At 59.8% G+C, this 48,662-nt stretch carries 55 protein-coding genes, 4 tRNA genes and 1 pseudogene; 43 read left to right on the top strand and 17 right to left on the bottom strand.

The annotated features are described in order from the left end of the window. Positions 1-187, bottom strand: a 187-nt coding sequence (locus IE113_RS16335) for a hypothetical protein (protein ID WP_229822621.1), incomplete at its 3' end; no start/stop codon positions are given. A gap of 187 nt (positions 188-374) precedes the next feature. Here IE113_RS16335 and IE113_RS15455 point away from each other — a divergent pair. From IE113_RS15455 to IE113_RS15445, 3 genes are all read left to right on the top strand, one after another. Then, entirely contained in the window at positions 375-1,211 is an 837-nt protein-coding gene (locus tag IE113_RS15455; protein ID WP_189543100.1) for a hypothetical protein, read from the top strand. Positions 1,212-1,298: 87 nt separating this feature from the next. Continuing rightward, entirely contained in the window at positions 1,299-1,733 is a 435-nt protein-coding gene (locus IE113_RS15450; RefSeq protein ID WP_189543098.1) for a DUF6641 family protein, read from the top strand. Positions 1,734-1,895: 162 nt separating this feature from the next. Next, entirely contained in the window at positions 1,896-2,633 is a 738-nt protein-coding gene (locus IE113_RS15445; protein ID WP_189543096.1) for a sulfite exporter TauE/SafE family protein, read from the top strand. Positions 2,634-2,691: 58 nt separating this feature from the next. Here the strand turns inward: IE113_RS15445 and IE113_RS15440 are convergent. Then, a tRNA-Asn gene (locus IE113_RS15440) sits at positions 2,692-2,766 on the bottom strand. Between the two features lie 78 nt (positions 2,767-2,844). Beyond that, positions 2,845-3,624 carry an NAD kinase gene (locus IE113_RS15435; protein ID WP_189543094.1) on the bottom strand — a complete coding sequence of 260 codons (780 nt, stop codon included), beginning with the start codon at positions 3,622-3,624 and terminating at the stop codon, positions 2,845-2,847. A gap of 101 nt (positions 3,625-3,725) precedes the next feature. On the opposite strand from IE113_RS15435, the gene IE113_RS15430 reads away from it, so the two are divergent. Next, positions 3,726-5,018, top strand: coding sequence for a GGDEF domain-containing phosphodiesterase (locus IE113_RS15430; RefSeq protein WP_189543092.1), 1,293 nt, complete (start codon positions 3,726-3,728; stop codon positions 5,016-5,018). A 30-nt stretch (positions 5,019-5,048) separates the two neighbouring features. Here IE113_RS15430 and mfd read toward each other — a convergent pair whose 3' ends face one another. The 3 genes from mfd to IE113_RS15415 all read right to left on the bottom strand — a co-directional run bounded on the left by mfd (position 5,049) and on the right by IE113_RS15415 (position 9,417). Next, on the bottom strand, positions 5,049-8,537 hold the full coding sequence (mfd, locus tag IE113_RS15425; RefSeq protein WP_189543090.1) for a transcription-repair coupling factor: 3,489 nt from the start codon (positions 8,535-8,537) through the stop codon (positions 5,049-5,051). Between the two features lie 91 nt (positions 8,538-8,628). Continuing rightward, positions 8,629-8,925: an FAD assembly factor SdhE gene (locus IE113_RS15420; protein WP_189543088.1), complete on the bottom strand. Its 297-nt coding sequence runs from the start codon at positions 8,923-8,925 to the stop codon at positions 8,629-8,631. A gap of 87 nt (positions 8,926-9,012) precedes the next feature. Beyond that, positions 9,013-9,417: a baeRF12 domain-containing protein gene (locus IE113_RS15415; protein WP_189543086.1), complete on the bottom strand. Its 405-nt coding sequence runs from the start codon at positions 9,415-9,417 to the stop codon at positions 9,013-9,015. 141 nt (positions 9,418-9,558) lie between these two features. Here IE113_RS15415 and recG point away from each other — a divergent pair, with 141 nt between their 5' ends. Further along, a complete protein-coding gene (gene recG / locus IE113_RS15410; RefSeq protein WP_189543077.1) occupies positions 9,559-11,631 on the top strand; it encodes an ATP-dependent DNA helicase RecG in 2,073 nt (690 codons plus the stop codon). 93 nt (positions 11,632-11,724) lie between these two features. Then, a complete protein-coding gene (locus IE113_RS15405) occupies positions 11,725-12,159 on the top strand; it encodes a DUF3429 domain-containing protein (protein WP_189543075.1) in 435 nt (144 codons plus the stop codon). A 37-nt stretch (positions 12,160-12,196) separates the two neighbouring features. Here IE113_RS15405 and IE113_RS15400 read toward each other — a convergent pair. Next, positions 12,197-12,273: transfer RNA gene (locus IE113_RS15400), tRNA-Pro, on the bottom strand. A 111-nt stretch (positions 12,274-12,384) separates the two neighbouring features. Here IE113_RS15400 and thyA point away from each other — a divergent pair. From thyA to IE113_RS15380, 4 genes and pseudogenes are all read left to right on the top strand, one after another. Next, positions 12,385-13,347: a thymidylate synthase gene (gene thyA / locus IE113_RS15395; RefSeq protein WP_189543073.1), complete on the top strand. Its 963-nt coding sequence runs from the start codon at positions 12,385-12,387 to the stop codon at positions 13,345-13,347. A 124-nt stretch (positions 13,348-13,471) separates the two neighbouring features. Further along, positions 13,472-14,773 carry a 3-methyl-2-oxobutanoate dehydrogenase (2-methylpropanoyl-transferring) subunit alpha gene (locus tag IE113_RS15390; protein WP_189543071.1) on the top strand — a complete coding sequence of 434 codons (1,302 nt, stop codon included), beginning with the start codon at positions 13,472-13,474 and terminating at the stop codon, positions 14,771-14,773. Beyond that, a pseudogene (locus IE113_RS15385) lies at positions 14,770-15,803 on the top strand (alpha-ketoacid dehydrogenase subunit beta). Before IE113_RS15390 ends, IE113_RS15385 begins: the two are co-directional and overlap by 4 nt. Before the next feature lie 5 nt (positions 15,804-15,808). Then, on the top strand, positions 15,809-17,098 hold the full coding sequence (locus IE113_RS15380; protein WP_189543069.1) for a dihydrolipoamide acetyltransferase family protein: 1,290 nt from the start codon (positions 15,809-15,811) through the stop codon (positions 17,096-17,098). A gap of 28 nt (positions 17,099-17,126) precedes the next feature. Here IE113_RS15380 and IE113_RS15375 read toward each other — a convergent pair whose 3' ends face one another. Further along, the gene (locus IE113_RS15375; RefSeq protein ID WP_229822619.1) at positions 17,127-17,573 is read right to left on the bottom strand and encodes a hypothetical protein; all 447 of its coding nucleotides are present in this window, start codon (positions 17,571-17,573) and stop codon (positions 17,127-17,129) included. A 245-nt stretch (positions 17,574-17,818) separates the two neighbouring features. Here IE113_RS15375 and IE113_RS15370 point away from each other — a divergent pair. Further along, positions 17,819-17,895: transfer RNA gene (locus IE113_RS15370), tRNA-Asp, on the top strand. 14 nt (positions 17,896-17,909) lie between these two features. Here the strand turns inward: IE113_RS15370 and IE113_RS15365 are convergent. The 5 genes from IE113_RS15365 to IE113_RS15345 all read right to left on the bottom strand — a co-directional run bounded on the left by IE113_RS15365 (position 17,910) and on the right by IE113_RS15345 (position 20,572). Next, positions 17,910-18,986, bottom strand: a complete 1,077-nt coding sequence (locus IE113_RS15365; RefSeq protein ID WP_189543067.1) for an MBL fold metallo-hydrolase — start codon at positions 18,984-18,986, stop codon at positions 17,910-17,912. A 49-nt stretch (positions 18,987-19,035) separates the two neighbouring features. Next, positions 19,036-19,251 (bottom strand): DUF2842 domain-containing protein, encoded by a 216-nt coding sequence (locus tag IE113_RS15360; RefSeq protein ID WP_189543064.1) that lies wholly within the window; start codon positions 19,249-19,251, stop codon positions 19,036-19,038. Then, positions 19,251-19,823: a 5-formyltetrahydrofolate cyclo-ligase gene (locus tag IE113_RS15355; RefSeq protein WP_229822616.1), complete on the bottom strand. Its 573-nt coding sequence runs from the start codon at positions 19,821-19,823 to the stop codon at positions 19,251-19,253. The genes IE113_RS15360 and IE113_RS15355 overlap by 1 nt, the downstream gene beginning before the upstream one ends. A 258-nt stretch (positions 19,824-20,081) precedes the next feature. After that, a complete protein-coding gene (locus tag IE113_RS15350) occupies positions 20,082-20,372 on the bottom strand; it encodes a cell division protein ZapA (RefSeq protein ID WP_189543060.1) in 291 nt (96 codons plus the stop codon). Further along, positions 20,369-20,572, bottom strand: a complete 204-nt coding sequence (locus IE113_RS15345) for a hypothetical protein (protein WP_189543058.1) — start codon at positions 20,570-20,572, stop codon at positions 20,369-20,371. Before IE113_RS15345 ends, IE113_RS15350 begins: the two co-directional genes overlap by 4 nt. 229 nt (positions 20,573-20,801) lie before the next feature. On the opposite strand from IE113_RS15345, the gene tkt reads away from it, so the two are divergent. From tkt to thiE, 5 genes are all read left to right on the top strand, one after another. Then, positions 20,802-22,799, top strand: a complete 1,998-nt coding sequence (gene tkt / locus IE113_RS15340; protein WP_189543056.1) for a transketolase — start codon at positions 20,802-20,804, stop codon at positions 22,797-22,799. Between the two features lie 19 nt (positions 22,800-22,818). After that, the gene (gap, locus tag IE113_RS15335; RefSeq protein ID WP_189543054.1) at positions 22,819-23,826 is read left to right on the top strand and encodes a type I glyceraldehyde-3-phosphate dehydrogenase; all 1,008 of its coding nucleotides are present in this window, start codon (positions 22,819-22,821) and stop codon (positions 23,824-23,826) included. Between the two features lie 85 nt (positions 23,827-23,911). After that, on the top strand, positions 23,912-25,114 hold the full coding sequence (locus tag IE113_RS15330) for a phosphoglycerate kinase (protein ID WP_189543052.1): 1,203 nt from the start codon (positions 23,912-23,914) through the stop codon (positions 25,112-25,114). A 100-nt stretch (positions 25,115-25,214) separates the two neighbouring features. After that, positions 25,215-26,111, top strand: a complete 897-nt coding sequence (locus tag IE113_RS15325; protein WP_189543050.1) for a fructose bisphosphate aldolase — start codon at positions 25,215-25,217, stop codon at positions 26,109-26,111. Between the two features lie 108 nt (positions 26,112-26,219). Continuing rightward, positions 26,220-26,858, top strand: a complete 639-nt coding sequence (gene thiE, locus IE113_RS15320; RefSeq protein ID WP_189543048.1) for a thiamine phosphate synthase — start codon at positions 26,220-26,222, stop codon at positions 26,856-26,858. A 6-nt stretch (positions 26,859-26,864) separates the two neighbouring features. Here thiE and IE113_RS15315 read toward each other — a convergent pair whose 3' ends face one another. Then, positions 26,865-27,239, bottom strand: coding sequence for a hypothetical protein (locus IE113_RS15315; protein ID WP_189543046.1), 375 nt, complete (start codon positions 27,237-27,239; stop codon positions 26,865-26,867). Between the two features lie 137 nt (positions 27,240-27,376). Here IE113_RS15315 and efp point away from each other — a divergent pair, with 137 nt between their 5' ends. The 21 genes from efp to IE113_RS15210 all read left to right on the top strand — a co-directional run bounded on the left by efp (position 27,377) and on the right by IE113_RS15210 (position 41,046). Next, on the top strand, positions 27,377-27,943 hold the full coding sequence (efp, locus tag IE113_RS15310) for an elongation factor P (protein WP_189543044.1): 567 nt from the start codon (positions 27,377-27,379) through the stop codon (positions 27,941-27,943). A 7-nt stretch (positions 27,944-27,950) separates the two neighbouring features. Next, positions 27,951-28,769 (top strand): inositol monophosphatase family protein, encoded by an 819-nt coding sequence (locus IE113_RS15305; protein ID WP_189543043.1) that lies wholly within the window; start codon positions 27,951-27,953, stop codon positions 28,767-28,769. Positions 28,770-28,842: 73 nt separating this feature from the next. After that, the gene (locus IE113_RS15300) at positions 28,843-29,190 is read left to right on the top strand and encodes a hypothetical protein (protein WP_189543041.1); all 348 of its coding nucleotides are present in this window, start codon (positions 28,843-28,845) and stop codon (positions 29,188-29,190) included. Positions 29,191-29,393: 203 nt separating this feature from the next. Beyond that, on the top strand, positions 29,394-30,635 hold the full coding sequence (locus tag IE113_RS15295) for a site-specific integrase (RefSeq protein WP_189543039.1): 1,242 nt from the start codon (positions 29,394-29,396) through the stop codon (positions 30,633-30,635). A gap of 115 nt (positions 30,636-30,750) precedes the next feature. After that, positions 30,751-30,834 (top strand) — tRNA-Leu (locus tag IE113_RS15290). Between the two features lie 335 nt (positions 30,835-31,169). Beyond that, entirely contained in the window at positions 31,170-31,913 is a 744-nt protein-coding gene (locus tag IE113_RS15285) for a helix-turn-helix domain-containing protein (protein WP_189543037.1), read from the top strand. After that, positions 31,906-32,211: a hypothetical protein gene (locus tag IE113_RS15280; protein WP_189543035.1), complete on the top strand. Its 306-nt coding sequence runs from the start codon at positions 31,906-31,908 to the stop codon at positions 32,209-32,211. Before IE113_RS15285 ends, IE113_RS15280 begins: the two co-directional genes overlap by 8 nt. Positions 32,212-32,245: 34 nt before the next feature. Then, positions 32,246-32,446, top strand: coding sequence for a hypothetical protein (locus tag IE113_RS15275; protein ID WP_189543033.1), 201 nt, complete (start codon positions 32,246-32,248; stop codon positions 32,444-32,446). Positions 32,447-32,631: 185 nt separating this feature from the next. Continuing rightward, on the top strand, positions 32,632-33,219 hold the full coding sequence (locus IE113_RS15270) for a tetratricopeptide repeat protein (RefSeq protein WP_189543031.1): 588 nt from the start codon (positions 32,632-32,634) through the stop codon (positions 33,217-33,219). A gap of 8 nt (positions 33,220-33,227) precedes the next feature. Beyond that, on the top strand, positions 33,228-33,413 hold the full coding sequence (locus IE113_RS15265; protein ID WP_189543029.1) for a hypothetical protein: 186 nt from the start codon (positions 33,228-33,230) through the stop codon (positions 33,411-33,413). Between the two features lie 214 nt (positions 33,414-33,627). Then, on the top strand, positions 33,628-34,035 hold the full coding sequence (locus IE113_RS15260; protein WP_229822613.1) for a hypothetical protein: 408 nt from the start codon (positions 33,628-33,630) through the stop codon (positions 34,033-34,035). A 56-nt stretch (positions 34,036-34,091) separates the two neighbouring features. Continuing rightward, entirely contained in the window at positions 34,092-34,235 is a 144-nt protein-coding gene (locus IE113_RS15255) for a hypothetical protein (protein WP_189539483.1), read from the top strand. Further along, complete coding sequence (locus IE113_RS15250; RefSeq protein ID WP_189543027.1) at positions 34,232-34,378, top strand: hypothetical protein; 147 nt, start codon at positions 34,232-34,234, stop codon at positions 34,376-34,378. The genes IE113_RS15255 and IE113_RS15250 overlap by 4 nt, the downstream gene beginning before the upstream one ends. A 65-nt stretch (positions 34,379-34,443) precedes the next feature. Then, complete coding sequence (locus IE113_RS15245) at positions 34,444-34,695, top strand: DUF3768 domain-containing protein (protein WP_229822608.1); 252 nt, start codon at positions 34,444-34,446, stop codon at positions 34,693-34,695. Positions 34,696-34,996: 301 nt separating this feature from the next. After that, entirely contained in the window at positions 34,997-35,686 is a 690-nt protein-coding gene (locus IE113_RS15240) for a hypothetical protein (RefSeq protein ID WP_189543023.1), read from the top strand. A gap of 459 nt (positions 35,687-36,145) precedes the next feature. Then, entirely contained in the window at positions 36,146-36,445 is a 300-nt protein-coding gene (locus tag IE113_RS15235; RefSeq protein ID WP_189543022.1) for a DUF6626 family protein, read from the top strand. 118 nt (positions 36,446-36,563) lie between these two features. Continuing rightward, the gene (locus IE113_RS15230; protein WP_189543020.1) at positions 36,564-37,691 is read left to right on the top strand and encodes a helix-turn-helix domain-containing protein; all 1,128 of its coding nucleotides are present in this window, start codon (positions 36,564-36,566) and stop codon (positions 37,689-37,691) included. Positions 37,692-38,013: 322 nt separating this feature from the next. Beyond that, positions 38,014-38,334: a type II secretion system F family protein gene (locus IE113_RS15225; RefSeq protein ID WP_189543018.1), complete on the top strand. Its 321-nt coding sequence runs from the start codon at positions 38,014-38,016 to the stop codon at positions 38,332-38,334. Between the two features lie 176 nt (positions 38,335-38,510). Beyond that, positions 38,511-39,077 carry a tyrosine-type recombinase/integrase gene (locus tag IE113_RS15220; RefSeq protein WP_189543016.1) on the top strand — a complete coding sequence of 189 codons (567 nt, stop codon included), beginning with the start codon at positions 38,511-38,513 and terminating at the stop codon, positions 39,075-39,077. A gap of 240 nt (positions 39,078-39,317) precedes the next feature. Beyond that, positions 39,318-40,367 carry an SEL1-like repeat protein gene (locus IE113_RS15215; protein ID WP_189543014.1) on the top strand — a complete coding sequence of 350 codons (1,050 nt, stop codon included), beginning with the start codon at positions 39,318-39,320 and terminating at the stop codon, positions 40,365-40,367. Between the two features lie 115 nt (positions 40,368-40,482). Further along, positions 40,483-41,046, top strand: a complete 564-nt coding sequence (locus IE113_RS15210) for a hypothetical protein (RefSeq protein ID WP_189543012.1) — start codon at positions 40,483-40,485, stop codon at positions 41,044-41,046. A gap of 221 nt (positions 41,047-41,267) precedes the next feature. Here the strand turns inward: IE113_RS15210 and IE113_RS15205 are convergent, their stop codons facing one another. After that, a complete protein-coding gene (locus IE113_RS15205; RefSeq protein ID WP_189543010.1) occupies positions 41,268-41,591 on the bottom strand; it encodes a hypothetical protein in 324 nt (107 codons plus the stop codon). Positions 41,592-41,825: 234 nt separating this feature from the next. Here IE113_RS15205 and IE113_RS15200 point away from each other — a divergent pair, with 234 nt between their 5' ends. From IE113_RS15200 to IE113_RS15190, 3 genes are all read left to right on the top strand, one after another. After that, the gene (locus tag IE113_RS15200; protein ID WP_189543008.1) at positions 41,826-42,194 is read left to right on the top strand and encodes a hypothetical protein; all 369 of its coding nucleotides are present in this window, start codon (positions 41,826-41,828) and stop codon (positions 42,192-42,194) included. Positions 42,195-42,205: 11 nt separating this feature from the next. Next, positions 42,206-42,757 (top strand): hypothetical protein, encoded by a 552-nt coding sequence (locus IE113_RS15195; protein WP_189543007.1) that lies wholly within the window; start codon positions 42,206-42,208, stop codon positions 42,755-42,757. A gap of 69 nt (positions 42,758-42,826) precedes the next feature. Next, positions 42,827-43,381: a tyrosine-type recombinase/integrase gene (locus IE113_RS15190; RefSeq protein ID WP_189543006.1), complete on the top strand. Its 555-nt coding sequence runs from the start codon at positions 42,827-42,829 to the stop codon at positions 43,379-43,381. A 59-nt stretch (positions 43,382-43,440) separates the two neighbouring features. Here the strand turns inward: IE113_RS15190 and IE113_RS15185 are convergent, their stop codons facing one another. Further along, the gene (locus IE113_RS15185) at positions 43,441-43,881 is read right to left on the bottom strand and encodes a hypothetical protein (protein WP_189543004.1); all 441 of its coding nucleotides are present in this window, start codon (positions 43,879-43,881) and stop codon (positions 43,441-43,443) included. Positions 43,882-44,921: 1,040 nt separating this feature from the next. Here IE113_RS15185 and IE113_RS15180 point away from each other — a divergent pair. The 3 genes from IE113_RS15180 to IE113_RS15170 all read left to right on the top strand — a co-directional run bounded on the left by IE113_RS15180 (position 44,922) and on the right by IE113_RS15170 (position 47,481). After that, entirely contained in the window at positions 44,922-45,413 is a 492-nt protein-coding gene (locus IE113_RS15180) for a hypothetical protein (protein WP_189543002.1), read from the top strand. Positions 45,414-45,552: 139 nt separating this feature from the next. Next, positions 45,553-46,845: a DUF4398 domain-containing protein gene (locus IE113_RS15175; protein ID WP_189543000.1), complete on the top strand. Its 1,293-nt coding sequence runs from the start codon at positions 45,553-45,555 to the stop codon at positions 46,843-46,845. A gap of 39 nt (positions 46,846-46,884) precedes the next feature. Beyond that, the gene (locus IE113_RS15170) at positions 46,885-47,481 is read left to right on the top strand and encodes a hypothetical protein (protein WP_189542999.1); all 597 of its coding nucleotides are present in this window, start codon (positions 46,885-46,887) and stop codon (positions 47,479-47,481) included. Positions 47,482-47,697: 216 nt separating this feature from the next. On the opposite strand, the gene IE113_RS15165 is transcribed toward IE113_RS15170, so the two are convergent. Then, positions 47,698-48,662 (bottom strand): hypothetical protein (locus tag IE113_RS15165; protein WP_189542997.1); only part of this gene is annotated, 965 nt, incomplete at its 5' end.

Here is a 48,662-nt window from a genome sequence, read left to right as displayed (position 1 = left end):
GTTTGACTGCTCGATATCCACTCGCAAAGCCTCCTGTCGCCTCGCGAACTCCATCACCGCCCAGAAACTGACAAGGCCGGGTTCCGTCGGCGCTTACAAACAGCGTGCCTGCGTCAATGCGCTTCACCAGCCCATCAATGTCCAAATATGTAATTGCTACTGCGTTATCACGTACAACGTATTGCATTATAAAACCTCATAAAAATGTGCTTGCAGGCTCACTGCAAGGCATGTGTGTTTGATGCAGGCACATGGCTGTGACTGCGGTTGCGTGCTGGTGCTGACTGCAACAGCGAACGCATTGTCACATGGAAATTGATGCCTTAAGATGTGCCCGAAAAACTTACTTAAATGGCGTCATTTGAGGGCAGGGTATGGTTGAGGCAGCTGAATGGGATGAGGGGATACGCAAGGCTTACGAGCACAAGCGTTTTCCAGAAGCGCCGCCAAGATATCGCGGCCTAGCCTATCCGTGGCGCGAACGGGTGGAGGTTGATAGCGAGCACGCTTGGCGCAATTCGGTGTACTACTTCTGGTGGGAGTACATGCGGCGCAACGAACGCTATCGGCTCATACACGACGTGATGAACAGCGCATGGGATAGCGAACTGCGCAAGGAGCACAGCGACAGCATCACAGCCCAAGAAATTGAGCTATATGGCCTGTTCGGCAATGTGTTCGATCCAGACTTTCATGCGTGGTGGCGCACGCATTATCAGCTGTTTTCGGACGAAGTTTCTGCATTCGTGAAGGTCATTGAAGGGCGTGCGGCAGACGGCAAGGAATTGTGCAGTTTCCCTTTTGCTGACGTACATAAGCTTACGATTGCCGACGTGGTACGTAAGGCTCAGGGCTATTTTGGCGATCAAAACTGTGTCGTTGTCGAGCACAGGCGTTCGAGAGCAAAATTTCGCACAGTTCAACGCTATGTGCTGCCCAATCTGAAAACCTATCTGGACGTTTGGGACTTGCGTAAATCAGAGCCGGAAATGGAGGATCACGAGATTGCTGATGCGTTGAAGCTGTCGGTCAATGAGACCGTGGATGGTGAAACAGCGGAAGAACTGCGCAAAATGGATTTGCCTCACGCAGACATTGCCAAGGCTGTGCGTCGCCGCAAACGCCTAGTCGTACAGCGCAACCTACGAATTGCACAGCAGTACATCGACAACGTGATGCTGGGTCAGTTTCCATGGCGGACTAAGAGATAGTCAGAGAAAAACACACATATTTGGATTTTTTGGTAGGAATATGAGTTGCTTGAAAGCAGCGTTGCGACAACGAAAAGGAGCAACGCGATGTCGTTTATCAACACTCTCAAGCTTACCGAGTACAAGCCGCAGCAGGTCAATGGGGGCGTGCACGCACGTCGGCGTAAGCTGCTTGAAAAGATCGAGCAGCAAATTCAGCTGGCTACCAACCCGGACTACACGCCGAGCAAGACTGCATGGGTGCAGGGGGAAGATGGCATCGAGCGCAAGGTCGAGGTGGCGAAGCGAGTGAAGCGTTGGTGGGTGGAGAATTTGGACGGCACGGTGACGCTAACTGTGCGCTACGGCAGCAGGCCCATTGAACTTGCCAAGGGCAAGAACGCTATTGCGCTTGCTGGACGGGATGACGTGGGTAAGGTACTTGCAGGGATTAAGCAGGCTGTGTTTGACGGCGAGCTTGATGCGGTGTTGCAAGCGCAGGCTAATTTTGGTAAGAAAAAGGTCGATAAATCAGCAAGTTAGGCAAAAGTTGTGCTGTGCATTTTTTGTTAGGCAGTGCCGCGCAAACTGGCAGAATTACTGAGGTTTTTTAAGGGGTTGCACATGCTTTTGCTATACAAGCACTGTCACGGGGCGATGAGCTGAGCATGACGCCTTTCCCGCAACCGGGAAGGGGGGATTGAGATGATCTGGCTGCCGCTGGGCTTTTTCCTGACCGCGCTGCTCTATGCCTCGGTCGGGTTTGGCGGCGGTTCGACTTATAGCGCGCTGCTGGCGCTGGTCGGGTTCGATTACCGGCTGCTGCCGATTGTCAGCCTGTGCTGCAACGTGGTCGTCGTTACCGGCAGCACGCTGCGTTTCGCCCGCGCGGGGGAAATGCCGTGGCGCGGAGCCTTGATCCTGTCATTGCTCGCCGCGCCGCTGGCATTCCTCGGCGGGTTGACCCCGATCCGCGAAGAGGCGTTCCTGGCCCTGCTGGGGATGAGCCTGATCGCGGCGGGTCTTGCGCTGTTCCTGCCGCGCGCGCCGCAGGCCGCAGCCACGCCCACCCGCGCCGCGCGCCACATGGGCTGGGCCGCCGCGCCGCTGGGCTATCTGGCCGGACTGGTGGGGATCGGCGGGGGTGTCTTCCTGGCCCCGCTGCTGCACCTGACCCGCTGGAACGGCGCGCGCCGAATCGCGGCCACGGCCAGCCTGTTCATCCTGATCAATTCGCTGGCGGGATTGGTCGGCCAGCTGACCAAGAACGGCGCGGGCCGCTTTGCCGAGGCGCTGACCGGGGCGCTGCCGCTACTGGTGGCGGTGGTGATCGGCGGGCAACTGGGCAGTCTGCTGGCGCTGCGCATCCTGCCCGAACGGGTGATCCGCTGGCTGACGGCGGCGCTGACGATCTGGGCGGGCAGCAGGTTGTTGCTGGGCTGAACGCGGCGTGGCAGCCCAAAAGCAAAAGCCCAGCCGGTGGGCTGGGCTTTGGAAAAACTGGCTCCCTGAGTAGGATTCGAACCTACGGCCGCTCGATTAACAGTCGAGAGCTCTACCGCTGAGCTATCAGGGAGCAGCCCCGTTTCCGGGGCAGGGGTGCGCCTATAACAGCGCCGCCGCGTTTGGCAAGCGGGTCTGCGCGCAAAATTTTTCAGAACTGGAATTGCTCGGCAAAGATCCGGTCTTCCAGCGTCTTGCCGGGATCGAACAGCAGCGTCAGCTGGCGTTCGCGGGCGACCTTGACCTTCACGGCCAGGATATCGCGCAGTTCCTTCTGGTCGGCGACCGTGGCAACCGGGCGCTTCAGCGGCTCGATCACGCGGAAGTCGATCTCGTAGTGATCGGGAATGATTGCCCCGCGCCAGCGCCGGGGGCGGAACGGGCTGATCGGGGTCAAGGCCAGCATGTTCGATCCCAGCGGCAGGATCGGGCCGTTGGCCGAGAGGTTGTAGGCGGTAGAACCGGCGGGCGTGGACACCAGGATGCCGTCGCAGAACAGCTCCGGCAGGCGGACTTTCCCGTTGACCGATACTTCCAGCTTCGCCGTCTGGCGCGTCTCGCGCAGCAGCGACACTTCGTTGATGGCGCAGAAGCTTTCCTGCGCGCCGCTGCCGGTGGTGGCGATCATTTCCAGCGGGTTGACGGCCAGCGGCCGCGCGCGCGCGATCCGTTCCAGCAGCGGGCGGCTGGACTTGGGCTTGTTCATCATGAAGCCCACGGTGCCATAGTTCAGGCCATATGCCGGGATGACGTGGCCGCTGTCCAGCATCTGGTGCAGCGCGTGCAGCATGTGCCCGTCACCACCCAGCACCACGGCCACTTCGGCCTGTTCCAGCGGCACGAAATCGGCCAGTTCGCGCAAGTGGCGGGCAGCTTCCTGCGCGCGATCGGTATCGGATGGCATCAGGGCCAGGCGCGGCGGCGTGTTCATGGCCGGGTGCATATGGGGGCAGGGGGGCTTTGGCAATCGCCCTTGAGCGCACGGGCGCACGCGAACCGTTTGGTAGGAACCCGCGTGCTATCTGACTGGCAATGCCCGCCGCCCAACCTGATGAACCCGATTTTGCCCGCGACGCGGTGACCGGCCTGCCCGGGCGCGAAGCGGCGCGCGCACGGCTGGAGGCCTGGCTGGCGGACGGTGCGCAGGTTCACGCCCTGCTGATCGCCCTGCGTCGATTCGATGCGGTGAACCTGGCTTATGGCGCGTCGGCCGGCGATGCCGCGCTGGCCGAAGTGGCGGCACGGCTCAAACATTTTGCCGCTGATGAGCTGGATGGACGCTGGCTGGCAGCGCGCAGCGCGGGCGGGCAGTTCCTGCTGCTCAGCGCCGATCCGTGCAGTCGCGAGCGCTGGCAGGTCTTCGCGGCGCAATTGCTGGAAATGCTGGCCCGGCCGATTTCGACGGCGGCGGGCACGCTGCGCCTCTCGCCGCGCGCCGCCTTGCTGCGCGGGCTGGGCGGGGAAAGCGCGGATTCGATGCTCGACCGGCTGGGGCAGGCGCTGGCCACGGTCACTGCCCAGGCGGGGCGCCGCCTGCTGTGGGCCGATGGCGAACCGACCCGTGCCGGACGCAGCGCCGCGCAGCTGGAAGCCGACCTGCTCCACGCGCTCGACCGCGGCGAGATCGAGGTGGTCTATCAGCCGCAGTTCGCCTGCGCCGACAATCGTCTGACCGGGGCAGAGGCGCTGGCACGGTGGAACCATCCCCTGCTCGGCCGGATCGGCGCGGGCGCGTTGTTCGCCATTGCCGAGCGCGCGGATCACGTGCCGCAACTGTCTCAGGCCATAGCCCGGCAGGCGCTGGCCGGCGCGCGCGGCTGGCCGATGGACATGCGGCTGTCGCTCAACATCACGCCCAATGATCTGGCGGTGAGTGATTTTGCCGATCAATTTTCTGCGCTGCTGGCTGAAACCGGGTTTCCCGCCTGGCGGCTGACGCTGGAAGTGACCGAACAGGTGTTGCTGGCCGACGTCAGCCATGCGGCGCAGGCGCTGGGCCTGCTAGCAGCGCAGGGGATGCGGATCGCGCTGGACGATTTCGGGGCAGGCTTCTGCAACTTCCGCTATCTCAAGCTGTTGCCGCTGCACTACCTGAAACTGGACCGCAGCATGATCGACGGCGTGGTGGGCGATGCGCGCGACCTGGCGGTGCTGCGCGCGATTGTCGCGATGGCTGGGGCGCTTGACCTGAAAGTGATTGCCGAAGGGGTGGAAAGCGAAGCCCAGCGCGCGCTGGCGGCGGCGGAGGGCTGCGCTTTCTATCAGGGCTTCCTGCGCGCCCAGCCGATGAGCGCGGCGGAGTTTGGCGAACTGGCGCGGGGGTAATTACCCGGCCAGCAATTTTGCCAGCCCAGCCTACCGTTTCGCCTTCCGCGCAATCGCGCTCAGCCCCTTGGTCAGCTGGAATAGGCCGTTGAGCCGCGCGTCGGGATTGCCCCATGCGCGGTTGACCACCAGTTTGTTGTCGGGACGCAGCTTGATCGCGCCTTGCAGCCGTTCGGCGTAGGCGATCAGCCCCATCGGGTCCGGGAACTCGTCGCGGTGGAAGCTGACGAGCGTGCCCTTCGCGCCGACGTCGATCTTGGAGATGTTGGCGGCGATGGCCTGGCGCTTGATCCCGATCAGCTTGATCAGGTTTGCGGTCGGCGCGGGCAGCGGGCCGAAGCGGTCGATCATTTCGGCGGAGAGCGCCTCCACCTCCTGCGTATCCTCGGCATCGTTGAGGCGGCGGTAGAGCGCCATGCGCACGGCCAAATCCGGCACGTAGTCTTCCGGGATCATGATCGGCGCATCGACCGTAATCTGCGGCGAGAGCGCGCTGCGTTCGCGTTCCAGCCCCATTTCGCCGGCCTTGGCAGCGAGAATGGCGTCCTCCAGCATCGATTGGTAGAGTTCGAAGCCGACCTCGCGGATGTGGCCGGATTGCTCGTCACCCAAAAGGTTGCCCGCGCCGCGAATGTCGAGATCGTGGCTGGCCAGCTGGAAACCGGCCCCCAGCGAATCGAGATCGCCCAGCACCTTGAGCCGCTTTTCCGCGACTTCCGACAGCTGGCTGTCCGCCGGAGTGGTGAGGTAGGCATAGGCCCGCAGCTTTGACCGGCCGACCCGCCCGCGCAGCTGGTAGAGCTGGGCGAGGCCGAACCGGTCGGCGCGGTGGATGATGATCGTGTTGGCGGACGGAATATCCAGCCCGCTCTCGACGATCGTGGTGGACAGCAGCACTTCGTACTTCTTTTCGTAGAACGCGCTCATCCGTTCCTCGACCTCGCCCGGTGCCATCTGGCCGTGGGCGGTGACGAAGCGGATTTCGGGCACGGTATCGCGCAGCCACTTTTCCACTTCCTCCATGTCGGCGATGCGCGGCACGACGATGAAGCTTTGCCCGCCGCGATGGTGTTCGCGCAGCAGCGCCTCGCGCATCACCATGTCGTCCCATTCCATCACGTAAGTGCGCACGGCCAGGCGGTCGACTGGCGGGGTCTGGATGGTGGAGAGTTCGCGCAGGCCCGACATCGCCATCTGCAAGGTGCGCGGGATCGGCGTGGCGGTCAGGGTGAGCATGTGGACGTTGGTGCGCAGCTGCTTCAGCGCTTCCTTGTGGTTGACGCCAAAGCGCTGCTCCTCGTCCACCACGACCAGCCCCAGCCGCTTGAACTGGACCGACTTGGATAGCAGCGCATGGGTGCCGATCACCACGTCGAGCGTGCCGTCGGCCAGCCGGGCGCGGGTTTCGCGCGCTTCCTTTTCACCCACCAGCCGCGAGAGGCGGCCGACTTCGAGCGGGAACCCCGCAAAGCGTTCGCGGAAGTTGGTGTAGTGCTGGCGCGCCAGCAGCGTGGTCGGCGCGATCACCGCCACCTGATGCCCGCCCATCGCCGCCACGAACGCGGCGCGCAGGGCCACTTCGGTCTTGCCGAAGCCGACGTCGCCGCAGACCAGCCGGTCCATTGGGCGGCCCGCGCCCATGTCTTCCAGCACGTCGCCGATGGCGGCTTCCTGATCTTCGGTTTCCTGCCAGGGGAAGCGGTCGATGAACTGGTCGAAGCTGGCGTCGGGCTGGATCACGCTGGCCTGCTGCAACGCGCGCTTGGCCGCGGTTTTCAGCAATTCGTGCGCGATTTCGCGGATGCGCTCCTTCAGCCGCGCGCGGCGCTTTTGCCAGGCTTCGCCGCCCAGCTTGTCGAGCGCGACGAATTCCGCGTCGCTGCCATAGCGCGAGAGGACGTCGATGTTCTCCACCGGCACGTAGAGCTTGTCGCCGCCGGCGTATTCCAGCATCACGCAATCGTGCGGACTGTCGCCCACGGGGATGGATTGCAGCCCGCCATAGCGGCCGATCCCGTGGTCCATGTGCACCACCAGGTCGCCGGGCGTCAGCGCGGCAAGTTCGGCCAGGAACGCGTCGGCGCCCTTGCGGCGCTTCTTGCGGCGAACCAGCCGGTCCCCCAGGATGTCCTGCTCGGTAATCAGCTCCAGCTCGTCGCTGGCAAAGCCCGTCTCCAGCGGCAGGACGAGCGCGACCGGCGCGCCTTTGGCGGCAAGGCCCAGCGCCTCCTGCCAGCCATCGGCCAAGACCGGCGCGGGGCGCGCTGCCTCGCCCAGGATCGCGGTGATGCGGGCGCGGCTGCCCTCGCTATAGGCCGCGATCAGCGCTTTCTTGCCGCGTTTGGGCAGGCCGGTCAGGTAATTGGCAGCGGCTTCATAGACGTTGTCGCCGCGCGCGCGCTCGGGCGCGAAATCGCGGCTGCCGGAAAAGCCGAAGTCCACGATGCTGGCGCTTTCCGGCTGGGCAAAGATGTCGGTCTTGTGGACTGGCTGGTCCCGCATGGCCGCGTCGAGCTCGGCGCGGGTGAGGTAAAGCGCGGCGGGGTCGAGCGGGCGATAGCTGCCAGCGGCCTTGCCCGATGTGTCGCTGCGTGCAGTGTAGTAATCAGCGATATCGCCCAGCCGCTCGTCCCCGGCGGCAATCGCGGCGCTGTCGATCAGCACGGTGTCGGTCGCGGCGAGATGATCGAACAGCGTGACCAGCCGGTCCTCCAGCAGCGGCAGCCAATGCTCCATCCCCGCCAGTCGCCGCCCGTCGCTGACTGCCTGATAAAGCGGATCGCCGGTGGCGTTGGCCCCGAACAATTCGCGGTAGCGGGTGCGGAAGCGCTTGACGCTGTCCTCGTCGAGCAGCGCCTCGCTGGCGGGCAGCAGCAGGTGCGCGGGCACTTCGCCGATGGAGCGCTGGGTGTTGGGATCGAACAGCCGCAGCGTCTCCAGCTCATCCCCGAAGAAGTCGAGCCGCAGGCCATGTTCAAGGCCGGAAGGGTAGATGTCGAACAACGATCCGCGCACCGCGTATTCGCCAGCGTCGGCGACGGTATCGGTGCGGCTGTAACCCTGCCGCTGGAGCAGGCCGATCAGGCTTTCCCGCCCGATCTCCATCCCCGGCTCCAGCAGGCGGACCGATTCGCGGATACGGAACGGGGTGAGCACCCGTTGCAGCGCGGCGTTGATCGTGGTGACCAGTAGCTGCGGTTTGGTGCTGACGCGCTGCAGGCGGTGCAACGCCGACAGCCGCCGTGCGCTGACCGACAGGGCCGGGCTGGCGCGGTCATAGGGCAGGCAGTCCCACGCCGGGAATTCGATCACGTCGAGTTCGGGGGCGAAAAACGCCGCCGCATCGCTGATCGCGCGCATGGCCGCATCGTCGGCCGCGATGAACACCGCGCGTCCGCCGCCGCTGCGCGCATGGGCTGCGCGGGCCAGGTCCGCCAGCACCAGCGGCTGGCTGCCGCGCGCGACGGAGGCCAGCGTCAGCGGGGTCTTGGCGGCAAGGATCTTGGTAAAGTCAGGCATGGTCCACGCAACAGCAATTGCCCCGCGGGCCGAAAACGGAGCCAGCGGGGGGGAAGGTCGGCAGCACCCTTAGCGGGCGGAGCCGTGCCTGTCAGTGCGGGATTTCGACGTAGTCCAGCTTGCGGAACGCATCCATCAGCGGCCCGGCGTATTCGTCCGGCACGGACAGCGTGCCCAGCGCCCAGGCGAGGATGTCCACGTCTTCCTCGTCCAGCAGCTTTTCATACCAGGCGATCTCCGCCTCGCCCCAGTTGGCGTGGTGGACATCGAAAAAGCAGCCGATCATGTAATCCGCCTCGCGCGTGCCGCGATGCCAGGCGCGGAACTTCAGGCGGCGGAGGCGGTCTTCCAGCGAAGGGGCTTCGGGCGAGGGTTCGGGCGTGGTCATGCCACGCCGGTTAGGGCAGAGCGGCGGCGACCGCAAGCTGGCCGGATGGCACCCGCATGATACAGGAATACCATCCGGCGCAGGCGATCAGCCTTTTTCGCGCAGCGCGGCGACGATGTCGCCCGCCTGCTTGCCGATCAGGCTCTTGCCCAGTTCCTTCAGTACGGCCCGCTCGGTCTGCTTGTGGTAATGCTTGCGCACCTCACCCAGCGTGCGCGGCGGGGCGATCACCACCAGCTTGTCGAGCTTGTGGCCCAGCACCTGGCTGTTCAGCCACTCGACCGCGGCGATGGCGTGGGCGTCTTCTTCCACCTGATGGCCGGCATGGTTGCCCGCGCTGGAATGGTGGCCGACGCCGGAATGGTTGTGGCTGTCCAGCTTGGGCGCGTCCATCGCGGTCAGCTGCGGTTCTGCTTCGTCCCCGGCGTTGCGATAGAGTTCGAAGTGTTTCCCGTCGATCAGCGCGACAACGGTTCCATGGGGCAGCAGCATTCAAGTTCTCCTGATTCTCGTATTCGCCCGCTTGCGGGGCTGAGGGCATAAAGCGCGCGGCGGGCGGCGCATTCCATGCGCTGGGTCAAAGATCGGGACATTTCTCGCCAAGCGGGGCAGAGTTTGGCATAGGCGCTGGCGATGCGTCCTGACCGGCTCAATCCCCTGTTCGCAGCTGCCGACAGCCTGAAGGGCGTGGGGCCGGGCCTTGCGCGCCCGCTGGAGCGGCTGGGGCTGACGCGGGTAAAGGACTTTGCCTATCACCTGCCCGATCGCTTCGTGCAGCGCCGCGCGGTCAGCGATCTGGACGAGGCCAGCGTCGGCGAGAACATCGTCGTCGCGCTGACCCCGCTGGAATATCGCAGCAGTGCCGGGCGCGGCCCCTTCCGGGTGCTGGCGGCGGACAGTGCGGGAAATGTCTGCGCGCTGACCTATTTCGGGCGCAACGGCGGCTGGGCGAAAAAGCAGCTGCCGCTGGGCGAAACCCGCTGGATCGCCGGGCGGCTGGACCAGTTCGGCCAGACGCTGCAGATCGTTCATCCCGATCACGTCGCCGAAGGCAGCGACCTGGCGCTGGGGCAACTGGTGGAGCCGGTCTATCCCCTGTCCGAAGGGCTGACGCAGGGGCGGCTGACGGCGCTGGTCCAGCTGGCGCTGGCGCAAGTGCAGCCGCTGCCCGAATGGATCGAGCCGGGCCTGCTCGACAAGTTCCAGTGGCCCGCCTGGCACGAGGCGCTTGCGCAGGCGCACCGGGGCGAACACGCCGCCGCGCGTGACCGGCTGGCCTATGACGAATTGCTGGCGAACAGCCTGGCGCTGCTGCTGGTCAAGGAATCGAACCGCACCCGCGTCGGCACGCCGCTGGTGGGCGACGGGCGGCTGCGCGGCAAGCTGCAACTGCCTTTCGGCCTGACCGGCGCGCAGGCGCGTTCGATTCGGGAGATCGAGGGCGATCTGGCCCAGACCGCGCCGATGTTGCGCCTGCTGCAGGGCGACGTCGGTTCCGGCAAGACAGTGGTCGCGCTCGAAGCGATGCTGATCGCGGTGGAGGCGGGGGCGCAGGCCGCGCTGCTTGCGCCGACCGAAATTCTCGCCCGCCAGCATCACGCCACGCTGACCCGGATGGCGGCGGGCACGGGCGTGACGATCGCGCTGCTGACCGGCCGCGACAAGGGGCGCGCACGCGAATCGATCCTGATGGGGCTGCTCGATGGCAGCATCGACATCGTCGTCGGCACCCACGCGATCTTTCAGGACACGGTCAGTTACAAGCACCTTGCGCTGGTGGTGATCGATGAGCAGCACCGGTTCGGCGTCGGCCAGCGCCTGATGCTGACCCAAAAGGGCAAGCGGACCCCGCACTGCCTGGCAATGACCGCCACGCCGATCCCGCGCACGCTCACCCTGGCGCAGTATGGCGAGATGGACGTTTCCCGGCTGGACGAGATGCCCCCCGGCCGTCAGCCGATCGATACCCGCGTGGTCGCGGTGGAGCGGCTGGACGATGTGGTGGCGGCGATCGGTCGGCATATTGCCACCGGGCAGCAGGCCTATTGGGTCTGCCCGATGGTCCGTGAAAGCGAGACGGACGACATCGCTGCCGCCGAAGCGCGCCACGCCGAATTGCAGGCGCGGTTCGGCGATACGGTCGTGCTGGTCCACGGCCAGTTGCGGCCAGAGGTCAAGGACGCGGCAATGGAACGCTTCGCCAGCGGCCAAGCCAGCCTGCTGGTGGCGACGACCGTGATCGAGGTCGGCGTGGATGTGCCCAACGCCACGCTGATGGTGATCGAACAGGCCGAACGCTTTGGCCTCGCCCAGTTGCACCAGCTGCGCGGACGGGTCGGGCGGGGTAGTGGCAAGAGCACCTGCTTGCTGCTGCGCGGCGCGGCGCTGTCCGAAACCGGGCGCGAGCGGCTGGCCCTGATGCGCGAGACGCAGGATGGGTTCCGGTTGGCCGAGGAAGACTTGCGGCTGCGCGGCGGGGGGGAACTCTTGGGCACGCGGCAATCGGGCGACACGCCATTCCGCATCGCCAGCCTGGAACAGATCCAGCGCCTGCTGCCCGTTGCCCACGACGACGCGCGCCTGCTGGTGGACCGGGCCTATCAACTAGAAGGGGGCGGCCTGACCGGCGAACGCGGCGAGGCGGCACGGCTGCTGCTCTACCTGTTTGAACGTGACTGGGGCGTGCAACTGCTGCGCGGCGGGTAGGGGCGTCGCCGCGACCCAATAGGGCTTTCGTCCCGATTGTGACGCCGCACGCGCCGCGCCAATTTCGGGGCTTACCAACCCGGAGCGCGCATCATGGCCTTGCCCAAATCCCTTCGCCAGCTTGGCTATGCCGGACTGCTGCCCCAGGCCGCCGCGCTGCTGGTCGCGCTCGATGGCCGGGACTGGCGCTGGACGGCGCTGGCCGTGGGCTTCGGTTATGCCGCGCTGATCTTCAGCTTTCTGGGCGGGGTGTGGTGGGGCATCGGCGTGGCGCGCGATGATGCGCCGGGCTGGATCTTTGCCGTGGCCGTCGCGCCCAGCCTGATCGCGCTGGCAGCCTATCTGCCGTGGATCGGCGGCTATGCTTGGCCGGGGCCGTCGCTGCTGGTCATCGGTGCGTGCCTGCTGCTGACGCCGCTGGTGGACCGCGCCATCGGCTTTTTGCCCGCAGGCTGGCTGGAACTGCGGCTGCAATTATCGCTGGGACTGGGCGCCATGACGCTGGCGCTGGGCGTGCAGGCTCTGTAAGATTGCCGGTCTGGTAATCCGGCTCAACAGAGCGATTTGGTCGGGGAAAGAGGATTCGAACCTCCGGCCCCTGCCTCCCGAAGACAGTGCTCTACCAGGCTGAGCTATTCCCCGACCGATCGCGGGATCCCGAAGGAACCCAAGGCAGGAGCGGGCCTATAGAGAGCGATTCCGGCAGTGGCAAGCGGGCTTTCGGAATTTTTGCAGGTTGGCTATCAGGCAGCCATGCAGACTGCCGATAATTCCTCGCTTTCCGGCCCCTCCGATCACTGGGAATGGCAGTATCTCAGCCTGATGCGCCGCATCTGGGAGCAGGGGGATGAGCGGATCGACCGGACGGGAATCGGCACGCGCTCCATCTTTGGCGCGCAGCTCAGGTTCGATCTGGCCGGCGGGGCGATGCCGCTGCTCTCGACCAAGCGGGTCTACTGGAAAACCGCGACGCGCGAATTCCTGTGGTTCCTGACCGGCGATACCAACATCCGCAAGCTCTGCGCGCAGGGCGTAGAAATCTGGACCGACTGGCCGCTGGATCGCTATCGCAAGGAAACCGGCGATGAGATTTCGCGCGCCGATTTTTCGCGCCGGATCGTGGACGACGCCGATTTCGCCGCGCGCTGGGGCGATCTGGGGCCGGTCTATGGCAAGCAATGGGTCGACTGGCCGGTCTACGAACCGGCGGGCGAGGGCTTGTTCCGCCAGCGCGCGGCGGGCGTGAATCAGGTGGCCGACCTCGTCACCAGCCTGCGCACCAACCCCGGCAGCCGCCGCCATATCGTCGAAGGCTGGAACGTGGCGGAGCTGGACCGGATGGCACTGCCGCCTTGCCACAAGACCTATCAGTTCCACGTCAGCGCCGGGAACCGGCTGAGCTGCGTGATGTATCAGCGCAGCTGCGATGTGGCGCTGGGGCTGCCGTTCAACTTGTGGGGCGCGGCGCTGTTCACCCGGATGCTGGCGCAGCAGTGCGACATGGAGCCGGGCGAACTGGTCTGGATGGGCGGGGACACGCACCTTTACCTCAACCATGCCGAGCTGGTGGAAGCGCAGCTGGCGCGCGCGCCATCGGGCAATCCGGTGCTGGCGATTCGTCGCCGGCCGGATTCGATCTTCGATTACGGACTCGAGGATTTCGAAGTGACCGGCTATGCCCCGCAAGCCCACATTTCCGCGCCTGTGGCGGTGTGAACCCGGTAATTTCACGGGGTGTCAGAATAGTTGACGCTGAAACCAGTTTGAAATAAAATAACGCGCATCTAAAATATGCTTACCCGGCGCATGGGGCGTGTGGGTCAGCGGGAGAGCGCGAACGATGGCCGACCGGCCCGCCAGTGAAACCCCTATCGGCAGCAACCTGCCGCCGCTGTCGCTGCACGTGCCGGAGCCGCGCTTCCGCCCCGGCGATCCGGTGGATTACTCGCACTTGCCGATCCCGCCCGCCGGTGCGCAGCCGCGCCCGGACGAGGGCTGCCCGGCCAGCGACACCGCGCCGCTCTGCACCGATCTGATTCGGGTGCTCGATGAAAACCATCGGGCGGTCGGTCCGTGGGATCCCCGGCTCGACGCCGAAACGCTGCGGCGGATGCTGCGCGTGATGGCGCTGACCCGCGCGTTCGATGACCGGATGTATCGCGGCCAGCGCCAGGGCAAGACCAGCTTCTACATGAAGTGCACGGGTGAGGAGGCGACCTCGGTCGCGTCCGCCTTTGCCCTGGCGGACGATGACATGGTGTTCCCCAGCTATCGCCAGCAGGGCATCCTGATCGCACGCGGCTATCCGATCGTGGACATGATCAACCAGATCTATTCCAACCGCGCGGACAAGCTGAAGGGGCGGCAGCTGCCGATCATGTATTCCAGCCGGGAACACAACTTCTTCACGATCAGCGGCAACCTGGCGACGCAGTATCCGCAGGCGGCGGGCTGGGCGATGGCCAGCGCGATCAAGGGCGACAGCCGGATTGCCAGCGCGTGGGTGGGCGAAGGCTCCAGCGCGGAAGGGGATTTCCACGCCGCGATGACCTTCGCCACGGTCTACAACGCGCCGGTGGTGTTCAACGTGGTCAACAACCAGTGGGCGATCTCCAGCTTTTCCGGGTTCGCCGGGGCCGAGCGGGCGACTTTTGCCAGCCGCGCGGTTGGCTATGGCATGGCCGGGCTGCGGGTGGACGGGAACGATCCGCTGGCGGTCTATGCCGCCGCGCGCTGGGCGGCGAACCGCGCGCGCGCCAACATGGGGCCGACCCTGATCGAGCATTTCACCTATCGTGCCGAGGGGCATTCGACTTCTGACGATCCGGGTCAGTACCGCAGCGCGCAGGAACGCGAGGAATGGCCGCTGGGCGATCCGATCATGCGGCTGAAGCGCCACCTGATCGCGCGCGGCGAATGGTCGGTCGAACAGCATACGGCGATGGATACCGAACTGGTCGAGCACGTGAAGGCCGCGACCAAGGAAGCGGAGAAGAACGGCGTGCTGGGGCATGGGCTGCACCACCCGTTCCGGACCATGTTCGAGGACGTGTTCGAGGAACTGCCCTGGCACCTGCAGGAACAGAGCGAGCAGGCAATGCGCGAACGCCGGATCAAGTGGCCGGAGTGGAAGGAATCATGAGCGAAACGATCGCACCTGTCCGCCGCCTCAACATGATCGAGGCGATCAACGACGCGCTCGACGTGATGATGGCGCGCGATCCCGATGTCGTCGTGTTCGGCGAGGACGTCGGCTTTTTCGGCGGGGTGTTCCGCGCCACGGCGGGCCTGCAGAAGAAATATGGTAAGACCCGCGTGTTCGACACGCCGATCAACGAATGCGGGATCATCGGCGCGGCCGTGGGGATGGGGGCCTATGGCCTGCGTCCGGTGCCGGAAACCAGTTTGCCGATTACATCTATCCGGGGCTGGACCAGCTGATTTCCGAAGCGGCGCGGCTGCGTTATCGCTCAGCCGGGGAATTCGTCGCGCCGATCACGGTGCGCTCTCCGTTCGGCGGCGGGATCTTTGGCGGCCAGACCCACAGCCAGAGCCCGGAGGCGCTGTTCACCCACGTTGCCGGGCTGAAAACGGTGATTCCCTGCACGCCGCACGATGCCAAGGGGCTGCTGATTTCGGCCATCGAAGACAACGATCCGGTGATCTTCTTCGAGCCCAAGCGGATCTACAACGGCCCGTTCAACGGCTATTACGACAAGCCGGTGGAACCCTGGGCGCGCCACGACGGCAGCGAAGTGCCGGAGGGGTATTATTCGATTCCCTTGGGCAAGGCCCGCATCGCGCGTGAGGGCGAGGCGCTGACCGTGCTGGCCTATGGCACGATGATCCACGTCGCCACGGCCGTCTGCGCGGAAAAGGGGATCGATGCCGAGATCATCGACTTGCGCACGCTGGTGCCGCTGGACATCGAGACTGTGCAAAAGTCGGTGGAGAAAACCGGCAAATGCCTGATCATCCACGAAGCGACCCGCACTTGCGGGTTCGGCGCGGAGCTTTCCGCGCTGGTGCAGGAACGCTGTTTCTATCACCTCGAAGCGCCGATCGAGCGTGTGACCGGCTTTGACACGCCGTATCCCCACAGCCTGGAATGGGCATATTTCCCCGGTCCCGTCCGCATTGGCGAGGCGCTGGACCGCTTGCTGAAAGCTTGAGAACGATGGGCAAGTTCACTTTCAACCTCCCCGACATCGGCGAAGGCATTGCCGAGGCCGAAATCGTCGCCTGGCACGTCAAGGTCGGCGACCGGGTGCAGGAGGACGACAAGATCGCCGACGTCATGACCGACAAGGCGACTGTCGAGATGGAAAGCCCGGTATCGGGCGTGGTCGTGTCGATTGCCGGGGCCGAGGGCGACATGCTGGCCATCGGCGCGCCGTTGGTGGTGATCGAGACGGACGGTGCGGACGAGGTGGAGGTTGCGGCTGCGCCTGAACCTGCGGCCGAACCGGCGCAAACTGCTCCTGCCCCCGAACCCGCCCGTGCTGAGCGTGTCGAAGCACCGTCCTTGCCTGCGGTTGCAGTGCAATCCGCAGAAGAAAAGAGCAGTCCTTCGACAAGCTCGGGACGAGCGGTTGCCGTGGCCAAGGTGCTGGCTTCGCCGGCGGTCCGCGCGCGCGCTGCGGAACTCGGCATCGATCTGGCGCAGGTCAAGCCGGCCGAGGACGGCCGCGTGCGGCATGCCGATCTCGACGCGTTCCTGTCCTACAACGGCGCCTACCGCGCCGGGGGCAAGCCGCGCGGTGACGAAGCGGTCAAGGTCATCGGCCTGCGCCGCCGCATTGCCGAGAACATGGCCGCGTCGAAGCGCAACATTCCGCATTTCTCCTATGTCGAGGAATGCGATGTGACCGCGCTGGAGGCGATGCGCGCGCAACTGAACGCGATGCCGGGCGACCGGCCGCGCCTGACGATGCTGCCGCTGCTGATCGCGGCGATCTGCCGGACGCTGCCGGATTATCCGATGCTCAACGCGCGCTACGATGACGATGCCAATGTCGTCACCCGCCATGGCGCGGTCCACATGGGCATGGCGACCCAGACCGATGGCGGGCTGATGGTGCCGGTGATCCGCGACGCGCAGGACAAGAACCTGTGGCAACTGGCGCGGGAAATCACCCGGCTGGCCGAAGCGGCCCGAAATGGCACCGCAACCAGCGCGGAACTGAGCGGATCGACCCTGACGGTAACGTCACTGGGGCCGCTGGGGGGCGTGGCGACGACGCCGGTGATCAATCGCCCCGAAGTGGCGATCATCGGCCCGAACCGGATTGTCGAGCGTCCGATGTTCGTGCCCGATGGCATGGGCGGCGAACGCATCGAGAAGCGCAAGCTGATGAACATCTCGATCAGCTGCGACCACCGCGTGGTCGATGGCTGGGATGCGGCCAGCTTTGTTCAGGCGCTCAAGCGGCTGATCGAAACGCCGGTGGCGCTGCTGGCGGACTGAAGGCGGGCGGGGGCACGTCCCCCGCCGCTCAGCGCACGATGGCGCTATAGGCGATCCGGCCAGAGCCGAGCGCGGCGCGGCGATGATCGACTTGCCAGCGCACGTGGGTCACGTCCTCGGGCGTGGCGGCACGGTTGCCGATGCGCAGCGTGGCGAGCTTGCCCCATGTGCGGCCGCCATCGACCGAGACCTGTTCTTCGCCATTGGCGCTGCCCTGGTACGCCACCGTGCGGGGCAGGGGGTTGGTCACGGTGAAGCTGCCTGCGCCGCTCATCCGGTACCAGTTCACGATATAGACCACGCGGTCGCCGCGGGTGAGCCGGCTGGCCGGTTCGAGCAGCTTGCCCGAGGTGGGAGAACCGCGCTCCACAAAGACCGCGCTGTCCAGCGCGACGCTGGGGTTGGCGGCTGCCGGCAGCGCCATGGTCAATGGTGCGGCGATGGCCAGAATCGCAAGGGCGCGGCGGATGGTCATATGCGGTCAGTCCCCGTCTGAAATCCGCCGGGGCGGACAACGAATGACCCGCATGTCGCAGAATCAGGCAAAGAAATGGTTAATTCCAGCTTGCGCCGAATGCTTGCCAAATCCCTGCGGCGGCACCCGAAGTCCCGCAAAATGGGGCGAATATCGCCTGTGGAAAAATTGCCGCAATTTGTTGGCGCGAAGGCTGTTGACAGGAATCGGAGGCTGGCCTAGAGGCGGCGCTCCCCAAGGGGCGAGCGGGTGTAGCTCAGTTGGTTAGAGTGCCGGCCTGTCACGCCGGAGGTCGCGGGTTCGAGCCCCGTCACTCGCGCCACTTGGGGGGTTTTCCTAAAAAACGTTGGTATAGTCGATCGACTTTTTCCCTGCGGGGAGAGAGACCATCATGCCATCGTGCGCCAGCCGCAGATCGCCGTCGAACGCATCCGGCGCATCGCCCAGGAACTTGCGCTCGATCAGGCGTACCGGCACCGGCGGAACCAGATGATACAGCACCAGCGATTTCGCCCCGGCCGCTTGCGCCGCGCGGGCGGCGTCGGCCGGGCTGGCATGGTAATCGGGAATGTCGGCCATGATCTTTGCCGCGTCCTTGCGCCCGCGCTCAGCCAGCTTGGCGCCCAGCGCGGCAACCATGTCCTTGTTCAGCGCTTCGTGGAACATCACATCGACCCCCTTGGACGCCGTGTTGAACGTAGGTGAGAACACCGTGTCGCCGCTGATCGCCAACGACCGCCCCTTGTAGTCGATGCGATAGGCAAAGGCGGGGGCGACCGGCTTGTGATCCACCCGGATGACAGTGATCCTGACCCCGCCCCGATCGTATGCCGTCATGCTGTCGGTGCCATCGGGCAGGGCCAGCACTTGGGCCGATCCGCCAAAACCGGACGGGCGCGCGGTGGCCGGGCCGTGGTGCGCCACGCGGTAACCCTTGTCGATTTCATAGGCGCGCATCAGCCCGTCCAGCACCTGCGCCGTCCCGGCCGGACCAAAAACCGGCAGCGGCGCGCCGCGCGATCCGCCCACCCAGGCCTGCAACAGCAATTCGCCCAGGCCATCGATGTGATCGGAGTGCAGGTGGGTCAGGAAACCCGCCTGCAACTTGTCGATGGGAAAGCCCATGCGCAGCAGCTTGCGGATCGCTCCCGATCCGGCGTCGAACACGAAAGCCTGATTGCCGGCCAGCACCGCGATGCACGGTCCGGCGCGGTCCGCATCGGGCATGGGGGAGCCACTGCCGCAGACATAGGCATGCAAGCCATCGGGCAGGGCGGCAGACTGGTCGATCCCCACATTGGCATCCAGCGCGCGCTGAGACGCCCGCTCGGCCAGCCAGTCGCGCCCGAACAGCACCAGCACGCCAATGATGACAACCACGGTCGCGAACAGGCGGCCCAGTTTGCCCAGCATTGCATTCTCCCCTTGTCTTGTTGGGGAGGAAGCTACGCTGGCAGTGCGGCTAACGCCAGCGGCCAGTTTCCATCCACAGCACGAATCCGCGCAGCGGCAGCAACCAGATCACGCCCAGCACGATATAGACCGGGGTCTGCGCCAGCGCCGGCCAGTCCTGGATCAGCGGGGCCAGGTAACGCGCGATGAGGCCGCCATAGACCATCAGGGCGGCCAGCAGGCCCAGAATCCCCAGCGGGATTCGCAGTGTCGGTTCCTTGCGCATCAGAACGGTCCGTAAAAGCGGGTGGGGGTGACGACGCCTTTCAGCGCGATGTCGTGCGGCTCCAGTGGCAAGTCATCGACCAGCTGGCAATCCCATGCAAGGCCGATCGGCAGGACGTGCGGGTGCTCCGCCAGATAGCGGTCGTAATGCCCGCCGCCCTGGCCCAGCCGCTGGCCCTGCGCGGTAAAGCCCAGCAGCGGCACGATCAGCACGTCCGGCACCAGTTCTGCCGCATCGCCGCGCGGCTGCACACTGCCCCACGGGGCGGCTTCCAGCAGATCGTCGACGTGGGGGTTGTCCCACTGCCGGAACCGCATGGGCGCTGCGCGGTCCGCGAACCACGGCAGGGCGATGGTGTGCCCGGCCTCGAACAGCCAGCGGGCATAGCCGCCGGTCGGTGCCTCCCCGCCGATCGCGTGATAAAGCCCGACGCTGGCGCCAGCGGGGATCAGGTCCACCACCGGGCGCGGCGGCCGCATCAGCACCAGCGCGCGGACATGGACGGGCAAGTTATCGGCGTGTTCGCGGCGGCGGGCGCGCAATTCGGTCCGCAAGGCCTGCTTGTCTGTCACGGAAGCCTGATTCCTTGCCAAAAGAGGGGCCAAAATAGGGGCCGAAGGGGGGAAGGTGGGTGACGGGACCACCATGGGCCGTTGCCGGGAAATCCTCTGACGCGTTCACGTCAGGTGGGGACCATGTGTGCCGGACCAGGGTCCGGCCAGGGACAGCCCCCAATGGATTTGCTTATAGCCTCAGGGATTTTCGAAGGCTCGCACCGGGCAGTACCCGTCGCCCCCTATCTAGGCGCGCGCATGCCAAGCCTCAAGGGCTTAACGCTCCAGGTGGGTGGCGATATTTTCCAGCCGGGCCGCCAGCGCCTCCAGTGCCGGAGCGTGCCGGTCGGGTGCGGCGGCAGCCAGCGCCGCGCGCGCCTCGTGCAGCTCGTCCGCCAGCAGCAGTGCGGCAAACAGCAGCTGGCGCGGTTCGCTCTGCGCGGCGGCACCCATGGTGCGGACCTTGTCGGCAATCATGCCGCCCAGCGCCTGGATGTGGGCTTCCTCGCCCTCGGCGCAGGCAACGGTATAGGCGCGGCCGCCAATCTGGAGCGTGACGTTGCTCACCCTTGCGCTCCCTCGATCAGCAGGTCGAGCTGTTGCAGGCCGTCGGAGACGGCGGCGCGCAGCTTGCCGTGGCGGGCGCGCAGGCGTTCCAGTTCGGCTCCGGCGGCTTTCACGTCGCGCACGTGGGCTGCGGCAGCTTCGATCCGTGCCAGCGCGGCATCGATCCGGGCAAGAGCGGTGGTGGTACGGTCGGCGTCCATGAAACGGACGGCTAGCGCAATTTGCCCAACCGGCAAAGCCTGCGCCCCCGATTTCCCACTGCTATGGCGCGGTCATGTCCGATGTATGAGCGTTGCACAGCTATTCATGGGCGCTACGGCGGCGGGGGCGCTTGACGGGGGGCAGTCCAGCCGCAAAGGGAGGGCGCGACCGAATCGCTGCTGCAACGCAGCACTTGTCTTATGCCCGCATTTCCGGGAGTACATACCTATGCAGACCGATCCGTCCCGCCTTGCGCCCATGGCCAACGCCATTCGCGCGCTTTCGATGGACGCGGTCCAGCAGGCCAACAGCGGGCATCCCGGCATGCCGATGGGCATGGCCGATGTGGCGACGGTGCTCTATTCGCAGTTCCTGAAGTTCGATCCCGCCGCGCCGAAGTGGGCTGACCGCGACCGGTTCGTGCTCTCGGCCGGCCACGGCTCGATGCTGATCTATTCGCTGCTGCACCTGACCGGCTATGCCGCGCCGACGATGGCGGACATCCGCAATTTCCGCCAACTGCACTCGGTCTGCGCCGGGCACCCCGAAAATGCCGAGCTGCCGGGCGTGGAATGCACCACTGGCCCGCTGGGCCAGGGGCTGGCGATGGCGGTCGGCATGGCGATGGCCGAACGCCACCTCAACGCCGTGTTCGGGGACGACCTGGTCGATCACAAGACCTGGGTGATCGCGGGCGACGGCTGCCTGATGGAAGGCATCAACCACGAGGCCATCGGCCTGGCCGGCGTCAACAAGCTCGGCCGCCTGAACGTGCTGTGGGATGACAACAACATCACCATCGATGGCGATACCTCGCTGTCGACCTGCGAGGACATCCTCGCCCGCTTTGCCGCCACCGGCTGGCATACCGTGCGCTGCGACGGGCATGACTTTGCCGACATCGCCCGCGCGCTGGCCGAGGCCGAGGCCGATCCGCGCCCGTCGCTGGTTGCGTGCAAGACCGTGATCGGCAAGGGCGCGCCCAACAAGCAGGGCGGCCACAGCGTCCACGGCGCGCCGCTGGGTGCCGACGAAATCGCGGCGGCGCGCGAATACCTCGGCTGGACCGCCGCGCCGTTCGAAGTCCCGGCGGACATTCTGGCCGATTGGCGCGCCCTGGGTGCCAAGGGCGCCGCCGCCCGCGCCGAGTGGGAAGCCCGCCTCGCCGCATCGCCCGCGCGCGGGGAGTTCGAAGGCCGCATGGCTGGCACTGCCGCGCTCGCATCACCCGCGCTGGAAAGCTACATCGCCGGGCTGGTCGCCGCGCCGCAGAAGGTCGCGACCCGCAAGGCGTCCGAAATGGCGCTGGGTCCGCTGACCGAGCAGCTGCCGCACCTGCTGGGCGGCAGCGCCGACCTGACCGGTTCCAACCTCACCAAGACCAAGTTCACCGTGCCCTTCGGCGCGGACAACTATGCCGGCCGCCACGTATATTACGGCATCCGCGAATTCGGCATGGCCGCCGCGATGAACGGCATGGCGCTGCACGGCGGCGTGGTGCCCTATGGCGGCACGTTCCTGGTGTTCTCCGACTATTGCCGCAACGCGATCCGCATGTCGGCGTTGCAGCATGCGCAGGTCGTCTATGTCCTGACCCACGATTCGATCGGGCTGGGCGAGGACGGGCCGACCCACCAGCCGGTTGAGCACGTCATGTCGATGCGCATGATCCCGAACCTCAACGTCTATCGCCCCGCCGACGTGATCGAAACGGCGGAATGCTGGGCGCTGGCGCTGGAAACCACCGGCACGCCCTCGGTCCTCGCGCTGTCGCGTCAGAACCTGCCGCAGCTGCGCGGCGCGGGCGATGAAGGCTGGACCGGCGCGGCGAACCGCTCGGCCAAGGGCGCTTATCGCCTCAAGGCGGCGGATGCCCCGCGTGCAGTGGTGCTGGTCGCCACCGGCAGCGAAGTGGAAATCGCGCTGGCCACCGCCGCCGCGCTGGAAGCGGACGGGATCGGCGCGGACGTCGTCTCGATGCCGTGCGCCGAGCTGTTTGTCGCCCAGGACGCTGCTTACCGCGCCGACGTGCTGCCTGCCGATGTGCTGAAGGTCTCGATCGAGGCCGGCGTCACGATGGGCTGGGAACGCTTCACCGGGCTGGACGGGCTCAACATCGGGATCGACAGCTTCGGTGCGTCGGCCCCGGCCGACCAACTCTATTCGCATTTCGGCATCAGTGCAGATGCCATCGTCCCCCAAATCAAGGCCAAGCTGGGCCGCTAACAGAGCAGGAGATACGCACATGGCGATCAAGGTTGCGATCAACGGTTTCGGACGTATCGGGCGCAACGTCGCCCGTGCGATTCTGGAGCGCAACGACCACGATCTCGAACTCGTTTCGATCAACGATCTGGCTTCGGCCCAGGCCAACGCGATGCTGTTCCAGCGTGACAGCGTGCATGGGGCCTTCACGGGCACGGTCGAAGTCGATGGCAACGACCTGATCATCAACGGCAAGCGCATCAAGGTGACCGCCGAGCGTGATCCCGCGAACCTGCCGCACGCCGCCAACGGCGTCGACATCGCGCTGGAATGCACCGGCTTCTTCACCGACCGCGCGTCGTGCGAAAAGCACCTCGCCGCTGGCGCCAAGCGCGTGCTGATCTCAGCCCCCGGCAAGAACGTAGACCTGACGGTCGTGTTCGGCGTCAACCACGACAAGCTGACCGCCGAACACGTGGTCGTTTCGAACGCCTCGTGCACCACCAACTGCCTGGCGCCGTTCGCCAAGGTGCTGAACGATGCCATCGGCATCGAGCGCGGCCTGATGACCACGGTCCACGCCTATACCAACGACCAGAAGATCCTTGACCAGATCCACGAAGATCCGCGCCGCGCCCGCGCTGCCGCGATGTCGATGATCCCGACCACCACCGGCGCCGCCCGCGCCGTGGGTGAAGTGCTGCCGGAACTGAAGGGCAAGCTAGACGGCTCGGCCATCCGCGTGCCGACCCCGAACGTGTCGGTCGTCGACCTGACCTTCCAGCCCAAGCGCGACACCACCAAGGAAGAAGTCAACGCGCTGCTCAAGGCTGCCGCGGAAGGTCCGCTCAAGGGCGTGCTGGGCTTCTCGGACGAGCCGCTGGTCTCGATCGACTACAACCACTGCCCGAACAGCAGCACCATCGACAGCCTGGAAACGGCCGTGATCGATGGCAAGCTGGTGCGCGTGCTCAGCTGGTACGACAACGAATGGGGCTTCTCCAACCGCATGGTCGACACGGCCGGCGCGATGGGCAAGCTGCTGTAAGCGTTGAATGCAATGATCCGCCGCCCTGAAATGGTTCAGGGCGGCGGCTTTACAATTGAATTCCGCCAACCGGATTGAGGCCTCGATGACAAAGTTCCGCACGCTCGATGATCTTGGCGATGTGACCGGAAAGGTCGCATTGGTGCGCGTTGACCTGAACCTGCCGATGCAGGACGGGGCCGTGACCGACGATACCCGCGTGCGCGCAGCGGCGCCGACGATCCTCGAACTCGCGGAAAAGGGCGCGAAAGTGCTGCTGCTGGCGCACTTTGGCCGTCCCAAGGGGGAACGCGTTTCCACCCAGTCGCTGTCGATGGTGATCGACGCGGTGCAGGACGTGCTGGGCAAGGAAGTAATGTTCGTTCCCGAAATCGCCGGTCCCGTGGTCGAACAGACCATCGGCATCCTGCGCGCGGGCGACATCGCGATCCTCGAGAACACCCGGTTCTGGAAGGGCGAGGAAAAGAACGACCCGGAGCTGGCAAAGGCCATTGCCGCCAACGCCGATATCTACGTCAACGACGCGTTCTCGGCCGCGCACCGCGCCCATGCCACGACCGAGGGTCTGGCCCACGTGCTGCCCGCCTATGCCGGCCGTTCGATGGAAGCCGAACTCAAGGCGCTGGAAAAGGCACTGGGCCAGCCGGACCGTCCGGTAGCGGCTGTCGTTGGTGGGGCCAAGGTGTCGTCGAAGCTTGATGTGCTGACCCACCTGGTAACGCAGGTCGATCACCTGATCATCGGCGGTGGGATGGCCAATACGTTCCTGGCCGCGCGCGGCGTGAACGTCGGAAAATCGCTGTGCGAGCATGACTTGGCCGCCACTGCCGAGAAAATCCTTGAAGCGGCGGACCAGTCCGGCTGCACCGTCCACTTGCCCTATGACGTGGTGGTGGCCAAGGAGTTCGCTGCCAACCCGGCGTCCTTGCGCACCTGCAACGTCCACGAAGTGGCGGCGGATGAAATGATCCTCGACGTCGGGCCGCAAGCGGTCGAAGCGCTGGCCGACGTGCTCAAGACCTGCCGCACGCTGGTGTGGAACGGGCCGCTCGGCGCGTTCGAAACCCAGCCGTTCGATGCCGCCACCGTCGCCCTGGCGCGCAGTGCCGCCGCGCTCAGCAAGGAAGGCGCGCTGGTGTCCGTGGCGGGCGGGGGCGATACCGTCGCCGCGCTCAACCACGCGGGCGTCGCGGACGATTTCACTTATATTTCAACCGCTGGCGGCGCTTTCCTCGAATGGATGGAAGGCAAGGAACTGCCCGGCGTGAAAGCCCTCGAACAAGCCTGATACAGCGGTATCCAGCGCGGTTGCGAATTCGCGCCGCGCTGTTTATCGGCCCAACCTACATACGTATGCAACCCACGCTCAAACACAGGGATCCGAACTGATGAACACTGCCGACATGACTGCCAAGCTGGCCGAAGGTAATGGCTTTATCGCTGCGCTCGACCAGTCGGGCGGTTCCACTCCCAAGGCCCTGGCGGGTTATGGCGTGACTGAGGATGCCTGGTCGACCGAAGAGGAAATGTTCGGCCTGATCCACGCGATGCGCGAACGCATCATCACCTCGCCGGTCTTCACCGGCGAAAAGGTGATCGGCGCGATCCTGTTCGAACGCACCATGGATGGCACGGCGGGCGGCGTGTCGGTGCCGCAGGCGCTGATCGCCAAGGGCATCGTGCCCTTCATCAAGATCGACAAGGGCCTGGAAGACGAAGTGAACGGCGTGCAGCTGATGAAGCCGATGCCGGAACTGGACGCGCTGCTGACCAAGGCGAAGGCGCTGGGCGTCTATGGCACCAAGGAACGCTCGGTGATCAATTCGGCCAACCGCGAAGGCATTGCCGCCGTGGTCAAGCAGCAGTTCGAAGTCGGCAACCAGGTCCTGGCCCATGGCATGATGCCGATGATCGAGCCGGAAGTGAACATCAAGAGCGCAACCCGCGCCGAATGCGACGCGATCCTGCTCGAAGAAATCCTGAAGAACCTCGCCGCGCTGCCCGAAGGCGTGCAGGTCATGCTCAAGCTGTCGCTGCCGGTGGTGCCAGGCACGTTCGACCCGCTGGTCGAACACCCCAAGGTGCTGCGCGTGGTCGCGCTGTCGGGCGGCTACAAGCGGCCCGAAGCCTGCGTCGAACTGGCCAAGAACAAGGGCATCATCGCCAGCTTCAGCCGCGCACTGCTGGAAGACCTGCGCTTCCAGATGAGCGACGCCGAATTCGACGCCGCGCTGGGCGAAGCGATTGACGCGATCCACAAGGGCTCGACGGTCAAGACCGCCTGAACGCACTGACTACCGGTTGGAGAGGACGGCGCCGGTCACTGGCAAGTGGCCGGCGTCAGTCTCTTCTGGCCCCTTGGCTTGGCGCGGCGGCAGCGGTAGAGCGCGCGCATGACCGACGAAGCACCCGCCGCCACCCAGCTCTACCTGATCTCGCCGCTCGACGTCGGCGGGGCATTCCCGGACCGGCTGGCCCGCGCGCTCGATGCCGCGCCGGTCGCGGCGTTCCAGTTCCGGGTGAAGGGGCTGGACGAGCATCAGGCCGCGCGGCTGGCGGAGCCGCTGCAGGCGATCTGCGCGGCGCGCGACGTGGCCTTCATCGTCAACGATTCGATCAGCCTGGCCAAGCGCCTCGGCGCGGACGGGGTGCACCTGGGCCAGTCGGACGGCGAAGTGGCCGAAGCCCGGCAGCGGCTGGGACGCGATGCCCAGATTGGCGTCACCTGTCACAACAGCCGCCACCTGGCGATGGAAGCGGGCGAGGCGGGGGCGGACTATGTCGCGTTCGGCGCATTCTTCCCCAGTGGCACCAAGCAGACCGAGCACCGGGCCGAGCCGGACCTGCTCAGCTGGTGGCAGGGACTGATGGAAATCCCCTGCGTCGCGATCGGTGGCATCACGCCCGAAAACTGCGCCCCGCTGGTGGCGGCGGGGGCGGATTTCCTGGCGGTGTCCGGCGCGGTCTGGAACGGGGACGAGGCGGCCGCGGTGCAGGCCTTCCACCGCGCGATCGCGGCGGCGGAAGCCTGATATTCCTTAGCGGTTGTTTTCCACCTGCCGGACGCAGCGCAGCGCGCTGTCGGTCCCGTCGGCGTTCATCCGGCGCAGGAAATTGCCCGACAGGCGGTGATAGCGCTCCCCCTTGCGCGGGCCGCTGCTCAGTGTCACCAGGTCGCCCGTCAGCAGATAGGTCCCGCGCCCTTGCGGCGTACGATAGCTGGACGCGTTGATCACGGTGAAGCCTTCGCCCTCCTGCCGGATCCCGGCCGCGCCAGTGGCATCTCCGGGCAGTTCGCAGACATAGGCGCCATGCGGCAGGGTGCCGATATCGCCGCCCGGCGTGGCATGCGCGGCGGGATTGAGCGCAGCGGCGGCGGCGAGCAGGGCGAGGGGAGCGACAAGCTTGATCATCGCCGCCTTCCTATACTGCCGCCCGATGAGCCGCAACTGAACGCGGTGCCCGCTCAGCGCACCTTGCCCCGCAGCCCCGCACGCGCTAAGGGCGCGCCTTTCCGGTAATCGGCTCTTTCTCAAGCTTGAGGCTCCCTATGGCGAAGATCAGCGGCGTGGACATTCGTCCCGGCAACATTCTCGAATACGAAAAAGGCATCTGGAAGGTCGCCAAGACCCAGCACACCCAGCCGGGCAAGGGCGGGGCTTTCATGCAGGTCGAGATGAAGAACCTGATCGACGGCCGCAAGACCAACGTCCGCTTCCGCAGCGCCGACACGGTCGAGCGCGTGCGTCTCGACACCAAAGACTTCCAGTACCTCTACGCCGAGGGCGACGACCTGGTGTTCATGGACGTCGAAACCTACGACCAGATCAACCTGCCGGCCGACCTGCTGGGCGATGCCGCCGCGTTCCTGCAGGATGGCATGACCGTGCTGCTCGAAATGTATGACGAGCGCCCGATCTCGGTCCAGCTGCCCGAACAGGTCGAAGCGACGATCGTCGAAGCCGACGCCGTGGTGAAGGGGCAGACCGCCTCGTCCAGCTACAAGCCGGCGATCCTCGACAACGGCGTGCGCGTGATGGTTCCGCCGCACATTGAAAGCGGCACCCGCATCGTGGTGAACGTCTACGACCGCGAATACGTCGGCAAGGCGGGCTGAACGCATCATGGCAGCGATTTCCGGCATGATCCGCGTGATGGAAAAGGCGGCCCGCAAGGCGGGTGGCCGGCTCCGTCGTGACTTCGGCGAAGTTGAGCATCTCCAGGTCAGCCGCAAGGGGCCGGCCGACTTCGTGTCGAAGGCGGATCAGGCCGCCGAACGCACCATCTGGGACGAGTTGCGCACCGCGCGGCCGGACTGGGGCTTCGTGCTGGAAGAAGGCGGCGTGATCGAAGGCGATCCGACCAAGCCGCGCTGGATTGTCGATCCGCTCGACGGGACCAGCAACTTCCTGCACGGCATCCCGCACTTCGCGATCTCGATCGCGGTGCAGGAGCCCAAGCTGGACGGCAGCGGCTGGGGCGATGTGATTGCCGGCCTGGTCTACCAGCCGATCACGGACGAGAGCTTCTGGGCCGAAAAGGCCCGCGGCGCGTGGTTGCAGGACCGCCGTCTGCGCGTGTCGGCCCGCCGCCATCTCGATGAAAGCCTGATCGCCACCGGCATCCCGTTCTCGGGGCGTGGCGACAGTGTCGAATGGTCCAAGATCTATGCCGCGATCGGTCCGCAAGTGGCGGGCATCCGCCGCTTTGGCGCGGCCTCGCTCGATCTCGCGTGGGTCGCTGCCGGCCGCTATGACGGGTTCTGGGAAAGCGGTCTGGCCCCGTGGGACACCGCTGCCGGGTGCCTGCTGGTGCGCGAGGCGGGCGGCTTCGTCACCGACTGGCGGGGCATTTCCCAGCCGATCTGCGATGCGCAGGTGCTGGCCGGGAACGATGCGCTCCATTCCAAGCTGCACAAGCTGGTGGCGGGCGCGCTGCGCTGAGCGCGCGCGTTAGCCCAATCTTAGGCATAACCGGCGATACTCTCCCGTGACCAGATGGTCGCGGGAGTGTGCTGTGGCGCTTGGAACGATAACGGCTGGACTGGCTTTTGCCCTGCTGGCGCTGAATACGCCGGTCCCCGCGACTGTCGTGCCGCCCGATCTGGTGCCCGCGCCGCTGGCCGATCACCAGTTCGATCTGGCGGACGTGCCGGGCGCCGCCGCCGCGCTGCCCAATCCGCGCAGCCATCGCTTTGGCCAGCCGCCCATCGATCCGGCACAGCTGCAAGGAACCCGCTGGACGCCGCCCGCGAAATCGTGGGGCAGCGCGGGGGCGGGGCCGGTGCTGGAAATCGGCGCGCTGGGATCAAGGCGCAGGCGCGGGCCGGACCTGGCGCACATCTCGCTCGACTGGGATTTCTGAGCGCAGGACGCTTGCCCCGCGCGGCCTGCGCGGCTAAGCGGCGCTCTCACGGCAGTGCCCCTGTGGTGGAATGGTAGACGCGACCGACTCAAAATGCCGTTATATTGACATCTATGACATTGAAATAATTCATAAAATAGGCCTTGGTTGACACTACACACTAGGCCTTTTAAACTACACACAGATTGCAGTGTGTAGGAAAAATGTCGCGCAAGCTAAGCAAAGACGCCCCTGACAGCTCCCCGAACAAGATCGCAGTTCTGGACGGGAAGCTGCACATCTACAAGCGTGAGCGAAGCCCATATTGGCAATGTGGGTTTCATCACAAAGGTGTCTACATTCGGTTCAATACGAAACTCAGGGAGCTTGATGAGGCGACGGAGGCTGCCAAGGCTTGGTACTATGGCAAACAGACCGAGATCAAACACGGCATTCCCGTAGCCCCTAAAAAGGACCGGTTTGAGCACTACGCAAAACAGGCCATCGCTGACTATGAGGCTATGGCCCAATCTGGTCGCGCAAGCCCCAGCTATGCCAAGGCAATCAAGACGGTCATCGACAAGACCTTGATCCCATACTTCGGCAACTACCCACTCTCGTCAGTCAATCAGAAGCTGTGGAACCAGTTTGTCCGGGACAAGCTGTCGGATCGGAATTTGGCCCCCTCGACCATCAAGCAGTTCCTGAATGGAGTGCGTGTCGTATTCCGCAGGGCGAAGCTTCGCGGTGAGATCGACGAAGCCCCAAAGTTTATCACCGAGCGCAAGACCGCCAATGATGCCACGCCTCGAACGTGGTTCACTGATCGAGAATACGTCAAACTTTTGCGGAGGTTGAACGAGCGAATCGATGAGTTGGCGGGTACCCGTTGGCATAACGATGCCAAGGAGCTGTTGGACTACGTGCAGTTCATCGCCAATTCCGGGCTGCGGGTAGGGGAGGCAAAGAAGCTGCGCTTCTGCGATGTCGAGGTCAAATTCGACAAGTATGTGTTAGACCTTGATGGCAAGCCCAGCGCCTATCTTGAGATCAGCAACATTCAGGGCAAGCGCGGCACGGGTGTCTGCAAAACCCATTTCGGTGCTGCGCCTGCCTTTCTGGACATCGTTGTTCGCAGGAGCGTCGGGCCGAACTGGCGGGACAGCAAGGAACACGTTTTCATTCATCATCACCGGGACATGTTCAACAAAGTGCTGGTGGATTGCGGGCTCAAGTTCACCAACCATACTCCGCCGTTGCGGCGAGACCTCATGAGCCTGCGCAACACCTACATTTGCAGGCGCTTGATTGACCGGGCACCCATCTACGACATCGCCGCAAACTGCCGTACCAGCGTGGCAATGATACAGGATCATTACGCCCGCTGGCTCAGCCCATTCCTGTCAAACATCAATTATCCGACGCCGCAGGCTGCGGACGAAGATGACGAGCAGCCCACTGAGTAGCGAAAAATGCTGCGGAACATCTTGAGAATCCCAAGTTCATGAACTAGGGAGAGGGAACTCAGTGATGAGAGGCTTTTGCCGTGTGCGCTCTAGCGTCATGGCGATCTAAGTCGTGGCCCCTGTGGTGGAATGGTAGACGCGACCGACTCAAAATCGGTTGGAGAGATCCGTGCCAGTTCGAGTCTGGCCAGGGGCACCAACGACTTACAAGACGTTTCGGCCAAATGAAAAGACATGTGTGTAGTGCAGAGCTGGCACTGCGTGGCAGTTTGAGCTTCTCAAGATGGCGTCAAATCTGCGTTTTGCGGGCTCTGTAGACGTCCAGCGCAGCTTTGGCAGCCTTGGGTAGCGGCCCGCTTTTGAAATGCTGCTTTTTGACACCGTGAGGAGTTCCCGCGGCACCAGGCCGCCTGACTAGGTTTGGGGCAAAGCCGATCCGAACTCAAATTCGCACGCCGTCATAATTCGAAATCAAACACCTTGATCCCCCAAATGCGCCGAATCCGCATAACGGATGACAGCTTCATGCGATTTATGAAGATCGAGATTGAATTTGACTTGTCAGGACTGCGTCGAATCGGTATAGGTGCGGCATCGAGCGTGCGAATTGCGAATTCGGAGTTTATAAAAATGGGTGATTTCGAAAGACTTTTTGAAAACCATGCGAGCCTCGCAGGTCTATCTCAGTTTGCGAGCTTTCTTGACGAAGAGCTGGATGCGGCTGCGGTGCTGAGATATCTCCAAGACGAGAATTCTGGCTTTTCCGGGCGCAAAGAGTTTTGCGAGATCCTTGGCATTGGGGAGTCCACCCTCTCTGGTTGGCTTAAAGGCGACCGAATTCCCAAGATGGCTAAACTAGTTATTGGCCTCTTGAAGGCTCGGGATCTGGACCGGGGGGAGCTGGAGCAGCAAGAAAAGCGTGTCGAAGAGCTAAAAATTCGAGATCGCGTCGTTAAGGACGGCGATCGCTACATGATCGTAGAGTTCGCCTCCGCTAACGGCATCGGCCATGTCATTGCGAGAGACATTCCAGACGAAATATCGGCTAGAAAACTCAATTCGCGCTACCAGTACATAGACCTCCTGCATGAGGTTCGCGCCCTATCGCCACTCTTTGTCGCCGAGGATGACGAGTACACGGAAGCCTTGCTTGATCAGATCGAGGAAGCTCTAGTGTCTGCGGGAATCAAGTTGAAGCCACTAAATTCAAACGAGAAATTTAGCGTCGAAGCAGATGCAAGTGCGGCAGAGAGCGAGGGAGCTAATGCAGATGCGTAATCATCGCGACCATAATGCCCAGCGGTTGTCTGCGGACATTCCCTCCAACATGACAGCCCATGCTTTGCGGCGTAGCCATGAAAGAGTTATTCCGCAGCTGATCATCGATGCATTGCAGGACTATGGCGACACTCGCCCTGCAGGCAAAGGCAGCGAGGAGTTCTACTTCACCCGTAAGAGTTGGAAACGCTTTGCATCCTATGTCGGACCGCAAGCTGCCAAGCTCGAAAAGTACCGAAACACTTTCGCCATCGTTGCGGCAGATGGTGTCGTTGTGACCGTTGCGTGGCGCCATTGAGCAGCACTTCAAGAGAAGCGAGCGAGTCTATAATATGAAAAAGCTATTTATGATCCGAGAACGGAAAAAAGGGCCTATCGTTCGTGCGCAAGATGGCGACATCATCTATTTTGATAACAAAATGGAAGCCAAGCTGTTCCGTGACCGCCTTGGCAATCCTGCTGTCGTCTCCTTCGCCCCTGATCATAAACTCTATGAGACAGAGTCTAGAGGGCAACGGTATAAACCAGAATGACACGCGAACGTGATCGGCTATGCCCATGCCCTAATTGCGGTAAATTCTATGCGTTTAGCGAATCGATCTCGGTCAATTTTAGTGGCTGGCGACAATGGTCGGATGGCTGGGGTTGTGGTCGCTTATATTCGCGTTTTACCCAGCTGCTAGGCTGCAACTGCGGGACATTGTTTTGGCCTAGCGGCATGGCTTTCAAAGTCCGAAATCACAACCTTTCGGATATAATCGAGATCGATATGGAGCGATTAGAAGAGAAAACTCCTGCGCCCCGATCATGGTGGGGCAGCCTCTTTGATAGCTTAGCGGGTTCATGCATAGGCAGCTCCAAGCTCGATTTCTTGGTGCATAAGAGACGTGAATATCCATTAATTTTTCCCGCGAAAATCTCAAAGCTCTATGACGTCCTTTTCTATTCCAAGCCCAATTTGGATCACAAAACAGAACTCGAAATTCGTCAATGGCTATGGTGGGTATGGAACCACAGAAATCGTGACCTAATCGTCAAGCCTTCTGACATCGGGCCAGATGTTCCAGATTCTGAAAAGGAGGCCAATCTTCACCGACTGGCTGCACTCCTCGAAACGGCAGATCAGCCCTGCTGGATGATGATCGGTGATGCATATCGGCAGCTTGGTGAATTCAACAGCGCAATTGATGCCTACGTGCGTGCGAATGAGACTGGTACGAAAGAGTATCTGATTGGTTTAGCTAAGCGTCAGTGCAGAGAATGTGTTGAGTTCAACCCAACATTTAAAGAGAATGGCACGGCATAAATAGCTGTATGCGCTTCTACGAATTCGCCACGATCAAAACCACCAAGCCTATGAACCCGGCACAGGCCCGGATCGCTGCGCTCAAGCGGAACGTCGAAAATGGTCGAGCCGCTTTGAAACGAGAGAAGGATATGCAACGCATGGCTAGGGAACGTGAGGCTCAGCGCAAAGCCCAGCAACGCCGCACGGGCTAACCATTGCAGCTATGCCTCTCTCGCCAAGCGGAAGGCTCTGGCTGATCCCCATGTTTTGGCTGTGAAAACCAGCAGTTTTCTACCGATCCTGCATCCCATTGGCGGGCCAATTCATCTTGGGACACTCAAGAAAATGGCCATGAAAGGCCTGATTTTCAGCCATTTTCGGTAGGAAGGCCAATCCAGCCGAAGTTACTTTGCCTTCATCAACACGATGAAAGGCATTGATATGTCCTCGCTTTCCAAGTTCACATTCAAGACGTTGGCCAAAGCGCCCGCAGTCGATCCCATTCAACGACGCCGCGACAAGATCATTGCTGCCATTGAACAGCAGAAGTTGGTTCTGGCAGCTGCATTGAAGGGCGAAATCTTCACCATTCCAGCCAAGGTCGAAGGCAAGGCCGCCAAGGCCATTCGTCCGTGGTGGGTTGCCCAAGACAACGGCTTCTATGTGCAGTGCCGGTATGGCGCGAGAGCACTAATCTTGAACGCCACCAACAACGCCGTGTTCGTCAACAAGCTCGACGAAGTTGCCGCAGTGCTCGCGGCCTTCGACGCTGCCGCCAAGGCCGGTGAGTTGGACAAGGCTATGGCCGCCGTTGCCGAACGCAAGAAGGGGTAACGGTCATGGATCAATACCGAGCATGGGTCCGAGTGCAGCCCACAGGAACCGACACGGTGGTCGTCGATGCTTACACCGAGGAGGAGGCAAGGCAGTATTGCGAAAGCCTCCACGGCGTTGGCTGCATCATCTTTATGGCACGGCGAAAGCCGGAGTTCGTGGAGGCAGAACGCAAGCGGGAACGGGAGGCGCGGCAATGAGGCAATATCGCCTGCTCGTGCGTCTCAGCAACGGAACCACGACCCGCATCATCGTCACAGCCGAAAGCGACTACGCTGCCAAGCTGATCGGTGAGGCCCAATTTGGGCGCGGGCAGGTTCTTCACTACACGCGGGCCAGTTGATGACAGCGGCCCGCATTGCCGAACTCAATGACGCTGCTCGCACTTCGTTCATTGGCTGCCGTGTCGTGATCACACAGGGCATTGCAGCCATGGACGATCTCGATGGCCTCTATGCCAAGGTTCGTGCTTTCAACGACTTCAACGAACGCAACGATCCCTACGGCGAGCACGATTTCGGCAGCATCGAGCATGAAGGCCAGACGGTGTTCTGGAAGTTCGACTATTACGATGTCGACCTGCTCATGCACTCGCCCGACGCCAGCGATCCAGCTGTCACCTGCCGCGTACTGACAATCATGCTGGCCGAGGAGTATTGAGCCACTCACGATAATCCCATCTTGATGCCGCATACCGCACAGACGGTGGCGTTAGATAAGATCAGGCGTGGTGCGGTTCTCCGCATGTGCTGAAAATTGCGCAGCAGGTTTTTTGCGAGCGCATATACCTTTCGGTAGCTCGCGTGGCTTGCAGACCGTAACGTGTTCAAATCGAGCCCTGACCTCATTTTATCGGCCTGATTGGTTTTACCCAAAGGCAAGATTTTTTACCAAAACCGAGCCAGATTATAAGCCGGATTTGCCGCCAAAGGATAAATATCTGCAATAGGAATATGCAGATATGAATTGGGGCAAAAAGATCGCCGAAAACTCGATCAATAAGGTCGTCAAAGGTCCATATGACGTGACCGGTGTGCTGGCCTTCAAGGATGGAGAACGCATCTGCCGCGACAAGGCCATAAAGCTGTTCGCCGCATTCTTTCACAAGGCCGACCGCGTGTTCTTTGGCCGAGCAGCCGACAAAGGCTATGGCATCAATCGGCTCTGCTTTCTGGAATTCGGCAAGAGCCAAAAGTGCATCCACGTGCACTTCGTTGCGCAGTCTATGATCGATCCTGTAGTATTCTCAGCCATCCTGAACGTGCTGTGGAATACGCTTGATGCTGACACTGCTACACTGAAATCCAACTGGATCACACCCATTCACGACAAGCAGGCCATAGCGGAATATGTCACCAAGGAGATGTGGCGCTTTCGAGATGATAGCCTTGTCATCAACTGCGATCACCACAACGATGATTCCGATGCTTATGCTTCATTCTGCAATGATGCTCAGGCCCAGCGTATCGCAAATCACCTAACCGATGATTTGTTCGAGGCTGCGTTGGACAATGTTCCAGTTCATTCGGTTCTGATCCGTCACAAATTTAACGAGCGCCAGCGGGCTCAAGCGAACAAAGACCGTGAGCGTGGACAGCGCATGGCAAACTCAATGGCATCACTCAGGCAATTTCTCTCCCAAAAAGCTTAGGCATTCATCAAGGCTCAATCAGGCACCACATAGGCACTCTCTAAGGCACATTATTAGGTTCGAACACAGCAACGGTCAGAGGTCGAAGTGCTAGGCATACGGCTCTCATAAGGCATCATCATGGCACATTGTTATGGCTTACATCGTTAGCATTGAAGGTAGGTTGTGGGCATTTCCACCGCCTATCCTCGTTATACAATAAACAACAGCACACTCCCTACATATCAAACACATTGAAATATAATGAGCATATATTGAATATCACAATGTGCTTACGATAAACGCATATTGAAGGTCGCACATAACGCACAATGATCCACCATAGGCCACAGTGCCTCCACCACAGCCAATCACCTTTCCCCATTTGATCCCCAGACATATCCACAGCACGATCACATACCGTTCACGCTTCTTTACGCTCCCTAAGCGTTATCCAGCGTTGATCATATAAATATGGATATGAACACATCACTGATCGAGCACATCTATCTCATATTGCGCAATGCGAAACTTACAACAACACGACAGGCGTTCAGCCAGGAGTATGTGGGCAAGAATCAAAACTGGTCTGCATATCAGGCTCACATGAAGCGCGACTTTTCCATAGCGGGTGCGATCAATTGTCTGCGCTCGATACGCTTATGTAAGGAGCGTGATGCAGCGTTAGACCTTGTACAGCTATGTGCATTGCGTGAAGCTGAGGCCTTGCTGCTTGAGCATCTTAGTAAACGCTACAGCGTTGCCGAAGTGGTCTCATGATACCCTCGGTGATCCTAATGATCCCATGTACGGCATCAAAATTGGGGAAATGATCCCAATTTGATCCTTGATGATCCCTTTTTGTCAGATCATATGGCTCTCAACAGGAGAGCGGCAGATGGAAGCGACAATTCACCCTCAGGTATTCAAGGCCCTGATGGAAAGGCAGAAGCTAACACAGCAGGGTCTAGCCGACCTATCGTCCGTTGGCATTGCGACAATCAAGCGCATTTGTAGCGGCAAAGATTCGCCAAAGGGCAAAAGAAGTCATACGCTGAAGGCGCTTGCGAAGGCTCTGCGGGTTGAAGTTGATATCCTGACAGCATGTGAGCTTCCACCATCTGAAGAAGATGAGCATCTAAAGTCGTATGTAACGATAAAGGCTCCCGTGAGCCGTCAGACAGACCTGTCGTTCCAAGCCGTTGAGGCAATGTACGGTATCTCGCGTTCAGCCCAGATCGCTATGGCGCCACTGTTTGCCGCCCTTATCGCGGAGGCTAGCCTGAAGTGGCGCAAGGAACGTTTGCAGGCGCTGGGTGCAATTGCGGACCAGCTTGATGCCATTCGTGGGGATAATCCGCTTCTTCAGGGCTCGTTTGCCCGAGCTTGGGGGGCAGAAAAGATTGAGAAGCAGTCCATCGAGAGTAAGGACGTCTTTGGTCATAGCGCATTGAAGCGTCTAGAAGAGGAATCTCAGCTCGCCTCATCAGATTTTGATAGCAACTACGATTATGACCTTGATGCTAGGCTCCCATATGAGTGGGTAAGTCCGTTCCTCGTTTTCCTGAAGGATTACGCCGGATCATTCGCGCAGCCGGACATCAAGATTGAGCTTGGCGACGATGAAGGCAATCCGCAAATTCCAAGCGGCATTGCAGATTATCGTATCGGAGCGGATTTCATCGACGAAATTTGCGGTGATAATAAGTGGGCACGGATAGCCATTGAGTTTGGCCATGTTTCACTCCGCGACATACCGAAAGAGCTTCTCAGTCCTGAGCGGGCATCTGAACGCCAAGCGTACCTTGCATCGCAAATGACGGATGAAAAACGATGGGAGCACGCCAAATCCCGCATTGAGGAACACATGGCCTACCTTGAGGCAAGGCGTCTGGCCCGGCTTGAAGCTGGTATGGATCAGGATGACAACGAGGCTGATGCTTCCTTGTTCGGCAACGGACCGTTTGAAGTCACTGACGAACTCATCCGACACGAAATCAAAATTATTGATGAATGGGGGCTGTAATGATCGGGACCCATTACGCGGTGAATGCACCGATGACGAACCACGCATTGTGCCGGCAGCAGCAGCGTTCAATCCCTCAAGCTGTGATCGACGCTCTTCTCGATTTCGGTGAACGGCGCCCTGCCGGAGACGGCGCAGAGTCTGTGTACTTCACGAAACGGACCTGGCGCAGATTTGCAAGCTACGTTGGCGTGGCAGTTAAGGGATTTGAACGGTATCGGAGCTGCTACGTCATTGAAGCCAGAGACGGAACCATCGTTACCGCAGCATTTCGTCACTAACTGGGCATTCCAAGCATCGATCGAAGTTTGCGGAGTGTGACATGGAAATCGAAGCTAAGATCGCAAATGCGCTAGCTGACTTTGACGATCTGCTCGTGCAAGGTCTCTCGCTTGAGGCGGCATTGCGGATCGCAGCGTCTGAAAATGAAGTGTCGGAGCGTGCCCTTGCCGCTCGTGCCAGCCGAGGGATTTCACTCGAGGAACGAAGGCAGCAGGCGATGACTCGGGCTAGGCTTGATCGACAAGCTGCATCCAGCGCCAAGGCGAGATCGCTAAATCCAATGCGACATGGGCATTACCGTAAGCTTCCTTCAGGGAGGAAGGTCTGGATCGACCCTTCGCAGTTCAAATTTGACTTCTAACTCATATCCTCTCCTTGGCCTCAGTCCGCAACACGATGAAGAAATACATAATTCTTAGTCTATTGGGCTATCCCACTGAGATCGAACAGCTCTCGACCGCCCCCCTTCCGGTAGGAACGCCCTTCTGATGAAAATATGCTGAGCACAGCAGAAAAGTTCATCAAGAGGCGGTTTCAATGGCCAAAGCTAAGGTGCTCACCAAGGACGAGGTGCGTCGTGTGCTCCGCATTGCGGAAACAGGCAGTAACGGACAGCGCGACAAGCTGGCATTGGCACTCAGCATCATGGGCGGCATGCGTGTCGGGGAAATTGCTTCGCTTACCATTGGCGATGTGCGGGGCTTGGATGGCCGGGCCGTGGACATCATTCACCTCGCCAAACACCAGACCAAGGGCCATCGATCACGCCGGGTCTTCGTTGGGGACGAGCTGCGCAAGATTTTAACGGTTTTCTTGAGTAACTCAAAGAATCTGCCCGATGCAGCTCCCCTGATCCGCAGCTCGCGCACGGGTCGGCACATGTGCACAGTCACACTCTCTACGAGGATCAAATCCATCTACCGCGCAGCGGGCATTGACACGAGCAGCCACGCAGGTCGCCGCACGTTTGCCACGAGGAAGAACGAGCTGGGTATTGGCATGGCCACGATCCAGCAGCTCATGGGCCATTCCTCGATCCAAACCACCGCCCTCTACTGCCATGTGTCGGATGAGCAGCTCAGGAACGCGGCTAACGCGGGCTGAGTTCATTACCCGAGAATGTCACCTACCTATTGACACATCGCAATGTCAAATGCTTTCATTCCTGCAAACAAATGAGTTTAGCCATCGCCTTCTCGGGGGGGGGGGGCGCTGATTGCATGTATTCCGCTTATATTGCTCAAATTTTGCAAATCGAATCAATTTGCAGGCCACTGCCCCATCACCGCCAGAAATTTCAGTTCGTTGAAGTTTTCATATCTCTTTGATTTAGGGAAATGCACGATGAAGTTCAAGAACTTTAATCTAAAAAGTGCGTCTATTGCACTAATTATATCGACTTATTCCGTATTAATGCCTGCACCTATTTATGCTCAAAATTTCGAATCTGGATTAGCGGCTTACAGAGCAAAGGAATACACAAGAGCTCTTGAGATTTGGCGCAAGCTGGCACAGCAGGGTGACGCGCCAGCACAGTTTAACATCGGTTTGATGTATGAAAAAGGCCAAGGCGTTCCCAAGAATGATGCGGAAGCGATCCGATGGTATAGAATGGCGGCTGAACAAGGCGATTCTGAAGCCCAAACAAATGTCGGTTACATGTATTACAAAGGCCTAGGAGTGCCAACAAACTTCCAAGAAGCGGCGCGTTGGTATGGATTGGCGGCAAATCAAGGGAGTGTATTTGCTCAATTTAATCTTGGTCACATGTACGAAAAAGGCGAAGGCGTTGCCCAAAATTATCTCGAAGCGGCGCGCCTGTATAGGTTGGCTGCCGAGCAAGGCAATGCAGAAGCTCAGCGCGAACTAGCAGAAATGTACAGCGTAGGCCAAGGCGTTCAAAAAAATGACGTGGAAGCGGTACGGTGGCTTCAATTGGCAGCCGAACAAGGTGATGCCGTCGCTCAATTACAACTTGGGTATATGTACCATGAAAGCAATGACATCCAAAAAAATGATTCCGAGGCGTTGAGATGGTATTTGCAAGCAGCCCGACAGGGTGTGATCGAGGCGATGGTCAACGTAGGCATAATGTATCGTTTAGGCCAAGGCGTTCAAAAAAATGACGTGGAAGCGGTACGATGGTTTCGATTGGCAGCCGAACGAGGGCAACCAGAAGCACAATTACATCTTGGCATTGCATTGGCGAGTGGGGACGGAATTAATCAAGATATTATATTAGCATACATGTGGTTTATTTTGAGTGAACGAGGAGGAAATGAATTAGCATCAAAAAATAAAACGGTCGCTGCGAAAAGTATGTCCTCTAATGACATTGCGCATGCCAATCGATTGGCTGATTACTGCTTAGCTAACGATTTTAAGGGGTGTTGATCATCTGTATATTGGGTACACAATGCATTTTCATTTTTACTTGTAAAATAGTGATTTTATAAAATGTGAATTGTAAATACAAAATCCGTATAATATTCGAATAAAGGAGATTAAATTGAAAAAATTGCTCATGCCTTTGGCACTTATTTCATCGATTGCGGTGGGTGGTTGCGGCGAGGAAGGCAAAAGTCAAAATGTAGAATTAAATAAAAAAAGAGAGCTTTTAAATATAGAAACTTTTGGCGATGAATTGTCTAGACTTGAGAAAAAATATAAAACTAAAAGCAGCACCCAGAATCAAGCGGCAATGACATTGGTGCGAAAAGAAAGAAAAGAGATAATCTCCTCTTTCCCCAATGAGTTTGAAAATTGGGAAGTGAAACTTAAAAATGTTGTAACAGATACAGATGGAGAAGCTTCTGTAGAATTTGTTATTCCTGAACACCCACAGATATTGATGCGTGCAACTGTAGAGCCTAATCATGAGAGTTACAATAATATTGCCAATGCAAGGTTAGGATCAATAATGATTATATCTGGGGCATTTAGAGAGGGTGATGATGAAGATTATTTCATTGAATATAGCTTTACAGAGAGAGGCTCCATGACTGAGCCTGAGTTCGCAATTGAGCTTTTAAACGCTAGGCCCCAGGATAATAAGAAAAAAGGTGGCAAATAGCACGAGCGGGTTGAGCTGGAGAAGGCTTCACGCAAGGGATTTATGGCTCGAGCTTATTCGAGTTACTCAAAAATGGCATGGCGCAGGAGCGTCTGCGCCATGCCAGAGGTCACCGTATAACGGCTGACGGCAAGACAGTTCAGACTTATGAGATGGTTCAGTAAGCGCGGTCCTGGTCACCGCTGTCCGGCAGCTTGCCGTGACGCAGGTTTGCGACGGGGTTAGCGCAACTCGTCCCAATAGCGTCCGCTATCGCCGTCATCGAAGGTCTGCGAATGACGCAGGCGGTCGAAGGTCGTGTTCTTGTAGCGTTCCAGCGTGGCCATCTGACCCGACTTGAAAATCTCGTCGATCACCTCAACCGCAGAGCCCTCGGGGCGACCATACTGAAACTTGTTGTCGATGGTCGCGATGTCGAAGAAGCGATTTGCCGTAGCAATCGCCCAGCATAGTGCCCCGAGGTTGTGGTGCGCGGCCAGCGTTTCGCTGAGGAGATCACGGTAGTGCCGGGTGTGACGGTGGCCGGGAACACAGAAGTCGCCCATGACCATGCGATCACCAATCGGGCTGGGCCACGGCTCTGTACTGCCATGTGTCGGATGAGCAGCTCAGGAATGCGGCGAACGCGGGGTGAGGCGGTGTGACATGCAAGGCCTTTGACTGCGGGTTCCTTGACGTCGTCCTTATTCTCACCTCCACCGTTGCCAAACCACATCTTAAGTGCAACAATTTCATATTTGAAATCAATGGGGCACTGTTTGCGGCATAAGGATGAAAAAATGAAGGGATCATTGGCACTTATCGCAGCGGTCTGTGGGGTAACCGCGTTCTCGGCGGCGGCTGAGGCTAAGGCCGCACGATGTGAGCTCGTCATTGATGGCGAAGGCTCTTACAGTGGCCCATGCAATTTTGCTTTAATGGAACACGGCAGTTTTGAGATTTCGGCTGTAGACAAGAGGCGAAATCTGATCGGTGAGCTGGAGTCCATTGCGGTATGGGTTGGTGCTTCTTCGAATAACATGCCCAATAAAGCATTTTATTCATACACTAGAAAGAATGACGTCAGTCGTAATGGTGCTGAATTGACCAGGCAAAAGAATAAGCCAGCTTGTTGGGTTGGGCAATACGATAAAATCTGCGTCTACTGAAGGGGAGTATAATGAAGAAGGTGCATTTTGTGATGCCGTTGTTGGCGTTCGTTTCTGCTTGTGGCTCAAATGATCCATCTGACAAGCCTGCGCCATCAGAGGCACCGGCTGTGTCGGTGGCATCTCCTATGCCGACCGAAGAGATATCGGCTAAGAAGTTAGCTGATGAGAAATGGGATTGCGATACTGGAAGTCCAGATGCGGCAATTCAGCGCATCACCCTGAGCAATCTGATCGATAATAATGGGGTGGTGACAGGTGATTACCAAAATTTTGTGTATTCGGTGAATATGGATGATAATGGTTTCCGCTCCACGGGTGATAAATATCGATCTGAATATGGAACCGTTTTAATAAAAAATGGTGTTTACAAATTTATTTCCGATGAAAAAAGAGGTAATAATTCTACAGTATTGCCCAATATGAAAATTGGTATTGAAAATCGAGAGAAAATCCTGACTCAAATTCTTACAAAATCCGAACAGCGCGATATAGATTCGAGTGAATCAGGTGATATATGGGCGATAACGTGCAAATTAGGCCATAATTTAAATCGCGATTGATTATAGATTTAAAAATGGCTCATAAGGGCTTTATGTGCTCGCTGTCGAAACGCTGGCCTCACGCAACGAGTGGGCAGCGCCGCCCAAACCCATATTGCCTATGCCTACGTGATCGAAGTCGGTGGTAAGGGGCAGCGTGACAAGCTGGCATTGGCACTCAGCATCATGGGCGGCATGCGTGTCGGTGAAATCGCAGCACTGACGATTGGCGACGTGAGGGGGCTTGATGGCCGGGCAGTGGACATCATTCACCTCGCCAAGCACCAGACCAAGGGCAATCGGTCACGGCGGGTGTTTGTCGGGGACGAGCTGCGCAAGATTTTGACGGTTTTCGTGAGTAACTCAAAAAATCGACTGGACACAGCGCCCTTGATCGCCAGCTCGCGCACGGGTCGGCACATGTGCACAGTCACACTCTCTACGAGGATCAAATCCATCTACCGCGCAGCGGGCATTGACACGAGTAGTCACGCAGGGCGGCGAACGTTTGCCACGAGAAAGAACGAGCTGGGCATTGGCATGGCCACGATCCAGCAGCTCATGGGGCACTCATCGATCCAAACAACCGCAATTTATTGCGCGGTGTCGGATGAGCAACTCAGGAACGCGGCGAATGCCGCCTAGGTTTCGCAGCACTCAAATTTTTCAGTCCGATCAATGAGCGAGATTCCTTGCGTAATCAATCAGTAGCAACGAGCAGTCCGCAGGCTGGCTGGTGCACCGTCAAAATACCAAACGTCGGAGTCGCCAATCACATGCTTCAACAGAACCCAGTTTCCTGACCGGAAGGCCAGCGTAGAAACGACGGTGATGCCGAAGGGATAATCATCTTCGTAATACCGAATCTTGCCTCCACCCCGACGCTGAGGTTCGGCAATAACGTATGCACGGCCTGCGCTGACGGCAACACATTGGATGACAAACTCGATGCTACCGCCAAGCTCTCGCTCAACGGCAGGACGAACCGCATCCATGATTGCAGCTCGTTGGGAGGTGCCCTTTGCTGGAGCCGCATTAGCGTTTACGGCGCCCGCCGTTGCTCCAGCAAGCGTTGGCGATCCCAAAGAGGCCGCTGTAACGAGCACCGCTGTCGCCAAAGCTTTGATGTTGTACGTAAGCCTCATTCTCGCTTTCCCCGGTCGCAGCACTTTCATATATGAAAACAATTGGTAGCAGCCTACGCCGCGATGCGCTAGTACCCTAACGATATTGAAACTGACCATAATGAGGCTCGACCTTACTAGATACAAATACTAATTCGTTTTTGGGATGCGATCGATGAGGGTAGGTCCAGTGTCTGCTCTGCTGTCTGCACTGGCCATACTGCCGGGTTATGCTTTGCAACGAAACGTTCTGTCGACGGAAGGTTTGTGGGAATAAAGAGGGTCAGAAAAATGATAAGGCACTTCATCATTTCAACGTCACTTTTGGCGCTTTTAGCCGCTTGCGGATCGGAACCGGGAAACAATGAAACCTCCGCCGTTCCCACGGAAACGGCATCAGTTGCACCGCTCCCGGCGGCACCTACAGAGGTTCCAGTAGCCAAGGTCGAGCCCCCAAAGGAGCTTCCAACACTTTATGGCCAATGGATACCTGACGAATCGAAGTGCCCCGGCAAAGGGGAGCTAAGCGACATCGTCATGACTATCACCCGTGATCGCGTCGATCGCTATGAAAGCTATTGCTCCGCCAAGCCCGCGATCCCCCGTAAGGGACAATACAATGGCAAATTAGCGTGCGCAGCAGAAGGTGAAGAGTTCCAGGTTGGCGTAACGCTCTCCGTCAACGATGATGGGAAGCTTCAATATGAGAGCGATGGCTCTGCGACAACTTGGAAGAGGTGTCCGTGGCGCCTTCAGGTGCCTTGAGGGGCGCAGCCGCCGCGGCGGTTGTTCATTTGTGTGGTCAGTATGTTTGCTGGGGAGACGCTATGAACAAGTCAGTGCCTTTCGTACTGACAATGGTGTGCGCTTATGTGGTTTGTGGAAGCTAGTAGGAGCAAGTGGCTGCCCACACCGAAGGACCATCGTCAGGGGCGTGGAGCGCCTAGCATTTCAGCGTTTCAAAAAGCGCCTCTTGCATTCCACGACCTCTTATCCAATGACCTATAATCACGGCTATTGAATATATTATTGTTATTTTTGAATAAAGGGGGGGGCGCATTATGCGGCCAATGTTTGCTTTAATATCTTTTTCGTTGTTCGCCACCTGCGCTTCATCGGCGCACGCACAAGGTTATTCATTTTTAGCTCAAGATAAATCCTCGGCATTTCGCGCAGCGGGCTACAATTTGGTTGGCGGTCAGTGGCGCAAGTGTGAGGATCATGAGGGGCCTGGTTATACAGCAGGCGCCGTCAAAATTGTGGGAGATCTGAACGGTGATGCACGGCCAGAAGCGATCATAACAGAAGAAAGTAGTTACTGTTATGGAATGGCAGGCACTACTTTTGACCTAGTTAGCAAGCAGATCGATGGTTCCTGGAAGCTTATGGCATCTGGCATTGGTATACCGAAATTTTTAACCACGAAAGGTGTTGGAGGATGGCCTGACATCGAAATTGGCGGACCTGGCTTTTGTTTCCCAGTCGAACGATGGAATGGAAAAGAATACCAGAATCATAGACAGCAATATGAAGGTAAATCCTGTGAAGATTAGCTTGTCTGGCATGGTGAAGCGTCAGGCGTTCGCTGATGATACGGTAGGTTTGAGCATCGTATGGCTTTAGTGCAGTTAGGGGGGAAACCTAGGTCGATCTTAAAAGCTGCCCACTAGCTGGAGGTTTTGCGCAAAATCTATGACTATTCCACGTCAAATATTTGAACGATTTCTCCTAGGCATCACACGCCGAAGGGCTGTTGCGCTATTGGCCATCGGAACAATATTTAGCACCCAGCCTCTATGGTCTCAGCAGCCAGGCTTCCGTGGAGATCCAACGCCCCGAAACCGTGCTGCTGGAAATGCCGCACCCAACACTCAAAGCCAGAAGCCCGTGCATAGGGCAATCCCGATTTTCGATGATCGGATTGCGAAAACCTACTTTGTCAAAATTGACGGTCAAAAATATCCACCGTTAAGTGACCCCAGCCTTCACCGCATATTGATTGACTTTAAAAATGAAGGGGTTGGTTACGGCGGCCAGCAAGATGGATTTATGTCCATGATCGTTACGGTCAACGTCAGTTGCCAAAACCAAACCGTGACTTGGACCAAGATCACTCCATACGTAGGAAATTTGGCCTCACAAGGCGTATCTAATGGTCGGACATATCTTTATACAAAATCGCTAGGAAAAGTTGTAAAGGTCGACACTGGAGGAATGTATCACTCTATATTTTTGAACGTTTGTCAGCCGCAAATTTCGGGAAGTGGCGGCAACGTTCTTATACGTGAGTATTTCTCTAGCGGGCCAAATTTTTCTAGATATAAAGGCTCTCCATTTCTCGATCAGTGGGTTCGCTATTATCTCAATTATGGAATTTCGACGGTTGCGCAATTAAAGGCTGCTGAAGCACGTATGAGTGCGGCAGGCGTTGAGATACCGTCTGACCTCGAGAAAATGTACTTTGGCAAAGCTGGAGACGGGGCGCTGCTCGAATTTCTGAGGGATGAGTCCGATGCTAAAGATAAGGGCGTAACCATTGCCGAGGCGAGACGATTGCGTTTAGCTTGGGTGGCTCAACGAAAAGCCGAAATGGCGAGACAGGAAGCGCAGCAAGCAGTCGCTCGAAGAGCTGAGCAAGCGAGGATTGCTCGTATCTATCCTTATGTCGCGGTAATCTCATGCGGTCTCAATGGATGGGAGAATATCAACGTCCTAGCTTGCTTTGCTGGTTCAGATTCAGGTGCTGCTACTGAGCTTGAAATCAATAACGGCGGCGCCTACGCTTTATACAAACCTCACGAAATCGCGGGAAATTTCATCCAACAACAAAGGGGAATAGAAATACCTCTAAAGCAGAAGTTTTCCATAAAAATTCAAAATTCTCACAGAACGGTGAAGCTTGGTCTGAGGATTTTCGATAGGTCGGGAAACGTTATCTACCAGCGACAGGTTGCGCAATACGGTGTAATTTATACGTCGAGGTAAATTAAATTAATTATATTTCCAGGTAATTGGAGAAATTACATGAAAATTTTAAAGTTTATATTATCATTTTCGTTTATTTTGCCTTTTCCAGCCTACGCCCAATACAGTACCTTAAGCTCGTCGAAATGGAGTCCTGTAATAGCAGGCGATCCTAATGCTCCGCGAAGTGGAGTTAGCAATAGGAATGGATCGCAATTTATAGTTTACGACTACACCAATTTTTCCCTCGGCGATTGCAAATCCTTTAATGGAATTGACAGGCTCGATGGATCAATTGAAATTATAATTCCAGCGGCAAGAATTCCTCGAGATATCCGCAGCCAAAGTTTGGGTTCAAAAGGGATTTCGAAAATTTTTAATGCAGTTATTGCGGTTAGTGATGGTGTTGAGGGTTATCCTATCATGACCACTGTTTACGGAGACGTAGATGGAGGATATTGGACATTTACGCTTTCCCCAGACTCACAAGACCATCTTGATGTATTTAGGGAAATTATCCCAGGGCTTAAATCAGGTGTATCAGTTTCTTTCGACTTATTGTCGAAAGATCAAACCGGGAACTTAGCAAACGAAACCTTTGTACTAAAAGGCTCTTCTGCTGCGCTAAGGGGTATGTTGGAGCAATGTACTCCTTGATGTCAAATTAAGACCTGATCAGCGATATCCTTCCGGGCCAGTCACCTTGAGTCACTCAAAAAAATGGCATGGCGCAATGCTCCCAAGCGCCATGCCATGAAGGTGGCCGCACGTAGGCAGAAACCGTGCAGCTAGGTTTTATGTTATGGTTCAGTAGGCGCGGTCCTCGTCACCGCTGTCGGGCAGCTTGCCGTGACGGAGGTTGGCGAAGGGGGATTAACGCAATTCGTCCCAATAACGCCCGCTATCGCCGTCATCGAAGGTCTGCGAATGACGCAGCCGGTCGAAGGTCGTGTTCTTGTAGCGTTCGAGCGTGGCCATCTGACCCGACTTGAAAATTTCGTCGATCACCTCAACCGCAGAGCCCTCGGGGCGACCATACTGAAACTTGTTGTCGATGGTCGCGATGTCGAAGAAGCGGTTTGCCGTAGCAATCGCCCAGCACAATGCGCCGAGGTTGTGGTGTGCTAGCAGGACTTCGCTGAGCCTGTCACGGAAGAAGCTGCTCGTCAGCGAGCCCGTGACACAATAGTCGCCCATGACCATCTTGTTGCCAATCGGGCTCGGCCACGGCCACGGCAGCGGACTACCAAGAAACCGCTTGTGCTCGGGAACATCGACAGCGCCCATGACCATCTTTCCCGGCTCGAACGTGGGCAGCGTCATCATCTGATTGAAGCGCAGGCTCCGCCACGGGGTGCTGGTATCGTAAGAGATGCGGATATCGTAACCCGTGCGCTTCTTGAGAGTGCGCTGCAACGCCGTCAGCAGCACAGCGGTGTCGAGCTCATTCGTCCCCAGCACATGGATGTGGGTTGTGTGTTCAAGCTCACCATCATGCCACATGATGAGCAGACGGCGACAAAGCTCGTAGAAATTGTGCCGCAAGAGACCGGCAAACGCCCATCCCTCGAACCTGTACTTGCGCACCGTATCGTACCAGATATCGGCTTCAGCAGGCGTGTTGCCTTGCAAGACATTGAGGAAGCGCACCTTCCTGGGCGTACGGTTGCGGTGGAAGTAGCGAAGATGCTCCATCGTGGCAGACAGGCACGCCTCGGTCGACTTGTAACGGTACTTCGTAGGGTTCTTCACGACGGGGCCGGTGGGCACATCCAGCGTCATCGAGACGTCGGCATTGGCCTCGATCCAGTCCAGAACCTTCTTGCGGTCACTGTCAT

Source organism: Novosphingobium arvoryzae, from assembly GCF_014652615.1.
In the GTDB taxonomy this organism is placed as follows: domain Bacteria; phylum Pseudomonadota; class Alphaproteobacteria; order Sphingomonadales; family Sphingomonadaceae; genus Novosphingobium; species Novosphingobium arvoryzae.
The sequence above is the reverse complement of the archived record's forward strand: the minus strand, read 5'-3'. Positions and strand labels throughout refer to the sequence as shown.

Excerpts from the sequence above, each read along its gene's own strand:
- IE113_RS15345 (WP_189543058.1), bottom strand. The coding sequence starts at position 20,572 with ATGGACGCCGACCGTACCACCACCGCTCTTGCCCGGATCGATGCCGCG.
- IE113_RS15230 (WP_189543020.1), top strand. The coding sequence starts at position 36,564 with ATGGAAGCGACAATTCACCCTCAGGTATTCAAGGCCCTGATGGAAAGG.
- IE113_RS15170 (WP_189542999.1), top strand. The coding sequence starts at position 46,885 with ATGAAAATTTTAAAGTTTATATTATCATTTTCGTTTATTTTGCCTTTT.
- IE113_RS15185 (WP_189543004.1), bottom strand. The coding sequence starts at position 43,881 with ATGAGGCTTACGTACAACATCAAAGCTTTGGCGACAGCGGTGCTCGTT.
- IE113_RS15265 (WP_189543029.1), top strand. The coding sequence starts at position 33,228 with ATGCGCTTCTACGAATTCGCCACGATCAAAACCACCAAGCCTATGAAC.
- IE113_RS15285 (WP_189543037.1), top strand. The coding sequence starts at position 31,170 with ATGAAGATCGAGATTGAATTTGACTTGTCAGGACTGCGTCGAATCGGT.
- IE113_RS15445 (WP_189543096.1), top strand. The coding sequence starts at position 1,896 with ATGATCTGGCTGCCGCTGGGCTTTTTCCTGACCGCGCTGCTCTATGCC.
- IE113_RS15295 (WP_189543039.1), top strand. The coding sequence starts at position 29,394 with ATGTCGCGCAAGCTAAGCAAAGACGCCCCTGACAGCTCCCCGAACAAG.
- IE113_RS15270 (WP_189543031.1), top strand. The coding sequence starts at position 32,632 with ATGGCTTTCAAAGTCCGAAATCACAACCTTTCGGATATAATCGAGATC.
- IE113_RS15365 (WP_189543067.1), bottom strand. The coding sequence starts at position 18,986 with ATGCTGGGCAAACTGGGCCGCCTGTTCGCGACCGTGGTTGTCATCATT.
- IE113_RS15455 (WP_189543100.1), top strand. The coding sequence starts at position 375 with ATGGTTGAGGCAGCTGAATGGGATGAGGGGATACGCAAGGCTTACGAG.
- IE113_RS15225 (WP_189543018.1), top strand. The coding sequence starts at position 38,014 with ATGGAAATCGAAGCTAAGATCGCAAATGCGCTAGCTGACTTTGACGAT.
- recG (WP_189543077.1), top strand. The coding sequence starts at position 9,559 with ATGCGTCCTGACCGGCTCAATCCCCTGTTCGCAGCTGCCGACAGCCTG.
- IE113_RS15450 (WP_189543098.1), top strand. The coding sequence starts at position 1,299 with ATGTCGTTTATCAACACTCTCAAGCTTACCGAGTACAAGCCGCAGCAG.
- IE113_RS15220 (WP_189543016.1), top strand. The coding sequence starts at position 38,511 with ATGGCCAAAGCTAAGGTGCTCACCAAGGACGAGGTGCGTCGTGTGCTC.
- IE113_RS15415 (WP_189543086.1), bottom strand. The coding sequence starts at position 9,417 with ATGCTGCTGCCCCATGGAACCGTTGTCGCGCTGATCGACGGGAAACAC.
- gap (WP_189543054.1), top strand. The coding sequence starts at position 22,819 with ATGGCGATCAAGGTTGCGATCAACGGTTTCGGACGTATCGGGCGCAAC.
- IE113_RS15375 (WP_229822619.1), bottom strand. The coding sequence starts at position 17,573 with ATGACCATCCGCCGCGCCCTTGCGATTCTGGCCATCGCCGCACCATTG.
- IE113_RS15250 (WP_189543027.1), top strand. The coding sequence starts at position 34,232 with ATGAGGCAATATCGCCTGCTCGTGCGTCTCAGCAACGGAACCACGACC.
- IE113_RS15305 (WP_189543043.1), top strand. The coding sequence starts at position 27,951 with ATGGCAGCGATTTCCGGCATGATCCGCGTGATGGAAAAGGCGGCCCGC.
- efp (WP_189543044.1), top strand. The coding sequence starts at position 27,377 with ATGGCGAAGATCAGCGGCGTGGACATTCGTCCCGGCAACATTCTCGAA.
- IE113_RS15235 (WP_189543022.1), top strand. The coding sequence starts at position 36,146 with ATGAACACATCACTGATCGAGCACATCTATCTCATATTGCGCAATGCG.
- IE113_RS15205 (WP_189543010.1), bottom strand. The coding sequence starts at position 41,591 with ATGGGCGACTTCTGTGTTCCCGGCCACCGTCACACCCGGCACTACCGT.
- IE113_RS15195 (WP_189543007.1), top strand. The coding sequence starts at position 42,206 with ATGAAGAAGGTGCATTTTGTGATGCCGTTGTTGGCGTTCGTTTCTGCT.
- IE113_RS15180 (WP_189543002.1), top strand. The coding sequence starts at position 44,922 with ATGCGGCCAATGTTTGCTTTAATATCTTTTTCGTTGTTCGCCACCTGC.
- thiE (WP_189543048.1), top strand. The coding sequence starts at position 26,220 with ATGACCGACGAAGCACCCGCCGCCACCCAGCTCTACCTGATCTCGCCG.
- thyA (WP_189543073.1), top strand. The coding sequence starts at position 12,385 with ATGCAGACTGCCGATAATTCCTCGCTTTCCGGCCCCTCCGATCACTGG.
- tkt (WP_189543056.1), top strand. The coding sequence starts at position 20,802 with ATGCAGACCGATCCGTCCCGCCTTGCGCCCATGGCCAACGCCATTCGC.
- mfd (WP_189543090.1), bottom strand. The coding sequence starts at position 8,537 with ATGCCTGACTTTACCAAGATCCTTGCCGCCAAGACCCCGCTGACGCTG.
- IE113_RS15420 (WP_189543088.1), bottom strand. The coding sequence starts at position 8,925 with ATGACCACGCCCGAACCCTCGCCCGAAGCCCCTTCGCTGGAAGACCGC.
- IE113_RS15330 (WP_189543052.1), top strand. The coding sequence starts at position 23,912 with ATGACAAAGTTCCGCACGCTCGATGATCTTGGCGATGTGACCGGAAAG.
- IE113_RS15390 (WP_189543071.1), top strand. The coding sequence starts at position 13,472 with ATGGCCGACCGGCCCGCCAGTGAAACCCCTATCGGCAGCAACCTGCCG.
- IE113_RS15200 (WP_189543008.1), top strand. The coding sequence starts at position 41,826 with ATGAAGGGATCATTGGCACTTATCGCAGCGGTCTGTGGGGTAACCGCG.
- IE113_RS15430 (WP_189543092.1), top strand. The coding sequence starts at position 3,726 with ATGCCCGCCGCCCAACCTGATGAACCCGATTTTGCCCGCGACGCGGTG.
- IE113_RS15360 (WP_189543064.1), bottom strand. The coding sequence starts at position 19,251 with ATGCGCAAGGAACCGACACTGCGAATCCCGCTGGGGATTCTGGGCCTG.
- IE113_RS15175 (WP_189543000.1), top strand. The coding sequence starts at position 45,553 with ATGACTATTCCACGTCAAATATTTGAACGATTTCTCCTAGGCATCACA.
- IE113_RS15325 (WP_189543050.1), top strand. The coding sequence starts at position 25,215 with ATGAACACTGCCGACATGACTGCCAAGCTGGCCGAAGGTAATGGCTTT.
- IE113_RS15315 (WP_189543046.1), bottom strand. The coding sequence starts at position 27,239 with ATGATCAAGCTTGTCGCTCCCCTCGCCCTGCTCGCCGCCGCCGCTGCG.
- IE113_RS15240 (WP_189543023.1), top strand. The coding sequence starts at position 34,997 with ATGAATTGGGGCAAAAAGATCGCCGAAAACTCGATCAATAAGGTCGTC.
- IE113_RS15405 (WP_189543075.1), top strand. The coding sequence starts at position 11,725 with ATGGCCTTGCCCAAATCCCTTCGCCAGCTTGGCTATGCCGGACTGCTG.
- IE113_RS15215 (WP_189543014.1), top strand. The coding sequence starts at position 39,318 with ATGAAGTTCAAGAACTTTAATCTAAAAAGTGCGTCTATTGCACTAATT.
- IE113_RS15380 (WP_189543069.1), top strand. The coding sequence starts at position 15,809 with ATGGGCAAGTTCACTTTCAACCTCCCCGACATCGGCGAAGGCATTGCC.
- IE113_RS15280 (WP_189543035.1), top strand. The coding sequence starts at position 31,906 with ATGCGTAATCATCGCGACCATAATGCCCAGCGGTTGTCTGCGGACATT.
- IE113_RS15435 (WP_189543094.1), bottom strand. The coding sequence starts at position 3,624 with ATGAACACGCCGCCGCGCCTGGCCCTGATGCCATCCGATACCGATCGC.
- IE113_RS15260 (WP_229822613.1), top strand. The coding sequence starts at position 33,628 with ATGAAAGGCATTGATATGTCCTCGCTTTCCAAGTTCACATTCAAGACG.
- IE113_RS15275 (WP_189543033.1), top strand. The coding sequence starts at position 32,246 with ATGAAAAAGCTATTTATGATCCGAGAACGGAAAAAAGGGCCTATCGTT.